The organism is Burkholderia sp. AU44665, from assembly GCF_030504405.1.
Classification (GTDB): domain Bacteria; phylum Pseudomonadota; class Gammaproteobacteria; order Burkholderiales; family Burkholderiaceae; genus Burkholderia; species Burkholderia semiarida.
The window spans coordinates 512,349-568,965 of the sequence record NZ_JAUJRI010000001.1; the positions used below are offsets into that span (position 1 = coordinate 512,349).

The 56,617-nt window shown below is 68.1% G+C and carries 49 protein-coding genes and 1 pseudogene (2 of these 50 only partly in view); 23 read left to right on the forward strand and 27 right to left on the reverse strand.

Features of this window, described 5'->3' with window-relative positions:
- The 6 genes from QZM15_RS02275 to QZM15_RS02300 form a co-directional block, all read right to left on the reverse strand.
- Positions 1–77, reverse strand: partial view of a heavy metal sensor histidine kinase gene (locus tag QZM15_RS02275; protein ID WP_124658113.1) — the 5' portion only. The gene continues 1,417 nt to the left of window position 1, outside the view; only the first 77 of its 1,494 coding nucleotides appear in the window; the start codon lies at positions 75–77; the stop codon falls past the left edge of the window.
- Positions 74–769 carry a heavy metal response regulator transcription factor gene (locus tag QZM15_RS02280; protein WP_011547791.1) on the reverse strand — a complete coding sequence of 232 codons (696 nt, stop codon included), beginning with the start codon at positions 767–769 and terminating at the stop codon, positions 74–76. Before QZM15_RS02280 ends, QZM15_RS02275 begins: the two co-directional genes overlap by 4 nt.
- Positions 770–803: 34 nt before the next feature.
- Complete coding sequence (locus tag QZM15_RS02285; RefSeq protein ID WP_302105992.1) at positions 804–2,300, reverse strand: efflux transporter outer membrane subunit; 1,497 nt, start codon at positions 2,298–2,300, stop codon at positions 804–806.
- Positions 2,301–2,305: 5 nt separating this feature from the next.
- The gene (locus QZM15_RS02290; RefSeq protein WP_226222215.1) at positions 2,306–3,535 is read right to left on the reverse strand and encodes an efflux RND transporter periplasmic adaptor subunit; all 1,230 of its coding nucleotides are present in this window, start codon (positions 3,533–3,535) and stop codon (positions 2,306–2,308) included.
- Between the two features lie 36 nt (positions 3,536–3,571).
- Positions 3,572–6,739 carry an efflux RND transporter permease subunit gene (locus QZM15_RS02295; protein ID WP_302105701.1) on the reverse strand — a complete coding sequence of 1,056 codons (3,168 nt, stop codon included), beginning with the start codon at positions 6,737–6,739 and terminating at the stop codon, positions 3,572–3,574.
- Positions 6,740–6,924: 185 nt separating this feature from the next.
- On the reverse strand, positions 6,925–7,668 hold the full coding sequence (locus QZM15_RS02300) for a Crp/Fnr family transcriptional regulator (RefSeq protein WP_099317405.1): 744 nt from the start codon (positions 7,666–7,668) through the stop codon (positions 6,925–6,927).
- Between the two features lie 168 nt (positions 7,669–7,836).
- On the opposite strand from QZM15_RS02300, the gene QZM15_RS02305 reads away from it, so the two are divergent.
- Positions 7,837–9,489, forward strand: coding sequence for an acyl-CoA synthetase (locus QZM15_RS02305; protein ID WP_302105702.1), 1,653 nt, complete (start codon positions 7,837–7,839; stop codon positions 9,487–9,489).
- A 37-nt stretch (positions 9,490–9,526) separates the two neighbouring features.
- Here QZM15_RS02305 and QZM15_RS02310 read toward each other — a convergent pair whose 3' ends face one another.
- The 3 genes from QZM15_RS02310 to QZM15_RS02320 form a co-directional block, all read right to left on the reverse strand.
- Positions 9,527–11,509 carry a methyl-accepting chemotaxis protein gene (locus QZM15_RS02310; protein ID WP_302105703.1) on the reverse strand — a complete coding sequence of 661 codons (1,983 nt, stop codon included), beginning with the start codon at positions 11,507–11,509 and terminating at the stop codon, positions 9,527–9,529.
- Between the two features lie 138 nt (positions 11,510–11,647).
- Positions 11,648–12,079, reverse strand: coding sequence for a YqaA family protein (locus tag QZM15_RS02315; protein WP_060311006.1), 432 nt, complete (start codon positions 12,077–12,079; stop codon positions 11,648–11,650).
- A gap of 75 nt (positions 12,080–12,154) precedes the next feature.
- Positions 12,155–12,811, reverse strand: a complete 657-nt coding sequence (locus QZM15_RS02320) for a LysE family translocator (protein WP_302105704.1) — start codon at positions 12,809–12,811, stop codon at positions 12,155–12,157.
- Positions 12,812–13,095: 284 nt separating this feature from the next.
- Here QZM15_RS02320 and QZM15_RS02325 point away from each other — a divergent pair, with 284 nt between their 5' ends.
- On the forward strand, positions 13,096–13,578 hold the full coding sequence (locus QZM15_RS02325; RefSeq protein WP_006479115.1) for an Lrp/AsnC family transcriptional regulator: 483 nt from the start codon (positions 13,096–13,098) through the stop codon (positions 13,576–13,578).
- Positions 13,579–14,388: 810 nt separating this feature from the next.
- On the opposite strand, the gene QZM15_RS02330 is transcribed toward QZM15_RS02325, so the two are convergent.
- A complete protein-coding gene (locus tag QZM15_RS02330) occupies positions 14,389–16,038 on the reverse strand; it encodes an IclR family transcriptional regulator (protein WP_302105705.1) in 1,650 nt (549 codons plus the stop codon).
- Between the two features lie 177 nt (positions 16,039–16,215).
- On the opposite strand from QZM15_RS02330, the gene QZM15_RS02335 reads away from it, so the two are divergent.
- Together QZM15_RS02335 and QZM15_RS02340 are read left to right on the forward strand one after the other, a co-directional pair.
- Complete coding sequence (locus tag QZM15_RS02335) at positions 16,216–17,175, forward strand: MBL fold metallo-hydrolase (RefSeq protein ID WP_175928405.1); 960 nt, start codon at positions 16,216–16,218, stop codon at positions 17,173–17,175.
- A gap of 186 nt (positions 17,176–17,361) precedes the next feature.
- Positions 17,362–18,744, forward strand: coding sequence for an MFS transporter (locus QZM15_RS02340; protein WP_302105706.1), 1,383 nt, complete (start codon positions 17,362–17,364; stop codon positions 18,742–18,744).
- Here the strand turns inward: QZM15_RS02340 and QZM15_RS02345 are convergent.
- A complete protein-coding gene (locus tag QZM15_RS02345) occupies positions 18,741–19,541 on the reverse strand; it encodes an SDR family oxidoreductase (RefSeq protein WP_060311707.1) in 801 nt (266 codons plus the stop codon). The two genes, QZM15_RS02340 and QZM15_RS02345, sit on opposite strands and share 4 nt — an antisense overlap.
- A gap of 132 nt (positions 19,542–19,673) precedes the next feature.
- Between QZM15_RS02345 and QZM15_RS02350 the strand changes: the two genes are divergently transcribed.
- The gene (locus tag QZM15_RS02350; RefSeq protein WP_059639421.1) at positions 19,674–20,633 is read left to right on the forward strand and encodes a GlxA family transcriptional regulator; all 960 of its coding nucleotides are present in this window, start codon (positions 19,674–19,676) and stop codon (positions 20,631–20,633) included.
- A gap of 74 nt (positions 20,634–20,707) precedes the next feature.
- Complete coding sequence (locus tag QZM15_RS02355) at positions 20,708–21,856, forward strand: epoxide hydrolase family protein (RefSeq protein ID WP_302105707.1); 1,149 nt, start codon at positions 20,708–20,710, stop codon at positions 21,854–21,856.
- Positions 21,857–21,960: 104 nt separating this feature from the next.
- Here QZM15_RS02355 and QZM15_RS02360 read toward each other — a convergent pair whose 3' ends face one another.
- Both QZM15_RS02360 and QZM15_RS02365 read right to left on the reverse strand, forming a co-directional pair.
- Complete coding sequence (locus QZM15_RS02360; protein WP_060310998.1) at positions 21,961–22,452, reverse strand: 2,4'-dihydroxyacetophenone dioxygenase family protein; 492 nt, start codon at positions 22,450–22,452, stop codon at positions 21,961–21,963.
- A gap of 126 nt (positions 22,453–22,578) precedes the next feature.
- Positions 22,579–23,529: a LysR family transcriptional regulator gene (locus tag QZM15_RS02365; RefSeq protein WP_185716478.1), complete on the reverse strand. Its 951-nt coding sequence runs from the start codon at positions 23,527–23,529 to the stop codon at positions 22,579–22,581.
- A gap of 105 nt (positions 23,530–23,634) precedes the next feature.
- Here QZM15_RS02365 and QZM15_RS02370 point away from each other — a divergent pair, with 105 nt between their 5' ends.
- The gene (locus tag QZM15_RS02370; RefSeq protein WP_302105708.1) at positions 23,635–24,990 is read left to right on the forward strand and encodes an aspartate aminotransferase family protein; all 1,356 of its coding nucleotides are present in this window, start codon (positions 23,635–23,637) and stop codon (positions 24,988–24,990) included.
- A 49-nt stretch (positions 24,991–25,039) separates the two neighbouring features.
- Positions 25,040–26,557: a CoA-acylating methylmalonate-semialdehyde dehydrogenase gene (locus QZM15_RS02375; RefSeq protein ID WP_059639425.1), complete on the forward strand. Its 1,518-nt coding sequence runs from the start codon at positions 25,040–25,042 to the stop codon at positions 26,555–26,557.
- Positions 26,558–26,651: 94 nt separating this feature from the next.
- On the opposite strand, the gene QZM15_RS02380 is transcribed toward QZM15_RS02375, so the two are convergent.
- Together QZM15_RS02380 and QZM15_RS02385 are read right to left on the reverse strand one after the other, a co-directional pair.
- Positions 26,652–27,026 (reverse strand): hypothetical protein, encoded by a 375-nt coding sequence (locus tag QZM15_RS02380; RefSeq protein WP_027782957.1) that lies wholly within the window; start codon positions 27,024–27,026, stop codon positions 26,652–26,654.
- A gap of 302 nt (positions 27,027–27,328) precedes the next feature.
- Complete coding sequence (locus tag QZM15_RS02385) at positions 27,329–28,129, reverse strand: LuxR C-terminal-related transcriptional regulator (protein ID WP_302105709.1); 801 nt, start codon at positions 28,127–28,129, stop codon at positions 27,329–27,331.
- Between the two features lie 125 nt (positions 28,130–28,254).
- On the opposite strand from QZM15_RS02385, the gene QZM15_RS02390 reads away from it, so the two are divergent.
- Together QZM15_RS02390 and QZM15_RS02395 are read left to right on the forward strand one after the other, a co-directional pair.
- On the forward strand, positions 28,255–29,661 hold the full coding sequence (locus tag QZM15_RS02390) for an APC family permease (RefSeq protein WP_059608909.1): 1,407 nt from the start codon (positions 28,255–28,257) through the stop codon (positions 29,659–29,661).
- Positions 29,662–29,733: 72 nt separating this feature from the next.
- Positions 29,734–30,843, forward strand: coding sequence for a P1 family peptidase (locus QZM15_RS02395; protein ID WP_302105710.1), 1,110 nt, complete (start codon positions 29,734–29,736; stop codon positions 30,841–30,843).
- A gap of 153 nt (positions 30,844–30,996) precedes the next feature.
- Here QZM15_RS02395 and QZM15_RS02400 read toward each other — a convergent pair whose 3' ends face one another.
- Both QZM15_RS02400 and QZM15_RS02405 read right to left on the reverse strand, forming a co-directional pair.
- Positions 30,997–31,209 (reverse strand): hypothetical protein, encoded by a 213-nt coding sequence (locus tag QZM15_RS02400; protein WP_059574472.1) that lies wholly within the window; start codon positions 31,207–31,209, stop codon positions 30,997–30,999.
- Between the two features lie 136 nt (positions 31,210–31,345).
- Positions 31,346–33,529, reverse strand: coding sequence for an FUSC family protein (locus tag QZM15_RS02405; protein WP_302105711.1), 2,184 nt, complete (start codon positions 33,527–33,529; stop codon positions 31,346–31,348).
- Positions 33,530–33,728: 199 nt separating this feature from the next.
- Between QZM15_RS02405 and QZM15_RS02410 the strand changes: the two genes are divergently transcribed.
- Complete coding sequence (locus tag QZM15_RS02410) at positions 33,729–34,676, forward strand: LysR family transcriptional regulator (RefSeq protein ID WP_302105712.1); 948 nt, start codon at positions 33,729–33,731, stop codon at positions 34,674–34,676.
- 95 nt (positions 34,677–34,771) lie between these two features.
- On the opposite strand, the gene QZM15_RS02415 is transcribed toward QZM15_RS02410, so the two are convergent.
- The gene (locus QZM15_RS02415) at positions 34,772–35,074 is read right to left on the reverse strand and encodes a DUF4148 domain-containing protein (protein ID WP_302105713.1); all 303 of its coding nucleotides are present in this window, start codon (positions 35,072–35,074) and stop codon (positions 34,772–34,774) included.
- 215 nt (positions 35,075–35,289) lie between these two features.
- On the reverse strand, positions 35,290–36,432 hold the full coding sequence (locus tag QZM15_RS02420; RefSeq protein WP_302105714.1) for a porin: 1,143 nt from the start codon (positions 36,430–36,432) through the stop codon (positions 35,290–35,292).
- Between the two features lie 337 nt (positions 36,433–36,769).
- Here QZM15_RS02420 and codA point away from each other — a divergent pair, with 337 nt between their 5' ends.
- The 5 genes and pseudogenes from codA to QZM15_RS02445 all read left to right on the forward strand — a co-directional run.
- Positions 36,770–38,011 (forward strand): cytosine deaminase, encoded by a 1,242-nt coding sequence (codA, locus tag QZM15_RS02425; protein WP_302105715.1) that lies wholly within the window; start codon positions 36,770–36,772, stop codon positions 38,009–38,011.
- Positions 38,012–38,176: 165 nt separating this feature from the next.
- Positions 38,177–39,511: a chloride channel protein gene (locus QZM15_RS02430; RefSeq protein WP_302105716.1), complete on the forward strand. Its 1,335-nt coding sequence runs from the start codon at positions 38,177–38,179 to the stop codon at positions 39,509–39,511.
- 255 nt (positions 39,512–39,766) lie between these two features.
- Positions 39,767–40,078 carry a helix-turn-helix transcriptional regulator gene (locus tag QZM15_RS02435; protein WP_319000568.1) on the forward strand — a complete coding sequence of 104 codons (312 nt, stop codon included), beginning with the start codon at positions 39,767–39,769 and terminating at the stop codon, positions 40,076–40,078.
- On the forward strand, positions 40,075–41,334 hold the full coding sequence (locus QZM15_RS02440) for a type II toxin-antitoxin system HipA family toxin (RefSeq protein WP_099317420.1): 1,260 nt from the start codon (positions 40,075–40,077) through the stop codon (positions 41,332–41,334). The genes QZM15_RS02435 and QZM15_RS02440 overlap by 4 nt, the downstream gene beginning before the upstream one ends.
- A pseudogene (locus tag QZM15_RS02445) lies at positions 41,335–41,424 on the forward strand (TIGR00366 family protein); the annotation flags it as partial. It abuts the gene before it with no gap.
- A 142-nt stretch (positions 41,425–41,566) separates the two neighbouring features.
- On the opposite strand, the gene QZM15_RS02450 reads toward QZM15_RS02445, so the two are convergent.
- The 4 genes from QZM15_RS02450 to QZM15_RS02465 form a co-directional block, all read right to left on the reverse strand.
- Positions 41,567–42,895 carry an MFS transporter gene (locus tag QZM15_RS02450; RefSeq protein ID WP_302105717.1) on the reverse strand — a complete coding sequence of 443 codons (1,329 nt, stop codon included), beginning with the start codon at positions 42,893–42,895 and terminating at the stop codon, positions 41,567–41,569.
- A 191-nt stretch (positions 42,896–43,086) separates the two neighbouring features.
- The gene (locus QZM15_RS02455; RefSeq protein WP_060310983.1) at positions 43,087–44,019 is read right to left on the reverse strand and encodes a 3-keto-5-aminohexanoate cleavage protein; all 933 of its coding nucleotides are present in this window, start codon (positions 44,017–44,019) and stop codon (positions 43,087–43,089) included.
- A 35-nt stretch (positions 44,020–44,054) separates the two neighbouring features.
- Entirely contained in the window at positions 44,055–44,861 is an 807-nt protein-coding gene (locus tag QZM15_RS02460; protein ID WP_060967517.1) for an SDR family oxidoreductase, read from the reverse strand.
- Positions 44,862–44,934: 73 nt separating this feature from the next.
- Positions 44,935–45,645, reverse strand: coding sequence for a GntR family transcriptional regulator (locus tag QZM15_RS02465; RefSeq protein WP_059574448.1), 711 nt, complete (start codon positions 45,643–45,645; stop codon positions 44,935–44,937).
- Positions 45,646–46,029: 384 nt separating this feature from the next.
- Here QZM15_RS02465 and QZM15_RS02470 point away from each other — a divergent pair, with 384 nt between their 5' ends.
- Positions 46,030–46,482 (forward strand): type VI secretion system amidase immunity protein Tai4, encoded by a 453-nt coding sequence (locus tag QZM15_RS02470; protein ID WP_302105718.1) that lies wholly within the window; start codon positions 46,030–46,032, stop codon positions 46,480–46,482.
- Between the two features lie 54 nt (positions 46,483–46,536).
- Here QZM15_RS02470 and QZM15_RS02475 read toward each other — a convergent pair whose 3' ends face one another.
- Entirely contained in the window at positions 46,537–47,328 is a 792-nt protein-coding gene (locus QZM15_RS02475; protein ID WP_302105719.1) for an IclR family transcriptional regulator, read from the reverse strand.
- Between the two features lie 160 nt (positions 47,329–47,488).
- Between QZM15_RS02475 and QZM15_RS02480 the strand changes: the two genes are divergently transcribed.
- The 5 genes from QZM15_RS02480 to QZM15_RS02500 all read left to right on the forward strand — a co-directional run bounded on the left by QZM15_RS02480 (position 47,489) and on the right by QZM15_RS02500 (position 51,887).
- Positions 47,489–48,265, forward strand: coding sequence for an ABC transporter substrate-binding protein (locus tag QZM15_RS02480; RefSeq protein ID WP_059574445.1), 777 nt, complete (start codon positions 47,489–47,491; stop codon positions 48,263–48,265).
- Between the two features lie 88 nt (positions 48,266–48,353).
- Positions 48,354–49,010 carry an amino acid ABC transporter permease gene (locus QZM15_RS02485; protein WP_059574444.1) on the forward strand — a complete coding sequence of 219 codons (657 nt, stop codon included), beginning with the start codon at positions 48,354–48,356 and terminating at the stop codon, positions 49,008–49,010.
- Complete coding sequence (locus QZM15_RS02490; protein WP_060310980.1) at positions 49,007–49,762, forward strand: amino acid ABC transporter ATP-binding protein; 756 nt, start codon at positions 49,007–49,009, stop codon at positions 49,760–49,762. The genes QZM15_RS02485 and QZM15_RS02490 overlap by 4 nt, the downstream gene beginning before the upstream one ends.
- Positions 49,759–51,069 carry an FAD-binding oxidoreductase gene (locus tag QZM15_RS02495; protein WP_059574442.1) on the forward strand — a complete coding sequence of 437 codons (1,311 nt, stop codon included), beginning with the start codon at positions 49,759–49,761 and terminating at the stop codon, positions 51,067–51,069. Before QZM15_RS02490 ends, QZM15_RS02495 begins: the two co-directional genes overlap by 4 nt.
- Before the next feature lie 77 nt (positions 51,070–51,146).
- Positions 51,147–51,887, forward strand: coding sequence for a class I SAM-dependent methyltransferase (locus tag QZM15_RS02500; RefSeq protein WP_302105720.1), 741 nt, complete (start codon positions 51,147–51,149; stop codon positions 51,885–51,887).
- A gap of 24 nt (positions 51,888–51,911) precedes the next feature.
- On the opposite strand, the gene QZM15_RS02505 is transcribed toward QZM15_RS02500, so the two are convergent.
- Together QZM15_RS02505 and QZM15_RS02510 are read right to left on the reverse strand one after the other, a co-directional pair.
- Complete coding sequence (locus tag QZM15_RS02505; protein ID WP_302105721.1) at positions 51,912–53,333, reverse strand: cytochrome-c peroxidase; 1,422 nt, start codon at positions 53,331–53,333, stop codon at positions 51,912–51,914.
- A 94-nt stretch (positions 53,334–53,427) separates the two neighbouring features.
- Entirely contained in the window at positions 53,428–55,101 is a 1,674-nt protein-coding gene (locus QZM15_RS02510) for a phospholipase C (protein ID WP_275905848.1), read from the reverse strand.
- A gap of 401 nt (positions 55,102–55,502) precedes the next feature.
- Between QZM15_RS02510 and QZM15_RS02515 the strand changes: the two genes are divergently transcribed.
- Complete coding sequence (locus QZM15_RS02515; RefSeq protein WP_059574438.1) at positions 55,503–56,360, forward strand: EamA family transporter; 858 nt, start codon at positions 55,503–55,505, stop codon at positions 56,358–56,360.
- A gap of 27 nt (positions 56,361–56,387) precedes the next feature.
- Here the strand turns inward: QZM15_RS02515 and QZM15_RS02520 are convergent, their stop codons facing one another.
- On the reverse strand, positions 56,388–56,617 hold the 3' end of the coding sequence (locus QZM15_RS02520) for an Lrp/AsnC family transcriptional regulator (RefSeq protein ID WP_059639447.1). It continues 244 nt past the right edge of the window; 230 of the gene's 474 nt are visible here — the last part of the coding sequence; its start codon lies off the right edge, out of view; it ends in the stop codon at positions 56,388–56,390.

The window sequence follows — 56,617 nt, forward strand, 5'->3', positions numbered from 1 at the left end:
CAGCCGACCAGCGTGAACACCAGCAGCGACACGATGCCGAACATCGCCGAGAGCCGCAGGATGATCGAGCGTTTCATGCGCGCCGCTCCGTGTCGCCGTCCTCGCGCGCCTCGAGCACGTAGCCCATCCCGCGGATCGTGTGCAGCAGCTTCTCCGCGAACGGGCCGTCGAGTTTCGCGCGCAGGCGCTTGATCGCCGTCTCGACGACGTTCGCGTTGCTGTCGAAGTTCACGTCCCACACGAGTTCGGCGATCGTCGTCTTCGACAGCACCTCGCCGCTGCGCCGCGCGAGCACGCCGAGCAACTGGAACTCCTGCGCGGTCAGGTCGAGCCGCGCGCCGTCGCGGGTCGCGCGGCGGCCGATCAGATCCACGCGCAGGTCGCCGATCGAGATCAGCGTCGATTCCTGCACGCGCGCGCGGCGCGTCAGCGCGCGCAGCCGTTCGATCAGCTCGAGGAACGAGAACGGCTTGGTCAGGTAGTCGTCGGCGCCGCCGCGCAAGCCCCGCACGCGGTCGTCGACGCGATCGCGCGCGGTCAGCATGATCACGGGCGTCTGCTTCTGCGCGCGCAGCGCACGCAGCACGCCGAAGCCGTCGAGCTTCGGCAGCATCACGTCGAGCACGACCACGTCGTAGTCGAATTCGACGGCTTTCCACGCACCGTCCTCGCCGTCGAGCGCGGTATCGACGACCCAGCCTTCCTCGGTCAGGCCGCTCTTCAGGTATTCGACGACCTTCGGTTCGTCTTCGACGATCAGCACTTTCATAGGTTCGTTGTCCGCGTAACCGGTTAAGGGCAGGTCAAGGGCCGACGCCCGCGCCGCGCCGCGGGGCCGCCGACGCGACGTCGGACGGCGCGGCGCCGTTCGCCGCGCCGCCGTCCCAGCCGCCGCCGAGCGCCTTCGCGAGAAACACGACGAGCGCCGCGCGCTGGCCCTGGATCTGCACGGCCTGGCGCTCGCTCGTCAGCAATTGCTGCTGGGCCGTCAGCACGTCGATGAACGGCGTCAGGCCGCCCGCGTAGCGATCCTGCGCGAGCGACACGAGCTTGCGCGCGTCGTCGACGGCGGCCGATGCCTGCTGCGCCGCCTGCGCCAGCACCGACAGGCCGGTTACCGCATTCTGCACCTCCTGGAACGCGGTGAGCACGGTCTGCCGGTAGCTGGCCTGCGCGGCGACGTAGCCGGCCTGCGCGAAATCGACGCCGGCCTTCAGCTTGCCGCCTTCGAACAGCGGCTGGCTGAGCGATCCGCCGACCGACCACAGCAGCGCCGGCACGGTGAACAGGCCCGCGAAGCGCGTCGCATCCCAGCCGATGTCGGGCGACAGCGTGATGCGCGGGAAATACGCGGCGCGCGCGACGCCGATCTGCGCGTTCGCGGCGGCCATCGCGCGCTCGGCCGACGCGACGTCGGGACGCCGCTGCAGCAGGTCGCTCGGCATGCCGGTCGGCAGCGCGGGCGCGTTGATCGGCACCACGCGCGCCGGCAGCGAGAATTCCGGGGCCGGCGTGCCGACCAGCGTCGCGATCGCGGTTTCGACCTGCGCGCGCTGCTGGATCAGCAACTGCACCTGCGTGCGCGTCGCGTCGAGCTGCGCGCGCTGCTGCAGCAGGTCGAGGCCCGACACCGCGCCGAGGTCGTGGCGCGCGCTCACGTAATCGAGCGCTTTCTGCTGCAACGCGATCGAGCGCTTGACGACGTCGATCTCGGTGTCGAGCTCGCGCAGCGTGAAAAAGCTCGACGCGAGATCGGCGCTCAGCACGAGGCGCGCGTTCGCGAAATCGTCGCGCGCCTGCTCGGTGTTCGCCTGTGCCGATTCGACGTTGCGCCGCACGCGGCCGAACAGGTCGAGTTCGTAGCTGACCGCCGCGCCGACCTGGATCTCGTTCTGCACGGTCGACATGCTCTTCGTCGCGTAGTTGGTCTGCGGCCGGTCGGCGGAGATCTTGAAGCGCTGGCCGCTCGCGTTCAGCCCGACGGCCGGATACTGCGCGGACGCGACCGACGCGAGCGTCGCCTTCGCCTGGTCGTAGCGCGCGGCCACCGCCTTCAGGTTCTGGTTGTTGCGCAGCGCGTCGGCTTCCAGCGCGTCGAGCTGTGCGTCGCCGAACGCGGTCCACCAGGCCGGATCGAGCGGCGCGCGGGCGGGCGCGGCCGGGTGCCAGTATGCGTCGGCCGGGTCGAGCCGCCACGCGGCCGGCGTGTCGACGGCCGGGCGTTGGTAGTCCGGGCCGACCGTGCAGCCGGCGAGGGCGACGACGGCGGCGAGCGCCGCGGGCCGCACGCGGGTGCGTATCGCACTCACGACTTCGCTCCCGCGACGGCCGAGGCCGGCTGCGCCGCCGGCGCCTGCACGACGACCCGGTCGCCAGTCGCGAGCGCGTCGCCCGGGTTCGCGACGAGGCGGTCGTTCGGCGTGATCGGCCCGTCGACTTCGAGCGTCTGGCCGATCGTGCGCACGACCGTCACCTGTTTCAGATGAACCTGGCCGCTCGCATCGACGGCCGCGACCGTCGGGCCTTCGGCGCGGAACAGCAGCGTATTGGCCGGCACCTGCAGGCGGCCGACCGGCGTCATCGGCAGCGTCGCCTGCACGTACGCGCCGGGCAGCAGCCGCCCGTCCGGGTTCGGCAGCGTGATCTCGATCTGCAGCGAGCGCGTCGCGACGTCGATTGCCTGCGACGTGCGCGTGATCGTGCCGTCGAAGGTCCGGCCCGGCAGCTCGGCCTGCGCGACGCTCACGTGCTGGCCGACCTTCACCTGCTGCGCATACGCCTGCGGCACCTGCACGTACAGGCGCAGCCGGTCGGCCTGCACGACCGTGAACAGCGCGCGGCCCGCGTTGCCGGAATTGACGAGATCGCCGACGTCGATGTTGCGCTGCGTGACGATCCCGTCGATCGGCGCGACGATCCGCTGGAAGCCCTTCAATTCGGTGAGACGGCGCACGTTCGCATCGGCCGCCGCGAGATTCGCGGTGCCCTGGTTGAACGCGCCTTGCCGGTCGTCGAGTTCCTGTTGCGACACGGCATCGCGCTGGCGCAACTGCTGCGCGCGGTCGAACGACGTCTTCGCGAGCGCGAGCGACGCTTGCGCCTGCTGGCGCTGCGCGGTGGCCTGCGCGAGTTCCTGGTTCAGCTCGGGCGTGTCGAGTTCGGCGAGCGTTTGCCCCTGTTTCACGTGCGCGCCGATGTCGGCCTGCCAGCGCAGCACGTAGCCGCTGGCGCGTGCATGGATCGGCGCCTCGACGAAGCCGCGCAGCGTGCCGGGCAGCGTCAGCTTGCCGCCAGTGGCCGCGTCGACCGGATGCACGACGCTCACATATTGGCGCGCGTTCTGCTCGGCGACCGCGTCGAGGTGATGCCGGTTCAGCACGTTGACGACGATGGTGCGCGCGGCGCCCGCAACCAGCAGCACGCCGATCACGATCACGACGAGGCGCCCGCGTCGCGACACCGACGCGCGCGTCGGCAGGTGCATGCCGTGTTCGTCCACCTGGATGCCGACGGCGCTGTGATGTTTCTCTTCCATGAATTCAACCAATTCAACCGGGTAGTGGGGCGAAAGTCAGTGTCCGGCCTGGCGCGCGCGCCGCCGGGCCAGCCGCGCATGCACGCCGCCGAACACGAGCGGCACGAACAGCAACGTCGAAACGGTCGCGAACAGCAGCCCGCCGATCACCGCGCGGCCGAGCGGCGCGTTCTGCTCGGCGCCTTCGCCGAGACCGAGCGCCATCGGCACCATCCCGATGATCATCGCGAGCGCCGTCATCAGCACCGGCCGGATCCGCGTCGCGCCGGCCTCCAGCGCGGCCGTGAGCGGCGGCGCGCCGGCCGCGAGCCGTTGCCGCGCGAACGACACGACGAGAATGCTGTTCGCGGTCGCGACGCCGACCGTCATGATCGCGCCCGTCAGCGCGGGCACGCTCAGGTGCGTGCCGGTGACGAACAGCATCCACGCGATGCCGGCGAGCGCGGCCGGCATCGCGCTGATGATGATCAGTGGGTCGAGCCACGACTGGAAATTGACGACGATCAGCAGGTAGACGAGCACGATCGCCATCGCGACGCCCGCGCCGAGGCCGAGATACGACGTGCGCATCGTCTCGATCTGGCCGCGCATCGCGAGGGCGGTGCCGCGCGGCAGCGTCGCGCGCGCGTCGGCCACGATGCGGTCGATCTCGCCCGCGACCGCGCCGAGATCGCGGCCCTCGACGCTCACGTATACGTCGATTGCCGGGCGGATGTTGTAGTGCGTGATCACGGCGGGGTTCGCGGTACTGCGCACCTGCACCAGGTTGCCGAGCAGTTGCAGCGGCGTGCCCGTGCGGCCGCTGGCGGAGATCGGCGTGCCGAGCAGATCGTCGACCGACGACAGGTTGTATTGCGGGGTCTGGATCTGCAGCGGGTACTGGACGCCGGTGCGCGGGTTGATCCAGAACGACGGCGTCGTCTGCGAGCTCCCCGACAGCGAGATCAGCATGTTCTGCGCGACGTTCTGCGCGGAGAGATTGAGCTGCTGCATGCGCGTACGGTCCATGTCGGCCAGCAGGGTCGGTTCGTCGTTGCGTTGCAGTACATGCACGTCGACGGCGCCGGGGATTTGCCTGATCTTTTTCATCAGGCCGCTCGCAATGGTCATGTTACTCGCGAGATCGTTGCCGAGCACCTGCACGTCGATCGCGGCCGGCTGCCCGAAGTTGAGGATCTGCGTGATGATGTCCGACGGCTGGAAGAAGAACTCGACGCCCGGGAAGCGCTGCGGCAGCAGCGTGCGCAGTGTCTGCACGTAGTGCCCGGTCGCACGGTGGCCGGGCTTCAGCGCGATCAGCAGCTCGCCGTCGAGCGTACCGATCGTGCCGGCGTTGCTGTACGACAGGTTGATGCCGCTCACCGGCAGGCCGAGGTTGTCGACGATCGCGCCGAGCTCGTCGGGCGGCACGGTTTCGCGGATCACGCGTTCGACCTGGTCGGCGAGCCGCGCGGTTTCCTCGATCCGGTAGCCGGTCGGCGCGCGCACGTGCAGCCGGAGGTTGCCGGAATCGGCGTTCGGGAAGAAGTCGCGGCCGAGCACGAATACGAGGCCCGTCGACAGCACGCAGAAGCCGAGAAAGCACAGCGCGTAGAAGCGGCGGCGCACGAGCAGGATGCTCAGCAGCACGATGTACCACGCGCGCAGCCGTTCGAACGCGTGGTTGAACGCGTGATGGATGCGCGCGAAACGCGACGTCGAAGGGCCGGGGCCGGTGCTCGCCTGCTGCGGGCGGAACAGCAGCATCGCGAGCGTCGGCACCAGCGTGCGCGACAGCACGTACGACGCGAGCATCGCGAATACCACGGCTTCCGCGAGCGGCACGAACAGGAAGCGCGCGACGCCGGTCAGGAAGAACATCGGCACGAACACGATGCAGATGCACAGCGTCGACACGAGCGCGGGTACCGCGATTTCGCCGGCGCCTTCGAGGATCGCGTCGTGCAGGTTCGTACCGAGATGGAGATGCCGCTCGATGTTCTCGATCGTGACGGTCGCATCGTCGACGAGAATGCCGACCGCGAGCGCGAGCCCGCCGAGCGTCATGATGTTGATGGTCTCGCCGAGCGCTGACAGCGCGATCAGCGACGTGAAGATCGACAGCGGGATCGAGATCGCGATGATCAGCGTGCTGCGCCAGTTGCCGAGGAACAGCAGGATCATCATCGCGGTCAGCACGGCGGCGATCAGCGCCTCGTGGATCACGCCCTGGACGGCCGCGTTGACGAACACCGACTGGTCGAACAGCGGCGTGATTGCGAGCCCCTCGGGCAGCGTCGGGATCACCTTCGGCAGCAGCGCCTTCAGGTCCGACACGACCTTGAGCGTCGACGCGTCGCCGCTTTTCAGGATCGAGATCAGCACGCCGCGCTGGCCGTTCTGGCGCACGACGTTGGTCTGCGGCGCGAAGCCGTCGCGCACCGCCGCGACCTCGCGCAGGTAGGTCGTCGCGCCGTTGATCGTCTGGACCGGCAGGTTGCCGATGTCGGCGACCGTATCGGCCGACGCGTTCGTGTCGATCCGGTATTCGGTCTGGCCCATCTTCGCGGTGCCGGTCGGCAGCACGAGGTTCTGCGCGTTGACCGCGTTGACGATGTCGGCCGGCGTGAGGCCCTTCGCCTGCAGCGCCTGCGGGTCGAGGTCGATCGCGACCACGCGCGTGCGGCCGCCGTACGGGAACGGAATCTGCACGCCGGGCACGGTGATCAGCTGCGGGCGCAGGAAGTTGAGCGCGATGTCGGCGAGCGACTGCTCGCTGAGCGTCTTGCTCGACAGCCCGAGCTGGATCACCGGGATGCTCGACGCGGAATAGGTGATCACGAGCGGCGGCGTCGCGCCCTGCGGCATCTGCCGCACGATCGCCTGCGCGGACGACACCGTCTGCGCGATCGCTGTCTGCACGTTCGCGCCCGGTTGCAGGAACACCTTGACGACCGCGATGCCGGGCAACGACGTCGATTCGACGTGCTGGATATTGTTGACGGTCGTCGTCAGGATCCGTTCATGCACGGACGTGATGCGGTTCGTCATCTCCGTCGCGGAGAAGCCGTTGTAATTCCAGATCACGCTGATCACGGGGATGTTGATCGCGGGCAGCACGTCGACCGGTGTGCGCATCAGCGCCAGCGGGGTGGCCAGCACGATCATGATGGCCATGACGATGAACGTGTAGGGGCGCCTGAGCGCGAGATTGACGATCCACATGGAGGCGGCGGGACAGGCGGTGATCGGGCGGCGGTGAAGGGAACCCGAATGATAGGCGTCGGCCCGCAACGGGTTACTGTCGCGAAACTGGCGGAATTGTCAGGTTGGGGCGTGGCGGCGTTCGGCCGATTCCGCAGACGGAATGCGCGGCTGCGATGGCGACGGTTCCGCGCATCGGGCGGCGCTCACAGCTGCTCCATGCCGAAACGCGCGAGCGCATCGAGATCGACGACGTCGATCTGGTTGTACGCGAGCCGCAGCGCGCCGAGCTTCTCGAGCTGCTGCAGCGCCTGGTTGATCCGCTGGCGCGACACGCCGACGAGCATCCCCAGTTCCTCCTGCGAGATCGACAGCGACGGGCCGGTATCCGGATACAGCGCGGGGTTGAAGAGCTGCGCGAGCGCCTGCGCGACGCGCGCGTCGACGTCGAGCAGCCGGCTGTTCTGGATCGACGCGATGAATTCGCCCATCCGGTTGTTCAACTGATGAATCACGAAGCGCGTGAACGGCAGGCTCGTGTCGAGCAGCGCATGGAACGTGTCGACCGGCACGAACAGCACGGTCGAGCGCTGGATCGCGACGACCTCGTATTTGCGTAGCTCCCGCTTGATCACGCTGCCTTCGCCGAACCAGCCGCCTGACGGCACGCCGGAGAACGTGCAGCCGCGCCCCGACACGTTGAAGATCGCAAGCTTCAGCAGCCCCCGATGGACGCCGATCCAGTATTCGGACGGCGCGAGCCGGTGCGCGATCACGTCGCCGGCGTCGCACTGCGCGACGTGCGACTGGGCCAGCACGAGCGCCTGGTGTTCGGGCGCCAGCGTGCGGAACCACGCGCACTGGCCGAACAGCGTCGCCAGCGGCGGCAACGGGCCCGGTTCGGGAAGCGTGTCGGCCGGGGCGGCGGCCGCGTCGAGGTGGTCGTGCATGGATGCGGGTTTGCGAGGATAGGGATAACGCGCAGCGCTCGCGCGGCACTCTGTCGTTTCGATGACAGACGGCTCACAATAGCGCCCGTTAGGCTGTCGGCAATTGAACCACATCAAAACGATCCGGGGTGCATGCGCCCCGGTCGACAGAACACGGGAGACAGGATCATGACGCAGATGTTCGAGGCCGGGCTCGGCCGCCGCGACGCCAACTACGTACCGCTCACGCCGATCGATTTCCTGATCCGCGCGGCCGAAGTCTACGGCGAGCGCCTCGCGATCGTGCACGGCGACGTGCGGCGCACGTGGGGCGAAACCTGCACGCGCGCGAAGCAACTGGCGAGCGCGCTCGCGCAGGCCGGCGTCGGGCGCGGCGACACGGTCGCGGCGCTGCTGCCGAACATCCCGGCGATGGTCGAGGCGCACTTCGGCGTGCCGATGGCCGGCGCCGTGCTGAACACGATCAACACGCGGCTCGACGTATCGTCGGTGCTGTTCATGCTGCGTCACGGCGAGGCGAAGGTGCTGATCGTCGACACGGAATACGCGGAGGTCGCGCATCGCGCGGCGCTCGAGGTGCCGGGCCTGAAGATCGTCAGCGTGGCCGACGCGATGCCGGCCGACCCCGAGCGTTTCGCGGGCGCGACCGACTACGAGGCGTTCGTGGCCGGCGGCGACCCCGACCATGCATGGACGCCGCCCGCCGACGAATGGGAGGCGATCGCGCTGAACTACACGTCCGGCACGACGGGCGACCCGAAGGGCGTCGTCTACCACCATCGCGGCGCGTATCTCGCGGCGATCAGCAACATCCTCGAATGGGACATGCCGAAGCACGCGGTGTATCTCTGGACGCTGCCGATGTTCCACTGCAACGGCTGGTGTTTTCCGTGGGCCATCGCGGCGCGCGCGGGCGTGAACGTGTGCCTGCGCAAGTTCGACGCGAAGACGGTGTTCGACCTGATCCGCCGCGAGCGCGTCACGCATTACTGCGGCGCGCCGATCGTGCAGAGCGCGATCGCGAACGCGCCGGCCGAGCTGCGCGAAGGCATCGACCACACGGTGCACGCGATGGTCGCGGGCGCGGCGCCCGCGCCGGCCGTGATCGCCAAGATGAAGGAGATCGGCTTCGACCTGCTGCACGTGTACGGGCTGACCGAGGTCTACGGCCCGGCGACCGTCTGCGCGAAGCAGGCGCACTGGGATGCGCTGCCCGACGAGGAACGCGCGCGGCTCAATGCGCGCCAGGGCGTGCGCTACCACCTCGAAGCGGGCGCGACGGTGCTCGATCCCGACACGATGACGCCGGTGCCGGCCGACGGCGAGACGCTCGGCGAGATCATGTTCCGCGGCAACATCTGCATGAAGGGCTACCTGAAGAACCCGAAGGCGACCGACGAGGCGTTTCATGGCGGCTGGTTCCATACCGGCGATCTCGCGGTGCTGATGCCGGACGGCTATATCCGGATCAAGGATCGCAAGAAGGACATCATCATCTCGGGCGGCGAGAACATCTCGAGCATCGAGGTCGAGGACGCGCTGTACCGGCATCCGGCCGTGGCCGTGGCGGCCGTCGTCGCGATGCCCGACCCGAAATGGGGCGAGGTGCCGTGCGCGTTCGTCGAGCTGCGCGAAGGCGCGAGCGCGACCGAGGCGGAAATCGTCGCGCACTGCCGGCAACTGCTCGCGGGCTTCAAGGTGCCGAAGGCCGTGCGCTTCGGCGAGCTGCCGAAGACCTCGACCGGCAAGATCCAGAAGTTCCAGTTGCGTCACGCGGTCGGCTCGAACACGGCGATCGACCTGGCGGGCGACAAGAAGTAGGCAGCGCACCCGGCCGTGGCCGATCATCGGGCGTCGGTCACGCGCCGCGTTCGAGCCGGAACACGCTGACGGCGTCCGACAGTTGCGCGGCCTGCTCGCGCAGCGCGACGGCCGCGCGCTCGGCATCCGAAATCAGCGTCGCATTCTGCTGCGTCGCTTCGCCGATCTGCGTGACGGCCAGGTTCACCTGCTCGATGCCGGTCGATTGCTCGCGCGACGCGGCGCTGATCTCGCCGATCAGCGTGCGCACCTGGTCGACCCGCGCGACGATGTCGCGCATCGTGCCGCGCGCGGCGTCCGCGATCCGGTAACCCTGTTCGACGGTCGTCGACGATTCGGCGCTCAGCGCGTCGATCTCCTTGACCGCGGCCGCGCTGCGCTGCGCGAGCGCGCGCACCTCGGCCGCGACCACCGCGAAGCCCTTGCCGTGCTCGCCGGCGCGGGCAGCCTCGACGGCCGCGTTCAGCGCGAGGATGTTGGTCTGGAACGCGATGCCTTCGATCGCGCCGGTGATCTCCGCGATCCGGCGCGTCGCGCGGCCGATGTCGTCCATCGTCGCGACCACGCGCTGCACCGCGGCGTCGCCGTTCGTCGCGGCGGCCGATGCGTCCGCGACCAGCGCGTTGGCTTGCGCCGCATGCTCGGCGCTCTGCTGCACGGCGGCGGTGATCTGCTCCATGCTGGCGGCCGTCTGCTCGACGCTGCTCGCCTGCGTCGCGATTCGCGCGGCGATGTCGCTGCTGCCGGCCGCGATGCCGACCGTGCCGTGCGCGATGTCGGCCGCGCCGTTGCGCACCTGCGCGACGATTCGCGCGAGGCCGTCGCCGATCCCGTCGACCGCCTGCACGAGCCGGCCGATCTCGTCGTTGCCCGCGCTGCCGTGCGCGGCCGCGCCGTCGCGGATGCGCACGCTGAGATCGCCCGCCGCATAGCGCTCGGACGCGCGGGCGGCGGCTTCCAGCGGCCGGCTCACGACGCGTCGCACGACGATGACGAACAGCATCGCGAACGCGGCGACGAGCGCGGCGCCGATCATCAGGAAGCGGTTGCGGGTGGCGCGCATCGTGGCCAGCAGTTCGTCGTCGAGCGCGATGCCGCCGACCAGCCATTGCCACTGCGGAATCGTCGTGAAGGACACGAATTTCGCGGTTGGCCCGGTGTCGTGCGCGGCCGGGTCGGTCGACGTGTACGCGAGCCGCCCCTGGGCCGCCGCGAGCATCTGCGAGTAGGGCGCGCGCGTGTCGTCGGCCCGTTGGCCCGCCGCGTCGGGATGCACGACAAAGGTGCCGCGCGACGGCCCCTGCGATGCGTCGAGCACGAAGTAGTAGCCGTTGTCGCCGATCTTCAGCGAGCGGATGCCGTCTTCGACGAGCTTGAGCTCGGCGCCGATGTCGAGGCCGACGAACAGCGCGCCGATCACGCGGCCGCTCGCATCGGTCACCGGCTTGTACTGCGTGATGTACGGCCGGCCGAACAGCTTCGCGAGGCCCGTGTAGCTGCGCCCGGCGACGAGCGGCGCATATGCGGGGCCGGCGCGGTCGAGCTTCGTGCCGACGGCGCGCGCGCCGTCCTGCTTCTTCAGCGACGTCGTGATGCGCACGAAATCGTCGCCGTCGCGCGCGAAGATCGTCGCGATCGCGCCGCTTTTCTTCAGGAACTGGTCGGGAATCGAGTAGTCGAGGTCGAGCGGCTGGCCGCCCGCGAGCAGCGTCGGCGCGGCGACGCCGCCGATATCGACGGTGCGCGCCGGGTCGAGCGAGAAATCGGCCGGCAGGAAGCTCGCGAACAGCGACATCGAGCGGTTGGCTTCGGCGCTCAGTGCCTTGTCGAACAGGTCGACCATTGCGCGGATCGACTGCTCCTTGTCGTCGATCCGCTGATGCGCTTCGTCGGCGAGCTGCTGGCCGGCGAAATGGGCGAGCGTCCACGCGAACACGGTAAACAGCAGGGCGACGAGCGCGCACGCCAGCGCGGCCAGACGCGCGCCGACGCTCACTCGGCCCGATTGGGTCATTCTCATGAGACATCCTGAGTGGGAGTGAGAGGAGGCGGAACGCACGCGTCACCGCTCGTGGACCCGTTAATACGGCAACTTTCGCGAAATCTTTAGCGGGCGTCGCGGATCACGGGCCCGCAGGCGGGCGAGGGGGGGCGGAGATCAGTGCGTGACGACCCACGCGACGGCCAGATAGCGGCCGACCTTCGCGATCGTCACGATGACGAGAAAGGTCGGCAGCGGCTCGCGCAGCACGCCGGCGATCATCGTCAGCGGATCGCCGATCACCGGCGCCCAGCTCAGCAGCAGCGACCAGCGGCCGTAGCGTGCATACCAGCGCTCGGCGCGCGCGAGCGCGGACGGCTTGACCGGAAACCAGCGGCGCTCGCGGAAGTGCTCGATGCCGCGCCCGAGCGCCCAGTTGATCGCCGAGCCGGCGACATTGCCGATGCTCGCGACCAGCACCAGCGCCCACACGGGTTCGCGCCCGGCGAGCAGCAGGCCGGCGAGCACGGCTTCGGACTGGAGCGGAAACAGGGTCGCGGCGACCATCGACACGGCGAACAGGCCGCCGTAAGTGAGCAATTCGGACATCGCGCGATTGTACTGGCGGCGTCGCCGCCGGTGCGGGGTGTCGCGGTCGCGTGGAAACGAACGCGTCGGCGGTTCTCAGTTCCAGCCGACCATGATCGCGCCCATCCCGACGAGCAGCCCGCCCGTCACGCGGTTCATCGCCCGCATCCGCGCCGGCCGCTGCAACACGCGGCTCAGCCGGTGCGAGAACAGCGCCATCGACGCAACGCCGCCCGCGAACAGCAGCGCGAACGTCGCGGCGAGCAGCAGGTATTGAAGGTTCAGGCTCCAGTCGGCAGTCGGGCTGATGAACTGCGGAAAGAACGACGGAAAGAACAGCAGCGTCTTCGGGTTCAGCCCGGAAGTCGCGACGCCACGCCAGAACAGCGCGCGCCCGCTGTCGGTGTCCGGCGCGGCGCTTGCCGTTGCGGCGCCGGTGTCGGCCGGTGCCGCGGCTGCGCCGGCCGGCGTGCGGCTCAGCCATTGCTTGCCGCCGAGCCAGACGAGATATGCGGCGCCGGCCCAGCGCAGCACGGTCAGCGCATGTTCGTCGAGGTGGACCAGCGAATTCAGGCACAGCGCGGTCAGCGCGAGTTGCAGCAGCACGGCGAGCGTGCCGCCCCAGACGCACGGCAGCGCGCGGCGCCAGCCGGTGCGCAACGCCTGGTTCATCGTGAGCAGGTTGACCGGGCCGGGCGCATAGATGAGGACGACGGAAGCGGCGAGGAACGACAGATAAAGCTTGAACGACATACGGACTGGCAAGGAACGGGGAAGCAGGCACCGGCCCCGCACGCGGTCGGATAGGCGTGCGGGCGGCGGGGAATCGCATGCCTGCCGGCCGGCGCCGCAACTCGTGATTGCGGCCGTGCGTCCCGCTGCGACGGGTGATCGCGGGGAGCGTGCCGGGCAGCAGGCATGGAGAAAATGTATCAAGCGGCCCGGTTAAAAGGCTTCCTGTTTTCCAGCAAAACGGCGCTGAAACCGGAATGGCGTTCAGATAGAATCGGGTTTTTCAGTAGAAAATTCTTCTCGTCATGGCTACCCGCGAACGCACGCCGAAAACGCTCGACAATCAGGACCGCAAGATCCTGGGTGCATTGCAGAAAAATGCGCGCCTGTCGAATGCAGAACTCGCCGAACAGATCGGCATGTCGACCACCGCCTGCTGGAACCGCACGCGGCAACTCGAACTCGACGGCTATATCGACGGCTATGTCGCACTGGTCAACCAGCGCAAGCTCGGCTACGCGGACATCGTGATCCTCGAAGTCACGCTCGATCGCCACGAGGACGACGCGCTGGCGCGCTTCGGCGCCGAACTGGCGGCGCTGCCGGAGGTGCTCGAGGCGTATCTCGTGTCGGGCGAATACGACTACTGGATCAAGGTGGCGGTGGACGGCACGGCCGGCTACGAACGCTTTCTGCGCGAAAAGCTGTACCGGATCTCGAGCATCCGGCACAGCCGCTCGATGTTCGCGCTGCGATGCATGAAGGACGTGCCTTCGATTCAGGTGTGACGGGGAATTGCTGGCGAGGCCGTCGTCGCGGCGGGCGGCGATGCGGCGCGGCGCTTGCGCGGAGGAAACCGGCGCAGGGCCGACAGGGAGGGCTCGCCGGGGAAAGGGCCCGCGGATACACGAAAACGGATGAATCTTCCGTCCGCGATGGCCGGGCACAATCGCGCGCCGGCGGGGAATGGTTTCTCGCCGAAGCGACCGGTTTACACCGATCCGCGCCGATAACGGATGAATCGGCGCCGGTATCGGCCTGAAACACGGCCTCTCAAGACGATCTTGAAACGCTCGCCGCGCGGTGAGCGTGTTCGGCAGGGCGCGCCGGGCCTCTTGCTACACGACCGGCGCGGCAACAGCCGCTGCCGGCGTGCGTCAGCGCAAGCGAATCAGGCGGCCGGCGCTCCGGCGGCCGGCAATCCCGCAGTCTGGCTGCCCGCTCAGCGCGGCAGGCGCGCGTGTGCTTCAGCGATAACTTCGCAGTTCTCGAGGTGCAGCGCCCAGGCCTCTGCCAGCAGCTCGCCAACGCGTGCGAGCCAGCCAGTGGATTGGGTGGAACGATCGGAGACATTAGACGTTTGCATGACGAAGCCCCATATAGGTGGCGAGTTAGGGATAACCCTAATCATAGCGAAACGTCACCGCCTTGTGAAATTCGATTTCGTTATATGAGAATTTCTGACAGTTTATGTTGCTGCTGCGCAACATGAATATCGGCTGCCCGGGCGTATCGGATAGGCGTGACGAGGCCGTGCCGGCACGGCCTCACGGGGCGAAAGGAAGGGATTCGAGCGTACGTTCGGGAAAAGCGCGCGATTACCGGCCGATCCACCCGAAGCGCCACGACAGCCGCCGCGTCGCGGCCCGCAGCGTCCGGGCCAGCTCGCTGTCCGGCCCGCGCGGGAAGCCGCGCGACGCACCGATGATCGCGATCACAAGCCGGATGCTGCCGGTGTGATCGAACACGGGCGCGGCGATCGTCCCGATACCCGGCACCGGCGCGTCGAACGCGAAATCGAGTTCGTCCGCGCGGATCGCCGCGAGCCGTGCGCGGAACGCCGCGTCGTCGGGTGCTGCGGACGCGCCGGCGAGGCGCACGGGCTCGTTGGCGAGCAGATCGGCCAGCACGTCGTCGGACATGCCGGACGCGAAAATCCGCCCGATCGCCGTATTGACGAGCGACATCACGGTGCCGACCTGCAGGCTAACGTGCTGCGGCCGCGCCGATTCCTCGAGCCGGATCACGGTCGGCCCGAGCGGCCCGAGCGTCGCGGCGGCCACGCTCATGTCGGTCGCGCCGGCGAGCGCGACGATCTCGGCTTCCGCGTCGCGCGTCGGCGATACGCGCTGCATCGCGATCAGGCCGAGCGCCTGCGCGAGCGGGCCGCCGTCGAAGCAGCCGGCGTCGTCGCGGCTCAGCAGGCCGATCTTCTGCAGGCTGACGAGATGCGGAAACGCCTTCGCGGCCGGCATGCCGGCCGCCGTCGCGAGATCGCGCAGCGGCAGCGCGCGGCCCGCCGAGACCAGCGCGAGCAGCAAGTCGCCGGTGCTGTCGAGGGCATTGATCCCGCGTTGCGCTTTCGCGTCGTCGGCGAGCGCGGGCGGCACGCGCGCCGCGGCCAACGCCGGCGCGGGCGTCGGCTCCGCATGCACCGCGCCGAGCGACGCGGTCGCCTGACGCGCCGCGTCGCGCAAGGCCGCCGCGATCGGCCCGTTCCAGTCGACATCGATCGATCCCGTCGAACCGATCACCGTCAACGCGAGTTGCAGGCGCCCGTGTGCATCGAAAACAGGCACGCACATCCCGCTGACGCCGGGGCTGGGCCGGTCGATGCTGCGGTCGATGCCGCGCGCGCGGATCGCGTCGAGTTCGACGTGCCGCGCATCGGCGTCCGGCGCGGCCGGCTCGCGTTCGGCGCCGGCGAGCGTATCGCCCGCGCCGGCCTGGCTGGCCGCCATCGCGTCGAGTTGCGCGGCGTCGCCGAACGCGCGGAACACGCGGCCGGTTGCCGTCGTGTCGAGCGACATCACCGAACCGACGTGCAGGTTCACGTGCAACGGATAGCCGCCGTGCTCGATGCGCACGATCGTCGGGCCGAGCACGCCCGGCACCGACAACGCGACGCTCAGGCCGACCGTTTCCGCGAGCCGCACCGCATGCGGCAGCGTCGCGCGATAGGCCGGCTGTCGCTCGATCGACATCAGCCCGAGCCGCAGCGACAGCGGGCCGGGCTCGTAGTTGCCGGTGATCGCGTCGCGTTTCACGAGCGCGAGCCGCGTCAGGCTCACGAGATAGGTGTGCGCCTGCGCGGTGGAGAGGTCGGCCGCCGCGGCCAGCTCCGACAGCCCGAGCGGCTTGCGCCGGCGCGCGAGCGCGTCGAGCAGCCGGCCGCCGACCTCGACGCTCTGGATGCCGCGCTGCGCCTTGGGCGGCGCATCGTCCGCGCTGACTTCGTGGTTCTGCACGCGATGATTCTTCCGTTGACGAAACCCCGCATGGTATCCGACGCCATTTCTCGCGCCAGCCCGCAGGTTTACCTGTATTAGACAATAGCAAGCGTATTTGCCATTGACAAATATTCGACGCGGGCAGATGATCCGCTCATTCCCCTCAACACATGGCTCGCAGCCACGGAACGCACAATGGCCAAAGCATTCGCCTCCCAAGCCGATCTGGAAGAGAAGAAAGTCACCTGGACGCAGCTGTCCGAGAACGCGTACGCGTACACAGCCGAAGGCGATCCGAACTCCGGCGTGATCATCGGCGACGACAGCGTGCTGATCGTCGACACGACCGCGACGCCCGCGATGGCGCAGGACCTGATCGCGAAGATCCGCAGCGTGACCGACAAGCCGATCAAGCACGTGGTGCTGTCGCATTACCACGCGGTGCGCGTGCTCGGCGCGTCCGCGTATTTCGCCGAAGGCGCGCAGCACGTGATCGCGAGCCGCGGCACGTACGAGATGATCGTCGAGCGCGGCGAGGCCGACATGAAGTCGGAGATCGAGCGCTTCCCGCGCCTGTTCGCCGGCGTCGAGACGGTGCCGGGGCTGACGTGGCCGACGCTCGTGTTCGAGCGCGAGATCACGCTGTTTCTCGGCAAGCTGGAAGTGAAGATCATGCACGTCGGCTCGGGCCACACGAAGGGCGACACGATCGTCTGGCTGCCGTCGCAGAAGGTGCTGTTCTCCGGCGACCTCGTCGAATACGACGCCGCGTGCTATTGCGGCGACGCGCAGCTCGAGCAGTGGCCGGCCACGCTCGAGGCGCTGCGCGCGCTCGGCGCCGAGAAACTCGTGCCGGGCCGCGGCCCCGCGCTGCTGAATCCGGCCGAAGTGAACAAGGGCCTCGACTACACGAAGGATTTCGTCACGACGCTGCTCGCGCAGGGCCGCAAGGCCGTCGAGCGCAATCTCGACCTGAAGGCGGCGATGGCGCTCACGCGCGAGGCGATGGACCCGAAGTTCGGCCACGTGTTCATCTACGAACACTGTCTGCCGTTCGACGTGTCGCGCGCGTTCGACGAAGCGAGCGGCATCGCGCATCCGCGCATCTGGACCGCGCAGCGCGACAAGGAAATGTGGGCCGCGCTCCAGGAGTGAATGGCTCAAGGCGGCGGCGCGGTGTTCAGATGACCGCGCCGCCGTTTCCCTGACGGTTGCGGCATTCGCGGCGGCATCGCGCCGCGGAGCCGGCGGCCGTATCCGGTCTCACAAGAAAGCAGGGCGCACGCACGCCCTCGGAGACTGCCGCGCGCTCGACATCGCGCGGCCCGTTTGGAGAGAGACATGCCCCAATCGCTTCCCGCCGAAGCGACGCTCGCGCACGCGAGCGCTTCGGCTTCCGTATCCGACTCCGCAATCGGCGACGCGCTGCTGTTCCGCAAGATCGCGTGGCGGATCGTTCCGTTCCTGTTCCTCTGCTACGTCGTGTCGTTTCTCGACCGCATCAACATCGGCTTCGCGCAGTTGCAGATGAAGCACGATCTCGGCTTCAGCGATGCGATGTACGGCCTCGGCGCCGCGGTGTTCTACGTCGGCTACGTGTTCTGCGAAGTGCCGAGCAACATGCTGCTCGCGCGGTTCGGCGCGCGCCGCACGTTCACGCGGATCATGCTGCTGTGGGGCCTCGCGTCGACCGGGATGATGTTCGTGTCGCAGCCGTCGCATTTCTACGTGCTGCGCTTCCTGCTCGGCGTGTTCGAGGCCGGCTTCTTCCCCGGCATCGTGCTGTACCTGACCTACTGGTTTCCCGCGAACCGGCGGGCGGCGGCGATCTCGGTGTTCTTCGCGGGCGTCGCGGTGGCCGGCGTGCTCGGCGGGCTGTTGTCCGGCTGGATCATGCGCGACATGAGCGGCGTGCTCGGGCTGCACGGCTGGCAGTGGATGTTCGCGATCGAAGGCGCGCCGGCGATCCTGCTCGCGTTCGCCGCGTTCACGTTGCTCGTCGACCGGCCGCGGGACGCCACGTGGCTCACGGCCGACGAAAAGGCGCGCGTCGCCGCGCTGTGCGCCGAAGGCCGCGTACACGGCCACGGCAGCACACCCGGCAGCGCGCACGACGGGCGCAGCGTGATGGCCGCGCTCGCGAACCCGCGCGTGTACCTGTTCGCGTTCATCTATTTCTCGCTGACCTGCGCGTCGCTGACGCTCAACTTCTGGATGCCGCTGATGATCCGCGACTTCGGCGTGACCGACGTCGTCGCCGTGAGCCTCTACACGGTCGTGCCGAATGCGGTGGGCGCCGTGGGGCTGGTGCTGATCGCGCGCCGCTCGGACCGCACCGGCGAGCGCCGCAAGCACTTCGCGTGCTGCACGATCGGCGGCGGCCTCGCACTCGCGGCGCTGACGCTGCACCTGCACAGCTTCGCTGCGATGCTCGCGTGCCTGTCGATCGCGGCGACGCTGATCTTCGCCGCGCTGCCGATCTTCTGGGCCGTGCCGACCCGCTACCTGTCCGGCAACGCGGCCGCGGCCGGGATCGCGCTGATCAGCAGCATCGGGATCACGAGCGGCATCGTCAGCCCGTGGGTGATCGGGATGATCCGCACGCGCACGGGCAGCATGGATCTCGCCGTGTACCTGCTCGCCGCGCTGCTGGTCGCGAGCGGCGTGGCGCTGATGCTCGGCGTGCGCGCCGCACCGCGCGGCGCGGGCCCCTCCGGCAACTAGCGCGCTACGGTGTAACGCGGCGCGGGCGTATCGGCCGACAGGTGCGGCGCCATCGTGCGGCGCGCGGCCTCGTACGCCTCCCATTCGTCGCCCGCGTGCAGCGACGGGATCGTCACGAGTTCGCCGCGATCGAACCCGACCAGTGCGGCATCGACCATGTCCTGTGCGCTCATTACGATTTCCTTCGGCAGATGCTCGAGCGGCAGGCCGCCCGTCTGCCAGAAATCCGTGGCTGTCGCGCCGGGCAGCACGGCCTGCACCTGCACGCCCTTGTCGGCGAGTTCGTGATGCAGCGACTGGCTGAACGCGAGCACGAACGCCTTGCTGCCGCCGTACACGCCGTTCAGCGTTTCCGGCGAGATCGCGACGATCGACGAAATGTTGATCACGGCGCCGCGGCCGCGTGCGACGAAGCCGGGCACGGCCGCATAGGTCAGCCGCGTGAGCGCGGTCACGTTCAGGTCGATCATCCGCGTCATCGCGTCGACGTCGCTGTCGAGCAGCGGCGCGTGCGTGCCGACGCCCGCGTTGTTCACGAGCAGCGTGATGCTCGCGTCCTGTTTCAGCTTCGCTTCGACGGCGGCGAGCGCCGCGCGGTCGTTGAGGTCCGCGTCGACGATCTCGACGCTGCGCCGCGTGTCGTTCGTGATGCGCTCGGCGAGGGCGTTCAGCCGGTCGCGGTTGCGCGCGACCAGGATCAGGTCGTAGCCGCGGCGCGCGAGGCGGTCCGCGTACACGGCGCCGATGCCCGACGACGCGCCGGTGATGAGGGCGGTACCGCGATGTGCTTGCGTCATGATGTGCTCCGTTTCGATGAGGGTGGCCGGATGGCGTGAACGCATTCTGGCCTCGACGCGCCGCGACATAAATGACGTAGATGGGTATGATTTCGGACATCGGGCCAATCGGCACGAAACCGGAGAACGCAGATGCACCGAATCGGCTTTCTGATCAGCGACGGCTTCCAGATCATGGCGCTCGCCGCGCAGTCGGTGTTCGAGTACGCGAACATGGGGATGGACGCGCCGTTCTACGCGATGGACAACTATTCGGTCGACGGCGGCGACGTGCGCTCGTCGCTCGGGCTGCCGGTCGCCACGCGCGCGCTGCGCGGGCGGCTCGGCGTCGATACGTGGATCGTCGCGGGCGTCAACGATCCGCTCGCCGCGCCGGCGCCGGCCGGCGTCGTCGCGTACCTGCGCCGCGCGAATGCGCACGCGCGGCGGATCGCCGGCATCTGCACGGGGGCGTTCGTGCTGGCCGAGGCCGGGCTGCTCGCGCAGCGTCGCGCGACCACGCACTGGGCGTTCGGCCGCGACATGCAGCGGCACTATCCGGAGATTCGCGTCGAGGACGACCGGATCTTCATCGTCGACGGCCCGATCTGGACGTCGGCCGGGATGACGGCCGGCCTCGATCTCGCGCTCGCGATGGTGGAAAAGGATCTCGGCGCCGACGCCGCGCGCTCGGTCGCGCACAAGCTGGTGATGCATCAGCGCCGGGCCGGCGGCCAGTCGCAGCATTCGGAAATGCTCGAGCTTGCGCCGAAATCCGACCGGATCCAGAACGCGCTGAACTATGCGCGGCAGCATCTCGGCCGCGCACTGACGGTCGAGGAGCTGGCAGAGGCCGTGCACCTGAGCCCGCGCCAGTTCAGCCGCGTGTTTACGCTCGAAACCGGTCAGTCGCCCGCGAAGGCGATCGAGCGGCTGCGGCTCGAATCGGCGCGGCTGATGATCGAGCAAAGCCGCCATCCGCTCGACGTGATCGCGAAGGAGAACGGTTTTCGCGACCGCCGGCACATGCGCGACGCGTTCGTGCGCGGGTTCGGCGTGCCGCCGCAGGCGTTGCGGCGCGACGCGCGCGCGGACGAACGGGAAACCGGGTGACGCACGCGGCCGCCGCCAGCGCGGGTCCGAAAAAGCGCGCAGAATCGCGTCGACATGTTTCGCGAGGAGACACGATGCGCGCCGAGCCGTTCGATATTGCGATACCCGATCAAGCCCTTGACGACCTGCGTCGGCGCGTGCGCGACAGCCGCCCACCGAACCTCACACCGGCCGAGCCCTGGCAGCAGGGCGTCGACGGCACGTGGCTGCGCGAACTGGCCGCGTACTGGGCCGACGGCTTCGATTGGCGCGCGGCGGAACGTGTGCTGAACCGGCTGCCGCAGTTCGTCGCGGACGTCGGCGGCCGGCGCGTGCATTTCGTGCATCGGCGCGGCACGGGGCCGAAACCCTATCCGCTCGTCGTCACGCACGGCTGGCCCGGTTCCGCATTCGAATTCCACGCGCTGATCGATCGCCTGAGCGATCCGGCCGCGTTCGGCGGCGATCCGGACGACGCCTTCGACATCGTCGCGCCGTCGCTGCCGGGCTTTCTGTTTTCTCCCGCACCGGCGGCGCCCGGCACGTCGGCGCGCCAGGTCGCCGACTGCTGGGCGGAATTGATGGCCGGCCTCGGCTACCCACGGTTCGGCGCGCAGGGCGGCGACCTGGGCGCGGGCGTGTCGGTCGCGCTCGGCGCGCGGCATGAGGGCGTGGTCGACGGCATCCATCTGAACTACCTGCCCGGCAGCTACGAACCGCCGATCGACGCGGCGCGGCCGCCGACCGACGACGAGCAGGCATTCCTGAAGCAGCGCGGCGAGTGGGCGGCGCTCGAAGGCGGGTACGCGCACGTCCACATGACGAAGCCGCGGACGCTGGCCGTCGCGCTCAACGATTCGCCGCTCGGGCTGGCCGCGTGGATCGCCGAGAAATTCCGTGCATGGAGCGATTGCGACGGCGACGTCGCGCGGCGTTTTTCGCACGACACGCTGCTGACGGGCATATCGCTGTACTGGTTCACGGGCTGCATCGGCTCTTCCATGCAGATGTATTGGGAAAACCGGCTGCAGCCGATGCGGTTTGCGGCCGGGCAACGCGTGGCGGTGCCGGTCGCGTTCGCGCGTTTTCCGAAGGAGATCAGCCGCCCGCCGCGCAGTTGGCTCGAACGTGTGTTCGACGTGGTGCAGTGGACCGACATGCCGAGCGGCGGCCATTTCGCCGCGATGGAGGAGCCGGATCTGCTGGCCGACGATATTCGGCGATTTTTCCGGCGGTTTCGGTAACGAGCGGGGTGGCCGGCGAAGCGGGCCGGCGGCCATTCGGGTAATCGGCCACGGCACCGCCGCGCGGATCGCGCGGCGCCGACGTCGCCTGTCTTGTCGCGTAGTTACCGCGTCACGAACGCCGTGGCCGCATCTGGCGCCGTCCGTGCATGCTTGCGCTGGCGCAGCAGCGCGACGCGGCAGTTCTCGCGCGCCGTTTCGCGGCCGTCGTCGTCGAGCAGCACGAGGTCGCCGCGCATCACGTTCAGCGTGATCACATCCTCACCGGGTGCGCCGAGCGTTTCCGGCGTATGCACCGAGCCGGCCGGTTCGAGCACCGTCGAACCGGCGCGCGCGACCCAGTCGTATTCGCGGTAGCGCCACGCCCCCTGCAGCGTATGGACGAACACCTCGCCGTCGTGACGGTGGCGCGGCAGCGTGCCGCCGGCCGGCATCTTCAGCAGCGCGGTGAGCGTGTCCTCGGCCGCATTGATGTGCAGGTACTTGATCGCGAGCCCCGGCAGGTCGGCGCTCATCGGCAACCACGGCAGCGCGTCGCCGGGCAGGCACGAGATCGGCGGCAGGTCGGTGGAGAGCGGGGCGGACGGCTGCGTCATGGCGGAAGGCGGCGTGGAAACGGAAAGAGGTTGGCATTATCGCAGAGCGTCGCGACGCATTTCGTCGCGCGCAGGCGGACGCGGCCGGGCCCGCGCGGCGACGGGGCCTGACCGAGCCGGAAGCCGCTACGCCGCCGGCCGCACCGCCGCATGCGCGGCTTCGAGGCACGACTGGAACAGCAGCGCGGCCCGCGACGGCCGCGGCGAGCGCCGCAGCAGGCTCACGAACCGGCACCGGTAATTGAACCGGTGCGGCGCGACCGGCTGCATCAGCCCCTTGTTTTCAAAACTCTCCGCGTAGTGATCGGGCAGGAAGCCGAGATAGCGGCCGGACAGGATCAGCGTCGCGATCGATTCCTGGTCCGACGCGGTCGCGCTGCGGGTGAGCTTCGCGCGATGGCTCAGTTCCATGTTCGGCGAATGGAAACCGAGCCCGGCGAATGCGTGGTGGCGGATCGTCGTCCACGTGAGCTTGCCGTGCGGCGCGTCGAACAGCGGATGCTGGCGGCCGCAATAGAGCAGCATCCGTTCGTCGAACAGCGACGAATACACGAGGCTGCCCGAGTTGCGGTGCGCTGGAATGATCCCGACCTGATAGCTGCCGTCGATGATCCCGCGCTCGACCTCGTTGATCGACGCGACGTGCAGGTTCAGCGCGACGTCGGGCGCTTCGTCCGCGAACTGGCGGATCGCGTCGCCCAGGCGCGCATGCGGATTGGTGGCCGTCTTGTCGAACACTGCGATGTGCAGTTCCCCGCCCATCTTGTCGTGAATACCGTCGATCCTGCTGCGAAATGCTTCCATCGACGCGAGCAGCCGCAGCGTTTCCTCGTACACCGTCTGCCCCTCGGGCGTCAGCGTGAAGCCCGCGCGGCCGCGCCGGCACAGCACGAGGCCGAGCCGCGTTTCCAGATCCTTCACGTGCCGGCTGATCGTCGAGATGCCGATATTCAGTTCCAGCTCGGCCGCCGCCATCCCGCCGCACTGCACGACGCCCTTGAAGACCCGCAGCAGGCGCAGGTCCATGTCGCTGAGCTGCCCGAGCAGCGCGCGGCTCTTCGGTTTCTTTGCTTGCATCGATGAGCAAGTGAACATTGATATTGCGATATTCAAAAGACTAATTGGCGTCCCGACAATGTGCAACATCATTACCAGGAGGAGGGGCGCGCCGCGCCGACCGACATGACCGACATCACCACCGCCCAGCACGACGAAATCAACCTCCGCACCGACGCCGCGTGGCTCGATGCGCACTGGATGCCGTTCACGGCCAACCGCCAGTTCAAGGCCGATCCGCGCCTGATCGTGTCGGGCAAGGGCGCGTATTACACCGACGCCGAAGGCCGCAAGATCTTCGACGGCCTGTCGGGCCTCTGGTGCACGGGCCTCGGTCACGGCCGCACGGAAATCGTCGAGGCCGTGAGCCGCCAGGTCGCGCAGCTCGACTACGCGCCGGCCTTCCAGTTCGGCCATCCGAAATCGTTCGAGCTCGCCAACAAGATCAAGGAACTCACGCCGGCCGGCCTCGACTACGTGTTCTTCACGGGCTCGGGCTCGGAAGCGGCCGACACGTCGCTGAAGCTGGCCCGCGCGTACTGGCGCGCGAAAGGCAAGGGCACGAAGACGCGCCTGATCGGCCGCGAGAAGGGTTACCACGGCGTGAACTTCGGCGGCATCTCGGTCGGCGGGATCGGGCCAAACCGCAAGCTGTTCGGCCAGGGCCTCGACGCCGATTTCCTGCCGCATACGCAACTGGCCGAGAACAAGTTCTCGCGCGGCATGCCGGAGCACGGCGCCGAGCTGGCAGACCGCCTGCTCGAGCTGATCGCGCTGCACGACGCATCGAACATCGCGGCCGTGATCGTCGAGCCGTTCTCCGGTTCGGCGGGCGTGGTCGTGCCGCCGAAGGGCTATCTGAAGCGCCTGCGCGACATCTGTACCGCGCACGACATCCTGCTGATCTTCGACGAGGTGATCACGGGCTTCGGCCGGGCCGGCGCGATGACGGGCGCCGACGCATTCGGCGTGGTGCCGGACATCATGAACTTCGCGAAGCAGGTGACGAACGGCACGCAGCCGCTCGGCGGCGTGATCGCGACGAAGGAGATCTACGACACGTTCATGGCCGCGGGCGGCCCCGAGTACATGCTCGAGTTCCCGCACGGCTACACGTATTCGGCGCACCCGGTCGCCTGCGCGGCCGGCGTCGCGGCGCTCGACCTGCTGGTGAAGGAAGACGCGGTGGCCCGCGTGCGCGATCTCGCGCCGCATTTCGAGGCGGCCGTGCACGGGCTGCAGGGCCAGCGCCACATCGCGGACATCCGCAACTACGGGCTGGCGGCCGGCCTGACGATCGCCGCGCTGCCGGGCGAGCCGGCACGGCGCCCGTACGAAATCGCGATGCGCTGCTGGGCGAAGGGCTTCTACGTGCGCTACGGCGGCGACACGATCCAGCTCGCGCCGCCGTTCATCGCCGAGAAGCGCGAGATCGACAACCTGGTCAACGCGCTGTCCGACGCGCTGAACGAAGTGGATTGAGCCCGCGCTCGTTCCAAGCGACAACCGAATTCACGAAAGAGCCCCAACGATGAAACACGACAGCAATGTGACCTCCACCGTCGGCCACCTGATCGACGGCAAGCGCGTCGACGGCGGCAGCCGCGTCCAGCCGGTGTTCGACCCGGCCACCGGCGAATCGCACAAGAGCGTCGCGCTCGCCGACAAGCTGACCGTCGAAGCCGCGATCGCGTCCGCGCAGGCCGCGTTTCCGGCCTGGCGCAACACGCCGCCGCTGAAGCGCGCCCGCGTGATGGGCCGCTTCAAGACGCTGCTCGAGGAGCACGCGGAAGAACTGTGCGCGCTGATCACGGCCGAGCACGGCAAGGTGCTCGCCGATGCGATGGGCGAACTGCAGCGCGGGATCGAGAACGTCGAGTACGCGAGCTACGTGCCCGAGCTGCTGAAGGGCGAGCACAGCAAGAACGTCGGCCCCGCGATCGATTCGTGGAGCGAGTTCCAGGCGCTCGGCGTCGCGGCCGGCATCACGCCGTTCAACTTCCCGGTGATGGTGCCGCTGTGGATGTGGCCGATGGCCGTCGCGTGCGGCAACACGTTCGTGCTGAAGCCGTCCGAGCGCACGCCGTCGTCGACGCTGCGCATGGCCGAGCTCGCGCTCGAAGCCGGCTTGCCGCCGGGCGTGCTGAACGTCGTGAACGGCGACAAGGAAGCGGTCGATACGATCCTGACCGATCCGCGCGTGAAGGCCGTGAGCTTCGTCGGCTCGACGCCGATCGCGGAATACATCTATTCGACCGGCTGCGCGCACGGCAAGCGCGTGCAGGCGCTCGGCGGCGCGAAGAACTTCGCGGTCGTGATGCCGGATGCCGATATCCCCAACGCGGTGAACGCGCTGATGGGCGCCGCGTACGGCTCGTGCGGCGAGCGCTGCATGGCGATTCCGCTGGTCGTCGCGATCGGCGACGAAACGGGCGACCAGGTCGTCGCGGGGCTGAAGGCCGAGATCGAGAAGATGAAGGTCGGCCCGGGCAACGGCGCGGGCGTCGACATGGGCCCGCTCGTCACGCAGCAGCATTTCGAGAAGGTCACCGGTTTCGTCGAGGCGGGTGTGGCGGCGGGCGCGACGCTCGTCGTCGATGGTCGCGGCGTGAAGGTCGACGGCCATGACGGCGGCTACTACCTCGGCCCGTGCCTGTTCGACAACGTGAAGCCCGGCATGCCGATCTATCAGCACGAGATCTTCGGGCCCGTGCTCGGCGTGATCCGCCTGAAGTCGCTCGACGAGGCGATGGCGCTGATCGATGCGCACGAGTACGGCAACGGCACGTGCCTGTTCACGCGCGACGGCGAAGCGGCACGCTACTTCAGCGACAACATCCAGATCGGGATGGTCGGCATCAACGTGCCGTTGCCGGTGCCGGTCGCGTATCACTCGTTCGGCGGCTGGAAGCGTTCGCTGTTCGGCGATCTGCACGCGTACGGCCCGGATGCCGTGCGGTTCTACACGAAGCGCAAGACGATCACGCAGCGCTGGCCGTCGGCCGGCGTGCGCGAAGGAACGGTGTTCAGCTTCCCGTCGAACCGCTGAGCTGACACGCGCACCGGCTGCATCCAGCCGGTGCGACCTGCGGAACTGCCAGGGCCCGCCCCGATCGCCGATCGGCGGCGGGCTTTTTACGTGCTTACGGCGCGACCACGTGCCACACGTTCTTGAAGTTGTCGCCGTTGCGCTCGCCCTGTTTCATGTCCTTCGAGAAGAAGTACAGCGGCTTGCCCTTGTACGCCCATTGCGGGCTGCCGTCGTCACGCTTGACGATCGTGTAGGGCCCGACCGGTACGTCGGTCGCGCTGGCCTTGTACGGCGGCCACAGGGTTTCGCATGGGCCGGTACAGGCGCTGGTGCCGGCGTTGGGCTTGTCCTTGTCGAACGTGTAGACGGTCATCCCGTTCGCGGCGACGAGTGCGCCGTTTTCTTCCTTCGTGATGGAACCCTGGGCCGTGGCCGAAGCTGACGCAATGGCGAGCAGGGCGGAGCTGACGAGCAGCGCGGCTTTCATGAGTGCCTCCTGATAGTCCGGTGAGCGGCCGCGATCGCGCACGGGCGAGCGTGCGCCGGAATCGCGATGAATGGTGCCGGAGCACGGCGCCGTCGCCACCCGCCCGCGCGAGCGAGCGACCCGGGGCGAATGGCGGCAAACGGGCGCCTTCTTCACGATAGGCGGTTTTTGGCGACGCTGCGAGAAGATCGGGGGGCATATCGGCGGCACGTAGGGCGCGCGCAACGGCGCGACGATCGTCGTCATGCGTCGGTATTCGGCGTCCGTCCCCGAGCCCGGCCCGCGCGTGCCGGCCGACGCACTCATCCGGCCGCATCGTCCCCCAGCGCCTGAATGAACCGCGAAAACAGCTCCGGCTGAGACGAAATCCCGAGCTTCGCGTACACATGCCGCCGATGCACCTTCACCGTTTCGGGTGAAATCGCGAGCCGCTCGGCGATCGCCTTCGACGAATTGCCGCGCAGCACCATGCGTGCGATCGACATCTCGCGGTCGGTCAGCACGCCCGCGCCGAAGCGTGCGAGCGCCTGCTCGACGCGCGCGCCGAGATCGGCATCGGGCGTCGCGCGCGCCGCATCACCCACCAGCCGCCAGTGCTGCCGGATGACCGCGAGCACCCACGGCATCGCGGCCGTCAGCTTGCCGAGCGGCTCGACGTCGAAGCGCGCCGATGCACCGAGCGACAGCGACAGCAGCGTATCGGCATTCGGCCGCACGAGAATCTGGATCTCGTCGTCGCCGACCGCGTCGCGGAAATAGCTCAGGAAATACTCGCTCTGCCGAAACAGGTCCGGCGCGACTTCCTCGAGCCGGTAGCAGCCGTCGGCGAGCCCGTCGTGCGCGGCCTGCAGGAACGGATCGAGCAGATATAACCCATTGAGGTAAAGCGCTACCGGCGACGCGGTATCGGTGCCGCCCGTGTCGTATTCGTCGAGCACGAGCGGCACGCCGTCGCGGCCGACCGCGGTCGCGAGCGCGTTGTCGAACGGCGCCATTTCGTTGAGCAGCAGCACGAGGAACCGCCAGAAGCGCGGCTGGCCGAGATGATCGATTGCGCGGCCGAGCGCCTGGTGCATCGCGATTTCGGAAAAGAGACGATCCATACCACCACCGGAAGGGCGTAACACGAAGGGGGAATAGCGGTCCTGAAATTGGCTTCCTAGACTGCCACGCAATCAATCGGGCCCGAGTATGGGTGTTCAAAAAAACGCGGCACAGGAAGAACGAAATGGCGATGATGTCGGAATCCAAGGGCACGCTGCAAGCGGCCTCTGCAACGGAAGACGCGCCGCGCGCGCTGTCGCAGACGCTCAGCGTGCGCGACGCAGTGATGATCACCGTATCGGGCGTGACGCCGGCCAGCTCGATCTTCGTGATCGCGCCGTTCGCGATCCAGCAGGCCGGCAGCGGCGCCGTGCTGTCGTTCGTGCTCGGCGGCGTGCTCGCGCTCGCTTTCGCGCTCTGCTATGCGGAACTCAGCGCCGCGCACCGCAGCGCGGGCGGCGAATACGTGATGGCCAAACGCGTGTTCGGCACGCTGCCCGGCTACCTGACCTTCATCACGGTGCTGTCCGTCAGCGTGTTCATCCCGGCGGTGCTCGCGAGCGGCGCCGCGCCGTACCTGAACAACGCGCTCGGCACGCACTTCGGCAACCAGTCGGTCGCGCTGACGATCGTGCTGCTCAGCTATCTGCTCGGCATGCTGAACATCAAGACGAATGCGTGGATCACCGGCGCGTTCCTGGTCGTCGAAATCGGCGTGCTGATGTTGATCGCGGGCCTCGGTTTCGGCTCGCCGCAGCGCGGCGCCGACGTATTGATCGCACCGGTCGTCGCGAGCGGCAATGCGCTCGCGCCGGCCACGCTCGCGGCCATCGTGCCCGCGATCGGCACCGCGATCTTCTGCTACAACGGCTTCGGCTCGGCCGCCTATCTCGCGGAAGACCTGCGCGGCGGCAACCGCAACGTCGCGAAGGCGGTGATCTATTCGCTGCTCGTGATCCTCGTCGTCGAACTGGTTCCGCTCACCGCCATCGTGCTCGGCGCGCCGTCGCTGACGGAACTGACGAAGAGCGCCGACCCGATCGGCTATGTCGTGCGCTCGCTGAGCAATCCGGCCGTGTCGCGCGTGGTCAGCGGCGGGATCTTCCTGTCGGTGTTCAACGCGATCATCGCGATCGTGATCACGATGGGCCGCCTGCTGTACAGCAGCGGCCGGCATGCGCTCTGGTCGCGCACCTGCAACCGCGCGTTCTCGACGATCCATCCGCGCCTCGAATCGCCGTGGCTCGCGACGATCGCGCTGGCCATTCCGTCGGCCGGGCTCGTGTTCGTGTCGAGCCTCGACGAGCTGACCGCGTTCACCGTCGACCTGCTGCTGCTGATCTACCTCGTCGTCGGGCTGGCCGCGCTCGCGAGCCGGTTCGTGCGCCGCGACGTCGAGCATCACTACCGGATGCCGCTGTGGCCCGTGACGCCGCTCGTCGCGGTGGCGGGCGCCGCGTATACGCTCTACACGACGCTCGCGACGGCGACGAAGCCGACCGACCTGATCATCATCGCGGGGCTGCTGGTCGCGGCGCTCGCGATGTACGTGGCGTGGGCGCGCCACAGCGAAGCATTCCGCGCGCTCTGAGCACCGGATCGACGTCTTGCAGCACCGAAACATCGAACCATTGAAAGATTGAAAGACTGGAGGAATCGCATCATGCGCACGAGGGATCTCGGCATCCGCATCGGCCTCGGCACGCCCGGCCGCTTCAACGCGATCACGGACGTACCGGGCGTGCGGGTCGGACACTGCACGCTGAACGTCGAGGACGGCGACGCGTCGATCCGCACCGGCGTCACCATCATCGAGCCGCGCGCGGGCGCCGCGCACGATTCGCCGTGCTTCGCGGGCGTGCACGTGCTGAACGGCAACGGCGACGCGACCGGGCTCGAATGGATCCGCGAAGCCGGCCTGCTGACGACGCCGATCGCCTATACGAACACGCACAGCGTCGGCGCGGTGCGCGACGCGCTCGTCGCGAACGAACGCGAAGCGGCGGCCGGGCGCGTGTACTGGTGCATGCCGGTCGTGATGGAGACCTATGACGGACTGCTGAACGACATCTGGGGGCAGCACGTGAATGCCGCACACGTCTTGCAGGCGCTGGCCGCCGCGCAGTCGGGGCCGGTCGCCGAAGGCGGCGTGGGCGGCGGCACGGGCATGATCTGCCACGAGTTCAAGGGCGGCATCGGCACCGCGTCGCGCGTGCTGGCGAGCGATGCGGGCGGCTGGACCGTCGGCGCGCTCGTGCAGGCGAACTACGGCGTGCGCGAGATGCTGCGCGTGGCCGGTTACCCGGTCGGCGAGGTGCTGCGGCACGTGCATTCGCCGTTTCGCGAAGCAGGCGCGAAAGGCGAGGCCGGCATGGGCTCGATCGTCGTCACGATCGCGACCGATGCACCGTTGCTGCCGCATCAATGCACGCGTCTCGCGCAGCGCGCGAGCGTCGGGCTCGCCCGCGTCGGCGGCGGCACCGAGGATTCGAGCGGCGACATCTTTCTTGCGTTCGCCACCGGCAACGACGGCTTGCCCGCGGCGAACTACGGCAGCAAGGGTATGCCGACCAGCGGCGTGCGGATGGTCAACAACGACCATATTTCCGCGCTGTTCGTCGCGGCGGCCGAAGCGGTGGAGGAGGCGATCGTGAATGCGCTGGTCGCGGGCGGCGACGTCGAGTCGCGCGGGGCGCGGGTCGAAGGGATCGGGCCGGCGCGGTTGCTGGATGCGTTGCGCGAAGTGGGCTGGCGGCCGGGGCGTGGCTCGTGAGACGGCAAGCGCCCCTTCAATCGAAGCGGCGTGGGGCGGGACGGCGGTGTGGCGACCGGCCGGACCGCGATCGGCCGGGCCGCCGTCCGCCCGCGCATGTCATGCATACGGTGCGGGCGATGCGGGCCTGGCCGTGACGACGCGGCGTCATGCTCAACTGCCGAAGTAGATGTTGCAGAAGCTGACGGGGCCGACGCACGCGTTCGGGTCCTCCTGCTTCGATTGCGCACGATCGACGCGACCGGCGGCCTGGACCGCCTCGGCGCGGTTCGCCTGTTGCGGTGCGGCGTCTGCCGGCGCCGGCTGCGCGTGGGCGACGGCAGCGGTGAGCGACAGGGCAACGAGGGCGAGGTGCAGCGGCTTCATTTTGTTTCTCCTGGGTGAGTGCCAGTCTCGCTGGCAGTGAGGAAACTATAGGCTCGCACTGCTTAAAGATTAATCACCGGGGCTGTAGAGCTTATTTCCATCCGAAACAACGATCCCGTTGCGCGCACATCCATCCTCAATGGCGGTGCCGGTTGAACGGCGCGTCCTTGTCGAGCAGCGCGCTGCGCATGAAGTGCAGGCAGCCGACGATCCGCTGCATGTTGCGGCGCGCGTCGGGCACCGCGTACCACGCCTGCAGCGCGTGCTGCGCCGCGCGGATCGCGAGATTCACGGATTTCAGCGTGCGCGCATGGCGGGCGGGCGTCGGATCGTCGAAGAAGCGCGGCAGTTCGAGCAGCACCGCATCGATCGAACCGGTCCAGCGTAGCGTCTGCGGCGGTTTCGACGCGCGGAACGCGTGCACCTCGTCGCGCAGGTCGATCACGGCGTGGCCGACCTCGAGCGTCGACAGCATCCAGCGCAGTGCATCGCGATGCTGCCGCGTGCGGCGCACGAGCAGCGTACGCAATTGCGCCATCAGGTCGTGCGTGCTCGACTGGAAGCGCTGCGCGAGGCCGTTCGGCGCGCCTTCGCACGCAAGCGTCACCTGGCGGCGCAGGTCGTGCGCGATCCGGCCGGTGAGCCAGGGCATGTGGGTGGGGAACACGACGGCGAACACGAGCGAGCATGCGAGCATCGCGACGACGACCGCCAGCCCGTTGTTGATCAGCACTTCCGGCGTATACGCGATCGTGTTGTCGGGGCCCGCGAGCAGGCAGAAGAACACCGCGAAGCCGATCCCGTAGCCGGACAGTCCCGGCCGCATCGCGAGAAACGCGCCCAGGCCCAGCACGGGAGCCAGCGCCGCGCACAGCAGCGGGAAGCCGTCGATGTTCGGATAGACGTAGCACAGGAACACATAGCCGACCGCGGTCGCGAACGCCGCGCCGACGCCCATCTGCGCGACGAACTTCGGCGCGCGTGGCGAGGTCGAGCTGAGTGCGCACGCGATCGCGGTGGCGATCACCGCGAGCGAGCCGCTCGGCCATTCGGATGCGATCCAGAACGCGCTCATCGCACCGACGGCGATCACCGTGCGCAGGAACGCGAAACCGACGAAGAACGAATTGGTTTTGACCGCGTAATGCGTGACCGAGCGCTCGAATGCGTGATCGTCCTGGTCGAGCGACGCGTAGGTGTCGACGTAGCCGAGATATTCGCCGATGAACCGGTACAGCAGCTCGATCGCGGTATCGAAGTCGAGCAGGCCGCCGGCCGCGTGGTCTTCGAGGGCCCGGCGCGACGCGCGCGCGGCCTTCGGCAGCGCGGCATGGAAGCGGCGCAGGTCGAGCAACGCGCCGGTGGCCGGTGCGATGCCGCGCTGGCGTTCGTCGCGCAACGCGGTGAAACGCAGCGCGAGTGCGTCGACGTGCGGCGCCAGCGCTTCGAGCACCGCGTCCGAGCGATTCGCGCGCAGCCGCTTGACGAGCTGGTGCAGCGCATGCAACCGCGTGCATGCGTTCATGAACTCGCTGTTCAGCCGCGCGAGCCGGCGGCTGCGCGCGCGAATGTGCGGATCCTCGAACGACGCGAACGCGCGGTTCGCTTCGAAGCCGACGATATCGTCGACGAAGTCGGCGAAGCGCCGTTCGAAATCGCCGCGTGCGACGTCGCCCGCCAGTGCGCCGGCCGTGAATGCCGCGAACGTCGCGTGGCGTGCGCTCAACGAACGCATCAGCGCCTTCGCGGAACTCAACGGCAGGATCAGCGCGCTGACCGTGCCCGAGCACGCGATGCCGAGCGCGACTTCCGCGGCGCGCGTAAGCGCGGACTGGAACAGCGTCTGCGGCGTCATCACGGCCGGCAGGCCGATCAGCGCGGCCGTGTAGCCGGCGAGCACGAAACCGTACCAGCGGAAGTGGCGGTTGCGCACCGCGAGTGCGATGCAGCCGCCGATCCACAGCGTGATGCCGGCCATGTACAGCTCGGGCTGCTGCGCGAACAGCCCGCCGAGCGCGAGTGCGCCGACGAGGCCGGCCGCCGTGCCGAGCACGCGGTAGAAGCTCTTCGCGAACACCATCCCCGACAGCGGCTGCATCAGCACGAACACGGTGGTCATCGCGGTGCGCGGCTGCGACATCTCCAGACGCATCGCGATGCCCATCGCCAGCAGCGCCGCGAGCACGGTTTTCGCGAGGTGCAGCCAGATCAGCCCGTCGGTCGCGGCCCAGTCGCGCGCCGCGTTGCCGAGTGGATCGAGCCATGCTCTCCATCGTGCGGGTTCGATGGAAGGTTGCTCGATCGCAGGTTGTGGCTTCATGAAAAGAGGGCCCAGGGCCGACCGAGCAAGGTGCCGCGGTACGCCCGAACGGGGCCGTTCGACGGGTGAGGCGCCGATTGTAGGAGTGCGGCGCCCGCGCATTAACGCAGTTGCGGGGAAACGATAGTTGCAGCCGGAGTAACAATCTGTCGCATCCGGTGGAGGAAAATGACGGCTCCGCTACAGGTTGCTCACAGGAATGGATACCCTACAAAACATGCGGGTGTTTTCGCGCGTCGTCGAGACGGGCAGCTTCACCGCGGCCGCGCAATCGCTGAATTCGACGACGGGCGCGATGTCGCGCGCGGTATCGGAGCTCGAGGCGCGCCTGCGCACCCGCTTGATGAATCGCTCGACGCGCCGTCTCGCGCTCACGTCGGCCGGTGAAAACTATCTGCGGCGCTGCCGCCAGATCCTCGCCGACGTGGACCGCGCGGAAGAAGAGGCGAGCTGCGCGCACGAGCGCCCGGCCGGTGTGCTGCGCATGCATAGCTTCGCGAGCGTCGGCCATCACTACGTATTGCCCGCGCTGACGCGCTATCACGCGCAGTTCCCGGACGTCTCGATCGAGCTGTCGCTGTCGCAGCGCATGCCCGACCTGTTCGACGGCACGAGCGACATGGCCGTCGTCACCGCGTCGTCGCTGCCCGACTCGGAGCTCGTGTCGCACATGCTTGGCTCGACGTTCAGCATTCTGTGCGCATCGCCCGATTACGTGAAACGGCACGGCGCGCCGGCCCGCCCGCGGGATCTCGCCGCGCACGCGTGCCTGACGCTGTGTACGCCGGCGTTCCCGACGCACGAATGGGTGCTCGAAGGGCCCGAAGGCGTAGAGCAGATCCACGTCACCGGGCCGGTGCAGACCAATACCGCCGAATCGCTCGCGCTCGCGATCCGCGACGGCATCGGAATCGGCATGTTGCCGGTGTATTCGGCGATCGACGCATTGCGCGACGGCACGCTCGTTCGTGTGCTGCCCACGCATATCCTGCAGAAGATGAACGTGCATGCGCTGTACCCGTCGCGCCGCTTCGTCGATGCGAAGGTGCGGACCTGGGTCGAGATGCTGCGTGCGCAGGTGCCGGGGATGATCGCGCGCGACGTCGAGATGCTGAACGCGATCGACCGCGAACCGCGGGCCGCGTGAATGCCGCGCGCGCATCGGCGCGCGGCGGCATGCTTCATGCAAACACCGGATACGCGCCGCTCGCAATGGATGCCCGATGCGCGCGACGCGCGCCGTCACAGCGCGGGTCTGGCCGCCGCGCCCGATTCGGTTGCCGGCTCACCGGCCGGGCCGTAAGCGGCCTGCGTCGCTTTCCTCGCGGCGACACGCTTCGCCTGCAGTCGTTCCTGTGCGGCCAGGATGTCGTCCGGATAGTTGCCGACTTCACCGCGCGCCGGGTTGTAGCCGACCGATTCGAGATCGATCAGTTCCTGCAGCACCTGCGCGCGCGTGACGGGCGAGTTCGGCTGCTGGGCGAACGACAGGGCCGGTGCGGCAAGCAGGACGGCAGCGGCGGCGGTTACGACGAGCGATTTCACGAGGTTCTCCTGAATACGGGGTGGGTGGCCGCAGCGGCGCGTGACGCGCGGCTGCGACCTTCGACGTCAGTCTACGTAGCGCTGCCACGCGCAAACACCCCGATTCCAGGAGGGCTGCCTTCCATAAAGAACAACATTGACGGCGTGGCCCGCGGCGATCGCGCCCGTGAGCGAACATGGGCGCAGTGCAGGCGGGCGACGTGACGCGATGCCGGTCAGAACCGCGTGCGCATGCCGATCGTGCCGACCACCTGGTTCGCCGTGCTCGATGCGCCGCCCGACGTGTTGATGAACGCGTGGTAGCCGCGGCCGGCCGCATGCTGGAACATCGCTTCCGCGTACAGGTCGGTGCGGCGCGACAGCTTGTACACGGCCTGCAGGTTGGCCTGATGCCACTTCGGATCGGTGCCGTGCTTGCTGTCGGGATTCGACACGCTGGCGTCGGTATAGACATACGCCGCGCCGACGCTGACGGCCGGCGTGACCGCATAGCGCACGTTCACGTCGTAGTTGTTGAACGCGATCTGGCCGCTGGAGCCGAACGCACCCGTGTTGTCGTACTGCGAGCGCGTGTAGACGAAGCCGACGGTCGCCGGGCCGAACACGTAGCCGACGCCGCCGCCGTAGGTGCGCATGCGGTCCGAGCCGATCGACCAGCCACCCTGGTTCAGGCTCTTCGCCTCGGCCGAATCGAGCGCGCCCGGGCTCGCGCTCGTCGAGCCCTTCGTGCCGTTCATCTGCAGGTACGCGCCGGCCAGCTTCAGCGGGCCGTTCGTGTAGCTCGCGGCCACGCTGTACGCGCGGTTCGCGCTGAAGCTCGCCGAGTTGGAGAACGCGTACAGCGCACCGACCTTGAAGCCCGCGATCGTGTCGCTCGTGTACTTGACCGCGTTGCTGATGCGCAGCGAGTGGTTCAGGTTGTCGTTGTCGAACGGATGCGCGAAGCCCGTATCGCCGAAATCGCCGGCCGTCGCGGACAGCGGCGCGACGAAGTCGACCATCGTGTCGTACTGGCGGCCGAGCGTCAGCGTGCCGTAGCCGGCCTGGCCGAGGCCGACATACGCGTGACGGCCGAACAGCTTGCCGTCCTGGCCGAGCCCGCCGTTGTTCGCGTTGAAGCCGTTTTCGAGCACGAACAGCGCCTTCAGGCCGCCGCCGAGATCCTCGGTGCCGCGCAGGCCGAAGCGGCTGCCGTTGATCGTGCCGGTCGTCATGCGCCATTGCGACCCGCCGTTTGCGTTGTTGGTATAGGCGATGCCGGCGTCGATCAGGCCGTACAGCGTGACCGAGCCTTGCGCGTGGGCGAGCGGCGCGAACAGGGCGGCGGCGCCCGCGCCGGCGATCAGGGTTTTTTTCATCGTGAAGTTCCTGCGTGTGGGACTGGAAACGAAAGTTCGGCGCAAGTATAGGAATGCGCGGCGTGCGCAAGGGCGTGGCGGCCGCGAGCGCACCGTTCCAGATCCGGCAAGAGTCGTTCACAAAACCGACACGACGTGTGGCGCGCGCCGGGCAGGCGGTTCTTGCGTGACGACCGGCGAGCGGCGTCCGTCCGGCGTGGCCCGGCTGTCGTGCCGATGCAACATGCACGGCACGTACGCGCGTCGCCGCTTTTCCTCCATACTGGTCGTCCGGACCGCACGGCCGCCGACGCAGATTGCGCGGCCGTGTTCATGCATACGACCAGAGGCCTCCCCCATGAACCTGTTCAACGTACGCCTGCGCGGCCGCGACGGCCTGTTCACGATCGGCATCGACGCCGGCACGATCGCGCGCATCGACGCGCAAGCCGCACCGATCGCGTCGACGAATCCCGACCATATCGATGGCGGCGGCCGTCTCGCGATCGCGCCGCTCGTCGAGCCGCATATCCACCTCGATGCCGTGCTGACGGCCGGCGAGCCCGCGTGGAACATGAGCGGCACGTTGTTCGAGGGCATCGAGCGCTGGGCCGAGCGCAAGGCGACGATCACGCACGACGACACGAAGGCGCGCGCGCATGCGGCGATCGGCATGCTGCGCGACCACGGGATCCAGCACGTGCGCACGCACGTCGACGTGACCGATCCGACGCTCGCCGCGCTGAAGGCGATGCTGGAAGTGAAGGACGAGGCGCGCGGGCTGATCGACCTGCAGATCGTCGCGTTCCCGCAGGAAGGCATCGAATCGTTCGACGGCGGCCGCGCGCTGATGGAGCAGGCGATCGAGCTCGGCGCGGACGTCGTCGGCGGGATTCCGCATTTCGAGAACACGCGGGAGCAGGGCGTCAGCTCGATCCGCTTCCTGATGGATCTCGCGGAACGCACGGGCTGCCTCGTCGACGTGCACTGCGACGAGACCGACGATCCGCATTCGCGCTTTCTCGAAGTGCTCGCGGAGGAAGCGCGCGTGCGCGGCATGGGCGCGCGCGTCACCGCGAGCCACACGACCGCGATGGGTTCGTACGACAACGCGTACTGCTCGAAGCTGTTCCGGCTGCTGAAGCGGGCCGGGTTGAACTTCATCTCGTGCCCGACCGAGAGCATCCATCTGCAGGGGCGCTTCGACACGTTTCCGAAGCGGCGCGGCGTCACGCGCGTCGCGGAACTCGATCGCGCCGGGATCAACGTGTGCTTCGGGCAGGATTCGATCAAGGATCCGTGGTATCCGCTCGGCAACGGCAACATCCTGCGCGTGCTCGATGCGGGCCTTCATATCTGCCACACGATGGGGTATCAGGATCTGCAGCGCTGTCTCGACTTCGTGACCGACCACAGCGCGACGACGATGCATCTCGGCGATGGCTACGGCATCGCGGTCGGGCGGCCGGCCAATCTCGTCGTGCTCGACGCGGACAGCGACTACGAAGCCGTGCGCCGGCAGGCGAAGGCCACGCTGTCGATGCGCCACGGGAAGATCATCATGCGGCGCGAGCCGGAGCGCATTACGTATCCGGATTGATGGGAAAGGCGGGCCATCGTGGCCCGCTGGCCGCCAAGTATTCAAAAAACACATCAGTTGATTATAAAAATACGTTTGTCTCATGAGGGGTGCGGGCCTACGATTCGGTCCTGACGACGGCGTGCAACTTGTGCGTCGTCCTTTCGATCCTCGTTCGCCGACCCCATGCGCCTCGATCTTCCATCCGCTCCCGCTTCTTCTTCGCCGGCCGCCAGCCCGTTCGCGCGCCTGGCCGTCGTCACGGTCCTGACCGGCATCGGCGCGGGTCTCGGCGGCATGCTGCTCGCGTTGCTGCTGCATGCGATCCAGCACATCGCGTACGGCTACAGCATCGCGCACGTGATCGGGTCCGAGAGCTTCCTCGCTGGCGTGACCGCGGCCGATCCGCTGCGCCGGCTCGCGGTGCTGGCCGTCTGCGGACTCGTCGCCGGCGGCGGCTGGTGGGCGCTTTACCGGTATGGCCGGCCGCTCGTCAGCATCCGTCGCGCGGTGTGCGCGGCCGATCCGCGCATGCCGTTCGTCAGCACGACGGTTCACGCGCTGCTGCAGATCGTCACCGTCGCGCTCGGCTCGCCGCTCGGCCGCGAAGTCGCGCCGCGCGAGATCGGTTCGCTGCTCGCGGGGCGGTTTGCCCATGCGGCGGGACTCACGCCCGACGATTGCCGGCTGATGGTCGCGTGCGGCGCCGGCGCGGGGCTCGCGGCCGTCTACAACGTGCCGCTCGGCGGCGCGATCTTCGTGCTCGAGGTGCTGCTCGGTACGTTGGAGCTGCGTGCGCTGATCGTGGCGGTCGTGACGTCCGCGATCGCGGCGATCGTCGCGTGGATCGGCCTCGGCAACGAGCACCAGTACACGGTGCCGGCGTTCGTGCTGAGCACGCCGCTCGTCGCATGGTCGATCGTCTGCGGGCCGCTGTTCGGCTTCGCCGCATACGGTTTCGTGCGGCTCACGACCGCGGCGCGCGCGAACGCGCCGAAGGACTGGCGGCTGCCGGCGTTCGCGCTGCTCAACTTCGCGGTGATCGGCTTGCTAGCGATCGGGTTTCCGCAACTGCTCGGCAACGGCAAGGGGCCGGCGTCGCTGGGTTTCGACGGCACGCTGACGATCGGGCTTGCCGCGGCGTTGCTGGTGCTGAAGGTGCTGATCGAAGCCGGCAGCCTGCGGGCCGGCGCGGAAGGCGGGCTGCTGACGCCGGGTCTCGCGAACGGCGCGCTGCTCGGGGTCGTGCTCGGCGGGCTGTGGAGCGCCGTATGGCCGGGCGCATCGCTCGGCGGATGCGCGCTGATCGGCGCGACCGCGTTTCTCGCCGCGTCGATGCAGATGCCGATCACGGCCGTCGTGCTGATGCTCGAATTCACGCGCGCGAATCACGACTGCCTCGTGCCGATGTTGCTCGCCGTGGCGGGTTCGCTCGTGGCGTACCGGTTCGCGCAGCGGGTGGCGGAGGGGCGTGCGCGGGCGATCGCAGCTGTCAGCACGCTGGAGGCGGTTGCCCGCTAGCCGGGCTCACGGCCGGCCACATCCAGGGTACTGGCGAGCGCGACGAACCGCACCACGACTTGGCGTGTTCGGCGGGCGTCGCGTGGATACTGGAAGGGCACGGGGCGCGCGCGTAATTCCCTTTTGAAGTGAATTATAACCGAACATCTCGCGGTAAGACCCAACAATCGGGAATTATATTTCTTGAGCGTATCTCGCTCATAACTCTATAATATTGTGAGTTATCAGAGATAAAGCATTCTAAGATCCACTATGTTGGAATTAAGTTTCCGCAAGCCCGACGAAATCGTCACCCTCCTTTGTGCGCGGCTTCGCACGGAGCGGCTCGCGTTGCAACTGACGCAGAGCGACGTAGCCGCGCGTGCCGGCGTCGGTGCCAATACCGTGTCCAATCTCGAAGCTGGCCGCAATGTGAGCCTCGAGACGGTAATCCGTGTAGCGATGGTTCTGGGACGAAGCAAGGAACTCGAGGGACTTTTCCTGCCGAAGCTCGATAGCCTGGAAGACGTTCACCGGTATGAAAAAAGTGCCAAACGCCGGCGCGTCAAGAGGGGTAACCAGAAATGATCGAGCGGATCGATGTCTACTACGACGGCTGGGGGGAACACTGGCTGTGGGGATCGATGGTTTCCACGACCGCGATCACGGGGCGCCCGTTGGTCGTATTCGAATATAGCGACGACGCGCGCAAGAGGGGGCTGGAACTGTCGTCTTATGCGCTCCCATTGCATGGGGCGAGGCTGCGCAAGGACTTTCCGGTCCACCAGCTTGGATTGCCCGGACCGGTCTATGACGCGTTGCCCGATGGATGGGGCATGTTGCTGATGGACCGCTTGTTCAAACGCCGCGGTCTCAACGCCGCACGTATCGGGCCGCTGGAGCGATTGGCTTACATTGGCAACCATGCAATGGGCGCCCTGTCGTTCGAGCCTGTCGCGCCCGAGATCCTGGCGCCGCGGCAGGATATCCCCCTCGCTCGGCTTGCGGCCGAGGTACAGGAAGTTCTCGATGGCGAGGGTGGCGAATTCCTTCATCAATTGCTGCAGGTCGGTGGCTCTCCGCAAGGCGCCAGGCCAAAGGCCCTGGTCTATCGTGATCCGCGGTCCGGCGTATTTACCACGGCCGCGGTGGCGGGCTTTGAAGCGTGGTTGGTCAAGTTCCCGGCTCGGCAAGAGCATCCCGAGGTGTGTGCGATCGAAATGGTCTACGCCGAGTGCTTGCGCATGTGCGGCATCGAGACCCCGGACACGCTGCATTTCAATTTGCCTGACGGGATGGCGGCATTTGCGTCCCGGCGTTTCGATCGACTGGACGGTCTGCGCGTGCCCATGCAAAGCGTTGCCGCGTTCACCGGCGCCGATTACAAAACGCCGGGTGCGCTGGATTACGTGAATTTCTTGCGCGCCACTCACATGTGCACCAACGACGTACGCGAGAAGGCGCGGGCGTTTGAACGGGCTGTCTTCAATGTCGCATTCAACAATCGCGACGATCATCCGAAGAACTTCGCGTACGTCATGTCGCGATCCGGCGAGTGGAAGCTCGCGCCGGCCTACGACGTGACATTCTGCGAGGGGCCGGGCGGTTACCACCAAATGGACGTCATGGGCGAGGCGCTGCGGATCGACCGAGCCGCATTGCTCGGACTGGCAAAGGAAGCGGAGCTTCCCGCAGCCGCTGCCGGCGACATGATCGACGGAATGTGCGGCGTGGCCAGCCAGTTTTCGACCATTGCGAAGTGCCGCTACGAGGGGATCATCACCGAAGACACCCTCATGGACATCCAGCGCCGAATCGACGAGAACGTTGCGCTGCTGCACTAGGGGCTCGGCATGCGCGACATCATGGGGTATTGCGTGACGACGATGCTGTTGTCGGGCGTCGTGTTCGTCGGGGCGATGTATCTGTTCTGACGACGTGAGGCGAGAGGCGAGAGGCGAGAGGCGAGAGGCGAGAGGCGAGAGGCGAGAGGCGAGAGGCGAGAGGCGAGAGGCGAGAGGCGAGAGGCGGGCGGGGCTGAGCCCCCCTCCCGCCAGCTTGATTCCAGCCTGCCTGTCAGCCGCGCGACCGCGCGTCGGCGCGCTCGTGCCCGTGACGCAACGCGAGGCTCGCGACCGCCGCGACGACGAGCGCGGCTGCCAGCAGCGTCAGCCCGTTCTTCGCATTGCCGGTCGTCTGTTCGATCGCGCCGACGACGGTCGGCCCGACGAAGCCGCCGAGCAACCCGCACGTATTCACAAGCCCGAGCCCGCCGGCCAGTGCGCTGCCCGCGAGGCGCGACGCCGGAAACGTGAACACGATCGACTGCACGACGAAGAACATCGATGCGGCCACGCACACGCAGAGCAGCCCGGCCAACGGCGACGCATGCGCGGCGCCGACCATCCCGGCCGCCATCACGACGAGCCCCGCGCACAGCATCCGCCGCGAATGACGCGATTCGCGTGCGAAGCGCGGCAGCGTCCCGGCCCCGAGTGCGGCGGAGAGCCAGGGCAGCGACGTCAGCAACCCGACCGCCACCGGCGAAAGACGTCCCGACGCGCCGATGATGCCCGGCAGGAAGAAGATCACCGTGTAGATGGTCAACTGGTGGCAGAAGTACACGAAGATCGCGAGCCAGATCTGCGGATCGCGCAGCGCGGCGCCGAACGCATGGCTGCCGTGCGCGGCGACGCCCGCGTCCTGTTCGGCCGCGAGCTTCCGCTCGAGCGCGCGGCCGGTTTCCGGCGCGAGCCACGGCGCGGCGCTCGGACGGTCGGGCAACCGTGCCCACACGACGAATGCGAGCAGGATCGCCGGAATGCCTTCGACGACGAACAGCCATTGCCAGCCGTGGAAGCCGAACGTGCCGTCGAGCTCGATCAGCGCACCGGCGAGCGGCCCGCCGACGATGTTGGCGATGCACACGCCGAGCAGGAAGTAGCCGGTCGCGCGCGCACGCTCCTCGCGGCCGAACCAGTACGTCAGATACAGCATCACGCCCGGAAACAGGCCGGCTTCGGCCACGCCGAGCAGCAGGCGCATCACGTAGAACGACGTCTCGCCGCGGACGAACGCCATCGCGACCGACAGCGCGCCCCACGTGATCATGATCCGCGTGATCCAGAAGCGCGCGCCGACGCGATGCATGATCAGGTTGCTCGGGATCTCGAAAAGCGCGTAGGTCAGGAAGAACAGCCCCGCGCCGAGCCCGTACGCGGCCGACGAAATGCCGAGATCGACCCCCATCGAATGTTTGGCGAACGCGATGTTGGTGCGGTCGAGAAAGCTGATCACGTACGCGGCGATCAGCAGCGGCATGAGTTTGCGGAACAGCAGCCGGTTCAGCGACGCGTGCGCGTCGCCGGCGGCGGAAGGCAAGGCCTGGGCGTGATGAGTGGACATGCGGACGACTCCGGTAAGGGCGAACCGGCGCGCACGGCAAGCACGGCGCGCCGCGTTCGGCAAATGCCGCTGCGGTCGCAGCGGATGGGCAGACGACGGAGCCGCGCCGGCGGCGCTCGAATGGAGCGGGGCGATCAAGGGCGCCTTGTCACTGCGCTTGCGGATGCTGCTGTTGGGGAATGGCCCGGCGCTCAGAAATTCACCGCGTCGCCGCCCTTGAGCGCGAGCATCGCGCGCGCCTCGGCCGGCGTCGCGATCTCGAGCGACAGGCCTTCGAGCACCTGGCGCATTTTCAGGACTTGCGCGGCGCTCGATTCCGCGAGCTTGCCGGGCGCGATCCACAGCGAATCCTCGAGCCCGACGCGTACGTTCGCGCCCTGTGCGGCGCCGATCGTCGCGAGCGGAATCTGGTTGCGCCCGGCGCCGAGGATCGACCACACGTAATCGCCGCCGAACAGGCGGTCGGCCGTGCGGCGCATGTGCATCAAATCCTCCGGATGCGCGCCGATCCCGCCGAGCAGCCCGAACACGCTTTGCACGAAGAACGGCGGCTTCGCGAGCCCGCGATCGACGAAATGCGCGAGGTTGTACAGGTGCGAGATGTCGTAGCACTCGAATTCGAACCGCGTGCCGTTCGCGCCGCAGCGCGTGAGGATCGTCTCGATGTCCGCGAACGTGTTCTTGAACACGAGATCGCGGCTTTTCTCGAGATGCTCGCGCTCCCACGGATGCTTCAGCTCGCGAAAGCGCTCGAGCATCGGGTACAGCCCGAAGTTCATCGAGCCCATGTTCAGCGACGCGATCTCGGGCTGGAAGTGCAGTGCGGGTTGCAATCGTTCGTCGACCGTCATGTGCGGGCTGCCGCCCGACGTGAGGTTGATCACCGCGTCGGTCTGCGCCTTGATGCGCGGCAGGAATTCGGCGAACACGGCCGGATCCTGCGTCGGCCTGCCGTCGGACGGGTTGCGTGCGTGCAGGTGCAGGATCGCCGCGCCGGCCTGCGCGGCCGCGACCGCGGCCGTTTCGATTTCGTGCGGCGTCACGGGCAGGTACGGCGACATCGACGGCGTATGGATCGCGCCGGTCGGCGCACAGGTGATGATGACTTTGCGAGCGTTTGCCACGGATGGATTCCTTTCGATGAACGATGCAGGAGGGCTCAGAGCACTTCGACGTTGCCGCAGACGGAGATCGCCTGGCCCGTGATCCCGTGCCCGCCCGGCGAGCACAGGAACAGCGCGGTCGCGGCGATTTCGGCCGGATCGGTCATGCGCCGCAGCGAGATCTTCTCGAGATAGCGCTTTTCCATTTCGTCGTAGCCGATGCCGAGCTGCTGCGCGCGCGCCTCGATCACGCGGCGCATTCGCGGGCCGCGCACGATGCCGGGCTGGATCGCGTTCACGCGGATGCCGAGCGGCCCGAGCTCGATCGCGAGGCTCTTCACGAGGCCGACCACCGCCCATTTGGTGGCCGCGTACGGCGTGCGGAACGCATAGCCGAGCCGGCCGGCGACCGACGACAGCGCGATGATCGCGCCGCCGTGTTTCGACTCGCGCAGCAGCGGCACCGCGCGGCGGGCGAACTGGAATTGCGCGTTCAGGTTGATCGCGACGGTCTGCTCCCACTGCACGGGGTCGATTTCGTCGATGCCGCCGGTCGGGCCGGCGATGCCCGCGTTGTTGACCAGCACGTCGAGGCCGCCGAGCGTGGTCGACACGTCCGCGAACACGCGCTCGACGGCGGCCGGGTCGGATACGTCGGCGAGCGTCGCGCCGATCGCACGGGCCGCGGCGCGCGGCGGCCGGTCGGCGAGCGCCGCGATCGCGGCTTGCGACGCGTCGCACACGTGCACGCGCGCGCCGCATTCGGCGAACGCGTCGGCGATTTCGAGGCCGATACCCGACGCGCCGCCCGTCACGAGGACGCGCAGGCCGTCATAGGGTTTCAGTAGTTCGGAAGCTGTCATGCCGGGTCGTCTCCATCGTTGGTGTAGTGGGATGGCGGCCGCTCGTGCGGCGGGCGGCCGTGGCAAGCGGTCGCTACGGTTTCGCGTTCACGGTCCGCGGTGTCTGTTCGGCCCGCAGCGTCTCGGCGAGATCGTGCGCGGCGCCGCCGATGTCGAGCGCGATGCCGGCCCGCACGCCCGCGCCGTCGCGCCGTTCGAGCGCATCGACGATCGCGCGGTGCGCATCCATCGAGCGCCGCATGTGCGGGATGTCGAGCGCGACCATGTTGAGGAACGGGCCGACGCGCATCCACAGGTTCTCGACGATCGCGAGCGTGTTTTCGCTCGCGCCGTGCGCGTAGATCGCGCTGTGGAACGCGAAATTGCTTTGCAGGTAGGCGCGCGAGCGGCCGGCCTCGGCGTGTGCCTGCATCGTTTCGCAGGTCTTGCGCACGGCCGCGATCTGCGCATCGGTCATTCGGGCGCACGCGCGCTCGGCGATGCAGCCTTCGAGCGCGATGCGCACGTCGCGCAGTTCGTCGAGCATGTCGAGCGTCATCGGCGGGACGACGAGCGCCCGATTCGGGCCGTCGACCAGCGCGCGTTCGGCGCGCAGCCGCGTGAGCGCGGCACGCACGGGCATCGTCGACGAGCCGACCGCCTCGGCGACACTGCGCAGGCTCAGGGCCTGGCCAGGCGCGAAGCGGCCGCTCATCAGCGCTTCGCGCAGTTGCTGGTAGACCTTGTCTCCCATCGTTTCCTGTTCGATGGCTTTCAGGGCGGGCGGGACGATACGAGGCGGCAAGGCGGGGTTCTCCTGGGTTTGATCTGCGATCTGTGATCACACTGGCGATGGGTGAAGTCTTGACGATCGGGGGAGCCGAGTCAAGTCGAACGGGATCGGGGAAAACGAGGGGGCGGGTGGGCGAACAGGCTCGCAGACCGATGCGTATCCAGTCGCTCTTTCTTGTCGAAACCCTTCCATTCAGGGCCGCGACAGTCGGCAATACTTTTCCACGTCAAGGTTCGATCCGGGTCTCGCGGCACGGGTCCCGCGTTGCGCAACATCGATCGGGATGGCATGGAGCCGAGCCACGCTATTCAACGGGCGCACATGTTACGACCATTGCTACTTCAACGAGCCGGGCGCGCGGTATCGTACCGATCGCGCAAACTTTTGGAGCTTGTCATGAGGGGAGTCCGGATCGCTGCCGCGTTCGCGTGCATCGCGTTTCAACCGGCGATGGTCGTGGCGAAGGACGCCGCACAGCCGTCGCCCGAAGCCGGCTCACGGACTTACCTCCAGGACTTCAAGGACATGGTGCTCGCGGAGTGCCTGGCTACCGCTTACAAGCACGAGCCCGGCGCGAGCACGGACATCGGCAGCAGCGTCAGCGCGTTGCGCGACTGGACCTACTACGACATGGAACGTGCGCCGGACGTGATTCACGCGCTGGTCGCGAAGTATCTGGCGCGCGACTATCGGAATCCGATTGTCGAATCCGAAGTCCGGGATGTGAAGTTCGACTTCCTGAAGTGCCTCGATCTGTATCACGGCAAGGAACTGGACGCTGCGGCGAAGAAGCTCGTATTGCGCCCGAACGGTACCTACCGGGCCGAGCATTCCCCAAAGCCGCGGTAGCGATCAAACGCCGCTGCGCAATGCAGCCGCGCGCCGCGCGTCATTTCCCCGGCGCTATTCAAGCGTGCGGATCGAATTGCTGATGCCGCGCGCGCAGTCGATCACCGCCGGCGCGAGCTTGCGGCGCGCGTCGTCGAACGTCCAGCGGCTCGTCGGCGCGACCACGTGCACGGCCGCGACCGGCTGTCCCTGACTGCCGAGCACCGGCGCGGCGATCGACATGTCGCCGATGAACAGTTCTTCCTGGTTGGTCGCGTAGCCTTCGCGCCGCGCGCCATCGAGCAGCGCGACGAGCTCGTCGAGCGCCGTGATCGTGCGCGGCGTATGCGGCGTGCGCACCATGCCGTCGAGCCGCGCGCGTGCGTCGTCCGGCGGCAACGCGCTCAGGAACGCACGGCCGGAGCCCGTGCAATACATCGGGATACGGCTGCCGATCGGCATGTGGATCGGTACGAACTTGGTGGACACGAAACGCGCGACGTACACCATTTCATCCTCGTCCGGCTCGGTGAGGTTGGTGGTTTCGCCGGTCAGGTTCGTGAGCTCGGACAGGAACGGATTCGCGACGTCGATCAACGTGTCGGCCGCGAGATAGTTGAAGCCGATCCGCATCACGTGCGGCGTGAGCTGGTAGCGGCGCGTGACCGGATGCTTGCGGATGTAGCCGAGCTTCTCGAGCGTGTAGACCATTCGCTGCGCGGAGCTTTTCGTCATCCCGGCCGCGTCGGCCACTTCCGCCAGCGTCATCGTGCGCCGTTTCGCGCTGAACGCGCGCAGCACGTTCAGCCCTTTCTCGAGCGACTGGTTGAACAGCAGATCGTTTGATTGGTCGGGTGAGGTGTCCATGGCGAGGGGCGCGATCGATTCGATATCGCATTATATCGTATCGAATATCGATACGCAAAAATCTGTTTGCGATATTTTTGATTCGTTCTAAGATCGGGTCATCGTCGCAGTGTCGATCAGCGACCGGCCGGCGCATCGGATTATTCGAGAAGGAGTCACCATGGTTCCGTTCATCAAGCGGTTCGGCGCACTGGCCGCCGGTTTCGCCACCTGTATCGCACTCTCCACGGCTTCGGCGAGCGCCGTTGCCGCCGAGCCCACGCTGAAGGTCGGCGCGACGGCCACCGGCGTGCCGTTCACGTTTCTCGACGTGAAGAGCAATTCGATCCAGGGGATGATGGTCGATGCGATCACCGCGGCCGGGAAGTCGGCCGGGTTTCGCGTCGACGTGCAGCAGACCGTGTTCTCCGCGCTGATCCCGTCGCTCACCACGCAGAAGATCGACATCATCTCGGCCGCGATGCTGAAGACGCCGGCACGCCAGCAGGTCGTCGATTTCTCCGACACCGTCTACTCGTTCGGCGAAGGCCTGATCGTGAAGGCCGACGACCCGGGCCGCTACACGTCGATGGACGATTTCAAGGGGCAGGCGGTCGGCGCGCAGGTCGGCACGGCCTTCGTCGACGCGCTCAACAAGAAGGGCATCTTCAAGGAAGTCCGGACCTACGATTCGATCGCCGACATCATGCGCGACGTCGCGCTCGGGCGCATCAAGGCCGGCTTCGCGGACCAGCCGATCGTCGCGTACCAGATCGAGCACGGCGTCAATCGCCAGGTGCGGCTCGTGCCCGAATACCAGAGCGTCGTGAAGGGGCAGGTGTGCTTCATCGTGCGCAAGGGCGACACCGCCATGCTCGAACAGCTCAACGGCGCGATCCGCAAGATGAAGAGCGACGGCACGCTGCAGCAGATCCTGCAGAAGTGGCACATGAGCTGAGCGTCCGCGCCCAAGTTCCGACCGGTATCGCCCGCGCGTCGCGGGCATCCACGGCGGCGCGCCGTCAGGGCGTCGCATAGGAGACGTCATGTTTTTCCAGAACGCGATCGATTTCCTGCCGATCCTGCTGAAGGGCGCGGTGGTCACGATCGAGATCACCGCATGCGCGTTCGTGCTCAGCTCGGTGCTCGGGCTGATTCTCGCATTGCTGAAGGTGTCGCGCAATCGGGCCGTATCGACGGCCGGCAGCACGATCATCAACGTGATCCGCGGGCTGCCGATCATCGTGCAACTGTTCTACATGTACTTCGTGCTGCCCGATCTCGGCGTGCAGTTGTCGGCGTTCCAGGCTGGCGTGCTCGGCCTCGGCATCGCGTATTCGGCGTATCAGGCCGAGAATTTCCGCGCCGGCATCGAGGCGATCGACCGCGGCCAGATCGAGGCCGCGCACGCGATCGGCATGCGCGGCCCGATGATCATGCGGCGCGTGGTGCTGCCGCAGGCGTTCCGCATCGCGCTGCCGCCGTACGGCAACACGCTGGTGATGCTGCTGAAGGATTCGTCGGTCGCGTCGACGATCACGGTCGCCGAGATCACGCGCGCCGGCCAGCTGATCGCGTCGTCGACGTTCCAGAACATGAGCGTCTACACGCTCGTCGCGCTGCTGTATCTCGCGCTCGGCCTGCCGCTGATGTTCGGCGTGAATCGGCTCGGCAAGCGGCTCGCACTGAGGAGAGGCGCATGATCCGGATCGATTCGATACACAAGCGGTTTCAGCAGCACGCGGTGCTGAAGGGCGTGAGCCTCGACGTGCGGCAGGGGGAGGTCGTGTGCCTGATCGGGCCGTCGGGTTCCGGCAAGTCGACCGTGCTGCGCTGTATCAACGGCTTCGAGACCTACGACGAAGGGTCGATCACGATCGACGGCGTGAAGGTCGACGCGCATTCGAAGCGGATCCACGAATTGCGAATGCGGGTCGGCATGGTGTTTCAGCGCTTCAACCTGTTCGCACACCGCACGGCGCTCGAGAACGTGATGGAAGGGCCCGTGCACGTGCGGCGCATGCCGGCCGCGCAGGCGCGCGAGCAGGCCCGCGCACTGCTCGACAAGGTCGGGCTCGCGCACCGGATGAATGCGTATCCGTCGGAGCTGTCGGGCGGGCAGCAGCAGCGCGTCGCGATCGCGCGCGCGCTCGCGATGGAACCGCAGGCGATCCTGTTCGACGAGCCGACGTCGGCGCTCGACCCCGAGCTCGTCGGCGAAGTGCTCGGCGTGATGCGCGGGCTCGCTCGCGACGGGATGACCATGGTGGTCGTCACGCATGAAATGGCATTCGCACGCGAGGTGGCCGATCGCGTGTGCTTCCTGCACGACGGCACGATCTGCGAGAGCGGACCGGCGCGCGACGTGCTCACGCAGCCGACGCATCCCCGTACGCAGGAATTCCTGCGCCGCTTGCTGGCGTCGGACGGCGCCGACCACCCGGATCGAACATGAGCGCAACGAACGCGGCACCCGGATGGCCCGGCTCGCGGTGGCCGGATTCGCTGTGGGCGGCGACCGCCGCGCCGGCGCCCGATACGCCCGCGCTCGACGCGTCCGCGTCGTGCGACGTGGCGATCGTCGGCGCCGGCTTCACCGGCCTGTCGACCGCACTTCATCTGGCCGAGCGCGGCGTGAACGTCCGCGTGATCGACGGCGCGCAGCCGGGGTGGGGCGCGTCGGGCCGCAACGGCGGGCAGGTGATTCCCGGGCTGAAATACGACCCCGACGAACTGGTGCGCCGGTTCGGCGACGCGGCCGGCGAGCAGCTCGCCGGCATCGTCGGCGGCGCGGCCGACACGGTGTTCGACCTGATCGCGCGGCACGCGATCGACTGCGATGCGCGTCGCGAAGGCTGGATCCAGCCGGCGCCGACCGCCGCGATGCTCGATACGGTCGCGCGCCGCGCGCAGCAATGGGCCGCGCGCGGCGCGCCGGTCGACGTGCTCGGCCGCGACGACGTCGCGCGGCGGCTCGGCACGCCAGCGTATGCGGGCGGCTGGATCGATCGCCGCGCGGGCAGCGTGCAGCCGCTCAGCTATACGCGCGGCCTGGTGCGCGCCGTGCAGGCGAGCGGGGCGGTCGTGCACGGAGCGACCCGCGCCGTCGGGCTGACGCGTGCCGACGGCCGCTGGCGGATCGCGACGTCCGGCGGCGCGACGCTGTCGGCCGAGCGCGTCGTGATCGCGACCAACGGCTATACGGACGGGCTGTGGCCCGGCTTGCGTCAGTCGGTGATCGCCGCGAACAGTTTCATCGTCGCGACGGAACCGCTCGCGCCGGCGCTTGGCCGCGACATCCTCGCCGGCGGCGAAGTCGCGTCGGATGCGCGGCGCCTGCTGCTGTACTTTCGCCGCGACGCGGCCGGGCGCCTGCTGATGGGGGGGCGCGGCCCGTTCGCGGAACCGCGCGCGCCGAGCGACTGGCGCCATCTCGAACGCGCGACGACGCTGTTGTATCCGCAACTGAAGGGTGTCCGGTTCGAATACCGCTGGGCGGGGCGCGTCGCGATCACCGCGGATTTCCTGCCGCACGTGCACGAGCCCGCGCCGGGCGTGACGATCGCGCTCGGCTACAACGGCCGCGGCATCGCGATGGCGACGACGCTCGGCAAGCACCTGGCCGCGCATCTGTCGGGCGATGCGCAACTGCCGCTGCCGTTGCGCGTCACGCCGATCCGGCCGATTCCGTTGCACGGGCTGCAGCGCTTCTACATCGCGGCCGGGGTCGCCTGGTATCGGTTGCTCGACAGCCTGTCGTGACGCAGGCGCGACAAGGTCGCCATCCGTCGTCCGATCGGGCAGAATCGGCCTGCCCAGTTTCCACCGACGGATGCCGGATGACCGAACCGAATGACCCGAACCAACCGCCTGGCCGGCGCGCTTACGCGAGCTTCGCGCAACGCTATGCGGACATCGCGCCGACCAAGGCGCACAACGCGCTCTACGAGCGTCCGGCCACCCTGGCGCTGCTCGGCGACGTCGACGGCCTGACGGTGCTCGATGCCGGCTGCGGGCCCGGCATCTGCAGCGCGCACCTCGCCCAGGGCGGCGCGACCGTGCATGCGTTCGACGTCACGCCCGAGATGGTTGCGCTCGCGCGAACGCGCTGCGCGGGGCTCGCGGTCGACGTCACGGAAGGCGATCTGGAGGCGCCGCTCGCGTGGCTGCCCGACGCGTCGGTCGACAAGGTGCTGTGCTCGCTCGCGCTCGACTACGTGCGCGACCTCGCACCGACGCTGCGGGAATTCCGGCGCGTCGCGCGCCCCGGGGCAACGCTCGTGTTCTCGATGGCGCATCCGATGCGCGACTGGATGGACGAACGCACGCGTGGAGACGGTACGTACTTCGATACCTCGCGCTTCGGTTTTCACTGGTCGGGGTTCGGCGAGCCGCGGCCGTACGTCGAGGCATGGCGGCGGCCGCTCGCCGACATCCTGAACGCGGTCGCCGACGGCGGCTGGCGGCTCGACCGCTTCGTCGAACCGAAGCCGCTGCCGGAGATGAAAGCCGTGTCGGAACGGCTTCACGCGGAGCTGTCGCTCGCGCCGGCGTTTCTCTGCATTCGCGCGCGCTGCTGACGCGGCGCTGCGCTCGGCCGGCGTTCAGCGCTGCGGCGGCGGGTCCGTCAGCGTGCCGAGAAACGCTTCGATATCCTTGATGTCCTGCGCCGTCATCGCGGGCTTGTCGCCGGGCTTGCGATCGAACGGCGCGTCGGTCACGTCGACGTTCGCGCGATATTTCGGCGGGATGTCGTCGTATTCGTCGACCTTGCCGTCCGGCCCGCGCGGATAGAACTTCTGCGGCGAGATGCTGCGCTCGTTGTAGAACGCCATCACCTGGTCGAGCGTATGGAATACGCCGTTGTGGAAGAACACGTGGCGCGTCGCCGCGTTGCGCAGCGTCGGCGTCAGGAACATCCCGCAGTACTGCGTCTGGTCCTTCAGGTCGTCGCGGAACGGCCCGCACACGCCGAGATCGTGGAACGCCGGGTTGCGGTTCTGCGCGAGCGCGCGGTTGCGCGGCGCGCCCAGCGCCTCGTACTGGTAGTCGGTAAACATAGGCGGCAAGCCGTCCTTGCCGGGCTTCGACAGATGGCAGCCCGCGCAATTGGCCTTGTCCGGATCGTTGAACAGGCGCAGCCCGCGCAACTCGGCCTGCGTGAGGCGCGCGCGGCCTTCGAGCCAGCGGTCGTACTTGCTGTCGTACGGATGGAACGACGGATCCTCGACCTGGTAGCGCGCGATCGCGAACATCGCTTCCGATACCGCGAGCTGCGGCGTGGAGAACACGCGCGCGCCGAACAGTTGCTCGAATTGCGCGCGATGCGACGACTGCGCGAGCTTGCGCGCGACGTCGTCGATGCTCGCGTTCGCCATCTCGACAGGATTCAGCAGCGGCCCGAACGCCTGTTGCTGCAGCGTATCGGCGCGGCCGTCCCAGAACATCCCGCCCTGCGGCACGAGCTGCGGCGCCGCCGACGTTCCGGCCACCTTCTGCGCCTTGACGACGCCGGCCGCCGCCGCGGCCTGCTGCGCGACGCTCGGCGCGGCGTCGTTCTCGCCGGCATCGGGGCCGATGCTGAAATTCGGCTGACGGTACAGGTACATCAGCGACGGCGGCGGACGATAGCCCTGCTGCGTCATCGCGAGGCCGCCCGGCTGCACGTCGAGCGCGTTCGGCGGGCCGTACGCGTGATCGGGGCTGTGACACGACGCGCAAGACTGCTTGCCCGACGCCGACAGCGACGGATCGTGGAACAGCGCGCGCCCGAGCTGCGCGACCGCCGACAACGGCTGCGCGGCAGGCCGCTGGAGCACGACCGGATGCGGGTTCGCGCCGGTCCAGTCGGCGACCGCGGTGCCGATCGCCGCCGGTACCCGCGCGGGAAACGCGATCGCGAACGCGCCATAGCCGAGCACGGCCGCGCCGAGGACGAACGCCGCGCGGCGCAGCAGGCGGGAAGGGGCGCGCGGCGCGGGCGTGCCGGACGCATCGGGAGACGGAAACGCGGGGCGAGCTGTCATGCTGTCGGTCGAAAATCGGGCGCCGCACGAGGCGGCGCGTTAAATGGAAACGGCCGGCGCGCGATGCGCCGGCCATGCGTTCAGGCCGTACCGGTCAGATCGCCGGGGCCGTGCTCAGCACGGTGCCGAGCGTCGGGTCGAGATACAGCGGCGTCGTGTTCGGCTTCGACGTGAAGTCGAACAGGTTGCGCAGGTCGCCGGCCGTCGCGTCGAACGAGCCGCCGCCGATCCGCTGGCCGCCGAGCCAGTTGTCCTCGATGAAGCGCACGATGGACGCCTGGTCGAGCATCGTGTGGTCGACGTAGTTCTGCTTCGCGTACGGCGAGATCACGACCAGCGGAATGCGCACGCCCGGGCCGCAGCGGCCGTTCACGGTCGCGCCGTTCACGCCGGTGGTGCCGCCCGTGCCGCACTTGCCGGCGCCGTTGAGCTGGTCGACCGGGTCCGACGATGCGTGCGTCGGCGCCGTGTACACGTGGTCGTACCAGCCGTCCGAGTCGTCATAGGTGACGATCACGGCCGTGTTCTGCCAGTCCGGCTGCTGCTGCAGGAAGTTGACGACCTTCGTCACGAACGCCTGCTCGTCGAGCGGATCCGAATACCCCGCGTGCCCGTCCTGCGCGGCCGGCGCCTTCAGGTAGCTCACCGACGGGAAGTTGCCGGCCTTCACGGCGGCGAAGAAGTCGTCCGTGTCGTACTGGTGGTTCGCCGGTTCGGGCGTCTTGCCGTCGGTCTCGACGCTCGAACCGATCGCCGCGATCGAGCTCGGACGCGTGTGTTGCGGGTTCGCGGTCGACGCGTAGTACTGGAACCAGTTGTGATGCGGAATGTAGTCGGCCGTCGCGGCGTTCACGGCGGTGGCGACGGTGCTGCGCGCGCAGCCCGTCGTGCCGTTGCCGTTCGTCGTCGACAGGTTGAAGCCGCCCATGAAGCCGCCCCACGTGATCTTCGCGGCGTTCAGCAGGTCGCCGATGTTCTTGCCGGTCATCATCGCCTGGTCGGTCGTGCTCGAACACACGTCGAAGCCCGGGTCGACGTCGTTGATCATCGTGAGGCCGCCCTGGCCGTCGTTGATGTAGTACGAAGTCGCGGCGAGCGTCGACGGCTGCTTCGACGTCTTGACGATCTGCATCCCGTTGGTCTGGCCCGACACGACGTTCAGCGCGCCCGGCGTCGACGGGCCGTAGACCGTCGTGTACGTGTTGTCGCTCATCGCGAAGCGCTGTGCGTAGTTCCACAACGCGGTCACCGTGTTGCCGTCGAAATAGCCCATCACCTGGCCTTTCGTGCCGAACGCGCCGGCGCCGCCGGACGAGCCCTTGCCCGTGTACTTCGGGAACAGGTCCGCAAGACCGTTGTCCTCGGCCTGCTGTTCGGCCGTGTACGCGTGGTTCTGGTCGGCGGTCGCGGCCTGCGTGCGGTCGAGGCGGAACGGGTTCGCCGCGTCGGTGCCGTTGGCCGTGTTCGTGAAATTCGGGTTCGCGGTGAGCAGCGTGCCCGTCAGGCCGTTCGGCGTCGGCGTGCCGGGTTTCGCGGTGAACGCCGGTTCGCCCGACGGGTTCGTCGCGTTCGGATAGGTGCCGAAGTAATGATCGAACGAGATGTTTTCGCCGTAGATCACGACGACGTGCTTGATCGGCGTGGCGGTCTGCAGCGCATCCTGCGACGACACGGCGGCCGTCGGCGTGGAATCGTCGCTGCCGCCGCAGGCGAACAGCGCAAGCGTGGCGCCGGCGCAGGCGGTGACGAGCAAGGCTTGACGGAACATCGGGAAACTCCAGGGTAAGGCCTTCGATGGTGGAGAACGGCCCCGTCGCCGTGTCGGTTCGGCGCGGAGCTCGTGAGGAAGCACGCGCATTGGAACAGCCGCGTATGAAAATATGGGGACGGAGTGTTTTCGCGACGGTTGCGCCGCGGTATCGGTTTCATTACGACCGGGCACGATGCGAAAGAGAACGGAAAGGGGCGGACCGTCCGCACCCTCTACGTCACAGGTCGCCGCATGCCGGTCGCTTGCGACGCCAGCATTGCCGGGCGGGCGACGGGGAGCCGCCGGCCGGATCCTCGGCAGGGCGTCGTGCGTCGCTTTTTTGACAATACGGTGACGCGTTCATACGATGAACGCCTGCCGTGCACCGTGCGGCTTCCGACCGTCAGGGAGTATTGAGCGTGCCGATCCCCGTTCTGTTTGCCGTTCTGTGCGCGGCGTTCCTGCACGCATCATGGAATGCGCTCGTGCGCAGCAGCGGCGACCGGCTGCGCTCGGCCACGGTGCTGCAGATCGCGATCGGGCTGTTCGCGCTGCTGTTCCTGCCGGCCGCCGCGCCGATCACGCCGGCGAGCTGGCTCTGCGTCGTCGCGTCGGCCGTGATCCACGTCGTCTATACGCTGCTGCTCGTCCGTGCTTACGAGCACGGCGACCTGAGCGTCGCGTACCCGGTCGCGCGCGGCACCGCGCCGCTGCTGGTCACGCTCGGCGCGGCGGCGTTCGCGGGCGAGCGCCTGAACGTCGGCGCGCAATGCGGGCTCGTGCTGATCTGCGCGGGCATCATGGCGATCGGGCTGGAGCGCGGGCGCGGCGCGAAACACCGGATGATGCAGGTGCTGCCGACCGCGTTCGCGACCGGCGTGTCGATCGCGGCGTACAGCGTGGTCGACGGGATCGGCGTGCGCGAGAGCGGCAGTACGGTCGGCTATACCGCGTGGATGTTCGTGCTGACAGGCGCGATGATGGCCGCGTACTACCGGCTGCGGGCGGGGCCGCTGCGGCTGACGCAGGATGTCGGCGAAACCGCGAAGGCGGCCTGCGGCGGCGTGTTCGCGGCGCTCGCGTACGGCATCGTGATCTGGGCGATGGATCGTGCGCCGATGGGGCCGGTGTCGGCGCTGCGGGAAACGAGCGTGGTGTTCGCGGCGCTGATCGCGCGCGTGTATCTCGGCGAGCGGCTGACGCCGCGCCGGGCGGCAGGGTGCCTCGTGATTGCTTGCGGCGCGCTGCTGATCAGTGCGTTCGAAGCGGTGCGGTGAACGCGCCGGCGCAGCGCTCCGGGCGCGTCAACCTTCCACCGGCATCGCGCTCGTGCACTTGATCTCGTCGAGACACACGCTCGAATGCACGCCGCTCACGCCGGGAATGCGCATCAGCGTTTCGAGCAAGAACGTCGACAGCCCCTTCAGGTCGTGCGCGACGACCTTCAGCACGTAGTCGATATCGCCCGTGACCGAGAAACATTCCTGGATCTGCGCGAGATCCGACACGAGTTTCTGGAACTTCGACAGATCGC

Excerpts from the sequence above, each read along its gene's own strand:
- QZM15_RS02350 (WP_059639421.1), top strand. The coding sequence starts at position 19,674 with ATGCACCGAATCGGCTTTCTGATCAGCGACGGCTTCCAGATCATGGCG.
- QZM15_RS02390 (WP_059608909.1), top strand. The coding sequence starts at position 28,255 with ATGGCGATGATGTCGGAATCCAAGGGCACGCTGCAAGCGGCCTCTGCA.
- QZM15_RS02290 (WP_226222215.1), bottom strand. The coding sequence starts at position 3,535 with ATGGAAGAGAAACATCACAGCGCCGTCGGCATCCAGGTGGACGAACAC.
- QZM15_RS02430 (WP_302105716.1), top strand. The coding sequence starts at position 38,177 with ATGCGCCTCGATCTTCCATCCGCTCCCGCTTCTTCTTCGCCGGCCGCC.
- QZM15_RS02480 (WP_059574445.1), top strand. The coding sequence starts at position 47,489 with ATGGTTCCGTTCATCAAGCGGTTCGGCGCACTGGCCGCCGGTTTCGCC.
- codA (WP_302105715.1), top strand. The coding sequence starts at position 36,770 with ATGAACCTGTTCAACGTACGCCTGCGCGGCCGCGACGGCCTGTTCACG.
- QZM15_RS02385 (WP_302105709.1), bottom strand. The coding sequence starts at position 28,129 with ATGGATCGTCTCTTTTCCGAAATCGCGATGCACCAGGCGCTCGGCCGC.
- QZM15_RS02500 (WP_302105720.1), top strand. The coding sequence starts at position 51,147 with ATGACCGAACCGAATGACCCGAACCAACCGCCTGGCCGGCGCGCTTAC.
- QZM15_RS02325 (WP_006479115.1), top strand. The coding sequence starts at position 13,096 with ATGGCTACCCGCGAACGCACGCCGAAAACGCTCGACAATCAGGACCGC.
- QZM15_RS02380 (WP_027782957.1), bottom strand. The coding sequence starts at position 27,026 with ATGAAAGCCGCGCTGCTCGTCAGCTCCGCCCTGCTCGCCATTGCGTCA.
- QZM15_RS02395 (WP_302105710.1), top strand. The coding sequence starts at position 29,734 with ATGCGCACGAGGGATCTCGGCATCCGCATCGGCCTCGGCACGCCCGGC.
- QZM15_RS02495 (WP_059574442.1), top strand. The coding sequence starts at position 49,759 with ATGAGCGCAACGAACGCGGCACCCGGATGGCCCGGCTCGCGGTGGCCG.
- QZM15_RS02460 (WP_060967517.1), bottom strand. The coding sequence starts at position 44,861 with ATGACAGCTTCCGAACTACTGAAACCCTATGACGGCCTGCGCGTCCTC.
- QZM15_RS02340 (WP_302105706.1), top strand. The coding sequence starts at position 17,362 with ATGCCCCAATCGCTTCCCGCCGAAGCGACGCTCGCGCACGCGAGCGCT.
- QZM15_RS02345 (WP_060311707.1), bottom strand. The coding sequence starts at position 19,541 with ATGACGCAAGCACATCGCGGTACCGCCCTCATCACCGGCGCGTCGTCG.
- QZM15_RS02505 (WP_302105721.1), bottom strand. The coding sequence starts at position 53,333 with ATGACAGCTCGCCCCGCGTTTCCGTCTCCCGATGCGTCCGGCACGCCC.
- QZM15_RS02280 (WP_011547791.1), bottom strand. The coding sequence starts at position 769 with ATGAAAGTGCTGATCGTCGAAGACGAACCGAAGGTCGTCGAATACCTG.
- QZM15_RS02315 (WP_060311006.1), bottom strand. The coding sequence starts at position 12,079 with ATGTCCGAATTGCTCACTTACGGCGGCCTGTTCGCCGTGTCGATGGTC.
- QZM15_RS02475 (WP_302105719.1), bottom strand. The coding sequence starts at position 47,328 with ATGGACACCTCACCCGACCAATCAAACGATCTGCTGTTCAACCAGTCG.
- QZM15_RS02490 (WP_060310980.1), top strand. The coding sequence starts at position 49,007 with ATGATCCGGATCGATTCGATACACAAGCGGTTTCAGCAGCACGCGGTG.
- QZM15_RS02375 (WP_059639425.1), top strand. The coding sequence starts at position 25,040 with ATGAAACACGACAGCAATGTGACCTCCACCGTCGGCCACCTGATCGAC.
- QZM15_RS02365 (WP_185716478.1), bottom strand. The coding sequence starts at position 23,529 with ATGCAAGCAAAGAAACCGAAGAGCCGCGCGCTGCTCGGGCAGCTCAGC.
- QZM15_RS02310 (WP_302105703.1), bottom strand. The coding sequence starts at position 11,509 with ATGAGAATGACCCAATCGGGCCGAGTGAGCGTCGGCGCGCGTCTGGCC.
- QZM15_RS02440 (WP_099317420.1), top strand. The coding sequence starts at position 40,075 with ATGATCGAGCGGATCGATGTCTACTACGACGGCTGGGGGGAACACTGG.
- QZM15_RS02335 (WP_175928405.1), top strand. The coding sequence starts at position 16,216 with ATGGCCAAAGCATTCGCCTCCCAAGCCGATCTGGAAGAGAAGAAAGTC.
- QZM15_RS02305 (WP_302105702.1), top strand. The coding sequence starts at position 7,837 with ATGACGCAGATGTTCGAGGCCGGGCTCGGCCGCCGCGACGCCAACTAC.
- QZM15_RS02370 (WP_302105708.1), top strand. The coding sequence starts at position 23,635 with ATGACCGACATCACCACCGCCCAGCACGACGAAATCAACCTCCGCACC.
- QZM15_RS02295 (WP_302105701.1), bottom strand. The coding sequence starts at position 6,739 with ATGTGGATCGTCAATCTCGCGCTCAGGCGCCCCTACACGTTCATCGTC.
- QZM15_RS02400 (WP_059574472.1), bottom strand. The coding sequence starts at position 31,209 with ATGAAGCCGCTGCACCTCGCCCTCGTTGCCCTGTCGCTCACCGCTGCC.
- QZM15_RS02485 (WP_059574444.1), top strand. The coding sequence starts at position 48,354 with ATGTTTTTCCAGAACGCGATCGATTTCCTGCCGATCCTGCTGAAGGGC.
- QZM15_RS02320 (WP_302105704.1), bottom strand. The coding sequence starts at position 12,811 with ATGTCGTTCAAGCTTTATCTGTCGTTCCTCGCCGCTTCCGTCGTCCTC.
- QZM15_RS02470 (WP_302105718.1), top strand. The coding sequence starts at position 46,030 with ATGAGGGGAGTCCGGATCGCTGCCGCGTTCGCGTGCATCGCGTTTCAA.
- QZM15_RS02450 (WP_302105717.1), bottom strand. The coding sequence starts at position 42,895 with ATGTCCACTCATCACGCCCAGGCCTTGCCTTCCGCCGCCGGCGACGCG.
- QZM15_RS02510 (WP_275905848.1), bottom strand. The coding sequence starts at position 55,101 with ATGTTCCGTCAAGCCTTGCTCGTCACCGCCTGCGCCGGCGCCACGCTT.
- QZM15_RS02355 (WP_302105707.1), top strand. The coding sequence starts at position 20,708 with ATGCGCGCCGAGCCGTTCGATATTGCGATACCCGATCAAGCCCTTGAC.
- QZM15_RS02360 (WP_060310998.1), bottom strand. The coding sequence starts at position 22,452 with ATGACGCAGCCGTCCGCCCCGCTCTCCACCGACCTGCCGCCGATCTCG.
- QZM15_RS02405 (WP_302105711.1), bottom strand. The coding sequence starts at position 33,529 with ATGAAGCCACAACCTGCGATCGAGCAACCTTCCATCGAACCCGCACGA.
- QZM15_RS02300 (WP_099317405.1), bottom strand. The coding sequence starts at position 7,668 with ATGCACGACCACCTCGACGCGGCCGCCGCCCCGGCCGACACGCTTCCC.
- QZM15_RS02420 (WP_302105714.1), bottom strand. The coding sequence starts at position 36,432 with ATGAAAAAAACCCTGATCGCCGGCGCGGGCGCCGCCGCCCTGTTCGCG.
- QZM15_RS02410 (WP_302105712.1), top strand. The coding sequence starts at position 33,729 with ATGGATACCCTACAAAACATGCGGGTGTTTTCGCGCGTCGTCGAGACG.